Source organism: Nonomuraea sp. NPDC049684, from assembly GCF_044465345.1.
Classification (GTDB): Bacteria; Actinomycetota; Actinomycetes; order Streptosporangiales; family Streptosporangiaceae; genus Nonomuraea.
In genome coordinates, this window is record NZ_JBITLO010000016.1 from 168230 (window position 1) to 224422 (window position 56193).

Annotated in this window: 51 protein-coding genes (2 of these 51 only partly in view); 17 read left to right on the forward strand and 34 right to left on the reverse strand. The window is 73.3% G+C overall.

Annotated elements, in window-relative coordinates:
* From ACIBST_RS39105 to ACIBST_RS39120, 4 genes are all read left to right on the forward strand, one after another.
* Positions 1–464 carry the end of an L-dopachrome tautomerase-related protein gene (locus ACIBST_RS39105; RefSeq protein ID WP_397178595.1) on the forward strand. It extends 646 nt beyond the left edge of the window, so the window shows 464 of its 1110 coding nt (coding positions 647–1110); the start codon falls outside the window, past its left edge; its stop codon occupies positions 462–464.
* 195 nt (positions 465–659) lie between these two features.
* Entirely contained in the window at positions 660–1079 is a 420-nt protein-coding gene (locus tag ACIBST_RS39110; protein WP_397178596.1) for a hypothetical protein, read from the forward strand.
* Positions 1067–1960, forward strand: coding sequence for a hypothetical protein (locus ACIBST_RS39115; RefSeq protein ID WP_397178597.1), 894 nt, complete (start codon positions 1067–1069; stop codon positions 1958–1960). The genes ACIBST_RS39110 and ACIBST_RS39115 overlap by 13 nt, the downstream gene beginning before the upstream one ends.
* A 1-nt stretch (position 1961) precedes the next feature.
* A complete protein-coding gene (locus ACIBST_RS39120) occupies positions 1962–2741 on the forward strand; it encodes a hydrogenase maturation protease (RefSeq protein WP_397178598.1) in 780 nt (259 codons plus the stop codon).
* Here the strand turns inward: ACIBST_RS39120 and rfaE2 are convergent.
* Complete coding sequence (rfaE2, locus tag ACIBST_RS39125; RefSeq protein WP_397178599.1) at positions 2713–4218, reverse strand: D-glycero-beta-D-manno-heptose 1-phosphate adenylyltransferase; 1506 nt, start codon at positions 4216–4218, stop codon at positions 2713–2715. The genes ACIBST_RS39120 and rfaE2 overlap by 29 nt on opposite strands.
* A gap of 191 nt (positions 4219–4409) precedes the next feature.
* Between rfaE2 and ACIBST_RS39130 the strand changes: the two genes are divergently transcribed.
* The 4 genes from ACIBST_RS39130 to ACIBST_RS39145 are packed head-to-tail and all read left to right on the forward strand — an operon-like array spanning position 4410 to position 7288.
* Complete coding sequence (locus tag ACIBST_RS39130) at positions 4410–5513, forward strand: glycosyltransferase family 9 protein (RefSeq protein WP_397178600.1); 1104 nt, start codon at positions 4410–4412, stop codon at positions 5511–5513.
* Positions 5506–5883 (forward strand): hypothetical protein, encoded by a 378-nt coding sequence (locus tag ACIBST_RS39135; RefSeq protein WP_397178601.1) that lies wholly within the window; start codon positions 5506–5508, stop codon positions 5881–5883. The genes ACIBST_RS39130 and ACIBST_RS39135 overlap by 8 nt, the downstream gene beginning before the upstream one ends.
* A 49-nt stretch (positions 5884–5932) precedes the next feature.
* Entirely contained in the window at positions 5933–6511 is a 579-nt protein-coding gene (locus tag ACIBST_RS39140; RefSeq protein WP_397178602.1) for a TetR/AcrR family transcriptional regulator, read from the forward strand.
* 24 nt (positions 6512–6535) lie between these two features.
* Positions 6536–7288 carry an SDR family NAD(P)-dependent oxidoreductase gene (locus tag ACIBST_RS39145; protein ID WP_397178603.1) on the forward strand — a complete coding sequence of 251 codons (753 nt, stop codon included), beginning with the start codon at positions 6536–6538 and terminating at the stop codon, positions 7286–7288.
* A 1-nt stretch (position 7289) separates the two neighbouring features.
* Here the strand turns inward: ACIBST_RS39145 and ACIBST_RS39150 are convergent, their stop codons facing one another.
* From ACIBST_RS39150 to ACIBST_RS39180, 7 genes are all read right to left on the reverse strand, one after another.
* The gene (locus ACIBST_RS39150; RefSeq protein WP_397178604.1) at positions 7290–8585 is read right to left on the reverse strand and encodes an MFS transporter; all 1296 of its coding nucleotides are present in this window, start codon (positions 8583–8585) and stop codon (positions 7290–7292) included.
* Between the two features lie 67 nt (positions 8586–8652).
* Positions 8653–9042, reverse strand: a complete 390-nt coding sequence (rbsD, locus tag ACIBST_RS39155) for a D-ribose pyranase (RefSeq protein ID WP_397178605.1) — start codon at positions 9040–9042, stop codon at positions 8653–8655.
* Complete coding sequence (locus ACIBST_RS39160) at positions 9039–9992, reverse strand: substrate-binding domain-containing protein (protein ID WP_397178606.1); 954 nt, start codon at positions 9990–9992, stop codon at positions 9039–9041. Before ACIBST_RS39160 ends, rbsD begins: the two co-directional genes overlap by 4 nt.
* An 18-nt stretch (positions 9993–10010) precedes the next feature.
* Positions 10011–10988: an ABC transporter permease gene (locus ACIBST_RS39165; protein WP_352358766.1), complete on the reverse strand. Its 978-nt coding sequence runs from the start codon at positions 10986–10988 to the stop codon at positions 10011–10013.
* Positions 10978–12480, reverse strand: a complete 1503-nt coding sequence (locus tag ACIBST_RS39170) for a sugar ABC transporter ATP-binding protein (RefSeq protein WP_397178607.1) — start codon at positions 12478–12480, stop codon at positions 10978–10980. The genes ACIBST_RS39165 and ACIBST_RS39170 overlap by 11 nt, the downstream gene beginning before the upstream one ends.
* Positions 12477–13484, reverse strand: a complete 1008-nt coding sequence (locus ACIBST_RS39175; RefSeq protein WP_352358770.1) for a LacI family DNA-binding transcriptional regulator — start codon at positions 13482–13484, stop codon at positions 12477–12479. Before ACIBST_RS39175 ends, ACIBST_RS39170 begins: the two co-directional genes overlap by 4 nt.
* A gap of 128 nt (positions 13485–13612) precedes the next feature.
* A complete protein-coding gene (locus ACIBST_RS39180) occupies positions 13613–15133 on the reverse strand; it encodes an N-acetylmuramoyl-L-alanine amidase (RefSeq protein ID WP_397178608.1) in 1521 nt (506 codons plus the stop codon).
* 227 nt (positions 15134–15360) lie between these two features.
* On the opposite strand from ACIBST_RS39180, the gene ACIBST_RS39185 reads away from it, so the two are divergent.
* Positions 15361–17328, forward strand: a complete 1968-nt coding sequence (locus tag ACIBST_RS39185; protein ID WP_397178609.1) for a family 10 glycosylhydrolase — start codon at positions 15361–15363, stop codon at positions 17326–17328.
* 4 nt (positions 17329–17332) lie between these two features.
* On the opposite strand, the gene ACIBST_RS39190 is transcribed toward ACIBST_RS39185, so the two are convergent.
* From ACIBST_RS39190 to ACIBST_RS39200, 3 genes are all read right to left on the reverse strand, one after another.
* On the reverse strand, positions 17333–17821 hold the full coding sequence (locus ACIBST_RS39190; protein ID WP_387671366.1) for a cupin domain-containing protein: 489 nt from the start codon (positions 17819–17821) through the stop codon (positions 17333–17335).
* A gap of 4 nt (positions 17822–17825) precedes the next feature.
* Positions 17826–18431, reverse strand: coding sequence for a TetR/AcrR family transcriptional regulator (locus ACIBST_RS39195; protein ID WP_397178610.1), 606 nt, complete (start codon positions 18429–18431; stop codon positions 17826–17828).
* A 76-nt stretch (positions 18432–18507) separates the two neighbouring features.
* Positions 18508–18912 carry an ATP-binding protein gene (locus ACIBST_RS39200; RefSeq protein ID WP_397178611.1) on the reverse strand — a complete coding sequence of 135 codons (405 nt, stop codon included), beginning with the start codon at positions 18910–18912 and terminating at the stop codon, positions 18508–18510.
* Positions 18913–19066: 154 nt separating this feature from the next.
* Between ACIBST_RS39200 and ACIBST_RS39205 the strand changes: the two genes are divergently transcribed.
* Together ACIBST_RS39205 and ACIBST_RS39210 are read left to right on the forward strand one after the other, a co-directional pair.
* Positions 19067–19879 (forward strand): Scr1 family TA system antitoxin-like transcriptional regulator, encoded by an 813-nt coding sequence (locus ACIBST_RS39205; RefSeq protein ID WP_397178612.1) that lies wholly within the window; start codon positions 19067–19069, stop codon positions 19877–19879.
* Positions 19872–20102 (forward strand): DUF397 domain-containing protein, encoded by a 231-nt coding sequence (locus tag ACIBST_RS39210; RefSeq protein ID WP_397178613.1) that lies wholly within the window; start codon positions 19872–19874, stop codon positions 20100–20102. The genes ACIBST_RS39205 and ACIBST_RS39210 overlap by 8 nt, the downstream gene beginning before the upstream one ends.
* Here ACIBST_RS39210 and ACIBST_RS39215 read toward each other — a convergent pair.
* The 6 genes from ACIBST_RS39215 to ACIBST_RS39240 are packed head-to-tail and all read right to left on the reverse strand — an operon-like array spanning position 20090 to position 26891.
* Positions 20090–21511 carry a pyridoxal phosphate-dependent decarboxylase family protein gene (locus ACIBST_RS39215; protein ID WP_397178614.1) on the reverse strand — a complete coding sequence of 474 codons (1422 nt, stop codon included), beginning with the start codon at positions 21509–21511 and terminating at the stop codon, positions 20090–20092. The genes ACIBST_RS39210 and ACIBST_RS39215 overlap by 13 nt on opposite strands.
* Positions 21508–22890 (reverse strand): MFS transporter, encoded by a 1383-nt coding sequence (locus ACIBST_RS39220; protein WP_397178615.1) that lies wholly within the window; start codon positions 22888–22890, stop codon positions 21508–21510. Before ACIBST_RS39220 ends, ACIBST_RS39215 begins: the two co-directional genes overlap by 4 nt.
* Positions 22887–23582, reverse strand: coding sequence for a TetR/AcrR family transcriptional regulator (locus ACIBST_RS39225; RefSeq protein ID WP_397178616.1), 696 nt, complete (start codon positions 23580–23582; stop codon positions 22887–22889). Before ACIBST_RS39225 ends, ACIBST_RS39220 begins: the two co-directional genes overlap by 4 nt.
* Before the next feature lie 60 nt (positions 23583–23642).
* Positions 23643–24062, reverse strand: a complete 420-nt coding sequence (locus ACIBST_RS39230) for a hypothetical protein (RefSeq protein ID WP_397178617.1) — start codon at positions 24060–24062, stop codon at positions 23643–23645.
* A 31-nt stretch (positions 24063–24093) separates the two neighbouring features.
* Positions 24094–24750, reverse strand: coding sequence for a response regulator (locus ACIBST_RS39235; protein WP_397178618.1), 657 nt, complete (start codon positions 24748–24750; stop codon positions 24094–24096).
* Positions 24751–24779: 29 nt separating this feature from the next.
* Positions 24780–26891 carry a sensor histidine kinase gene (locus ACIBST_RS39240; protein WP_397178619.1) on the reverse strand — a complete coding sequence of 704 codons (2112 nt, stop codon included), beginning with the start codon at positions 26889–26891 and terminating at the stop codon, positions 24780–24782.
* A gap of 143 nt (positions 26892–27034) precedes the next feature.
* Between ACIBST_RS39240 and ACIBST_RS39245 the strand changes: the two genes are divergently transcribed.
* The gene (locus ACIBST_RS39245; protein ID WP_397178620.1) at positions 27035–27679 is read left to right on the forward strand and encodes a hypothetical protein; all 645 of its coding nucleotides are present in this window, start codon (positions 27035–27037) and stop codon (positions 27677–27679) included.
* On the opposite strand, the gene ACIBST_RS39250 is transcribed toward ACIBST_RS39245, so the two are convergent.
* The 10 genes from ACIBST_RS39250 to ACIBST_RS39295 all read right to left on the reverse strand — a co-directional run bounded on the left by ACIBST_RS39250 (position 27676) and on the right by ACIBST_RS39295 (position 43114).
* Positions 27676–29715: a histidine kinase gene (locus ACIBST_RS39250; protein ID WP_397178621.1), complete on the reverse strand. Its 2040-nt coding sequence runs from the start codon at positions 29713–29715 to the stop codon at positions 27676–27678. The two genes, ACIBST_RS39245 and ACIBST_RS39250, sit on opposite strands and share 4 nt — an antisense overlap.
* Positions 29712–30965, reverse strand: coding sequence for a sensor histidine kinase (locus ACIBST_RS39255; RefSeq protein WP_397178622.1), 1254 nt, complete (start codon positions 30963–30965; stop codon positions 29712–29714). The genes ACIBST_RS39250 and ACIBST_RS39255 overlap by 4 nt, the downstream gene beginning before the upstream one ends.
* Before the next feature lie 30 nt (positions 30966–30995).
* Positions 30996–32174, reverse strand: coding sequence for an ABC transporter permease (locus tag ACIBST_RS39260; protein ID WP_397178623.1), 1179 nt, complete (start codon positions 32172–32174; stop codon positions 30996–30998).
* On the reverse strand, positions 32174–32848 hold the full coding sequence (locus ACIBST_RS39265; RefSeq protein WP_397178624.1) for an ABC transporter ATP-binding protein: 675 nt from the start codon (positions 32846–32848) through the stop codon (positions 32174–32176). Before ACIBST_RS39265 ends, ACIBST_RS39260 begins: the two co-directional genes overlap by 1 nt.
* The gene (locus ACIBST_RS39270; protein ID WP_397178625.1) at positions 32841–34574 is read right to left on the reverse strand and encodes a peptidoglycan-binding protein; all 1734 of its coding nucleotides are present in this window, start codon (positions 34572–34574) and stop codon (positions 32841–32843) included. The genes ACIBST_RS39265 and ACIBST_RS39270 overlap by 8 nt, the downstream gene beginning before the upstream one ends.
* A 7-nt stretch (positions 34575–34581) precedes the next feature.
* Positions 34582–35472: a hypothetical protein gene (locus ACIBST_RS39275; RefSeq protein WP_397178626.1), complete on the reverse strand. Its 891-nt coding sequence runs from the start codon at positions 35470–35472 to the stop codon at positions 34582–34584.
* Between the two features lie 33 nt (positions 35473–35505).
* The gene (locus ACIBST_RS39280; RefSeq protein WP_397178627.1) at positions 35506–36405 is read right to left on the reverse strand and encodes a hypothetical protein; all 900 of its coding nucleotides are present in this window, start codon (positions 36403–36405) and stop codon (positions 35506–35508) included.
* The gene (locus ACIBST_RS39285) at positions 36402–36725 is read right to left on the reverse strand and encodes a PadR family transcriptional regulator (RefSeq protein ID WP_189651648.1); all 324 of its coding nucleotides are present in this window, start codon (positions 36723–36725) and stop codon (positions 36402–36404) included. The genes ACIBST_RS39280 and ACIBST_RS39285 overlap by 4 nt, the downstream gene beginning before the upstream one ends.
* A 72-nt stretch (positions 36726–36797) precedes the next feature.
* Positions 36798–39326, reverse strand: coding sequence for a glycoside hydrolase family 9 protein (locus ACIBST_RS39290; protein WP_397178628.1), 2529 nt, complete (start codon positions 39324–39326; stop codon positions 36798–36800).
* 269 nt (positions 39327–39595) lie between these two features.
* A complete protein-coding gene (locus ACIBST_RS39295) occupies positions 39596–43114 on the reverse strand; it encodes an ATP-binding protein (protein WP_397178629.1) in 3519 nt (1172 codons plus the stop codon).
* Between the two features lie 168 nt (positions 43115–43282).
* Between ACIBST_RS39295 and ACIBST_RS39300 the strand changes: the two genes are divergently transcribed.
* Both ACIBST_RS39300 and ACIBST_RS39305 read left to right on the forward strand, forming a co-directional pair.
* Positions 43283–43774 carry a hypothetical protein gene (locus tag ACIBST_RS39300; RefSeq protein ID WP_397178630.1) on the forward strand — a complete coding sequence of 164 codons (492 nt, stop codon included), beginning with the start codon at positions 43283–43285 and terminating at the stop codon, positions 43772–43774.
* Positions 43775–43859: 85 nt separating this feature from the next.
* Positions 43860–45065, forward strand: coding sequence for a PucR family transcriptional regulator (locus ACIBST_RS39305; RefSeq protein ID WP_397178631.1), 1206 nt, complete (start codon positions 43860–43862; stop codon positions 45063–45065).
* Between the two features lie 52 nt (positions 45066–45117).
* Here ACIBST_RS39305 and ACIBST_RS39310 read toward each other — a convergent pair whose 3' ends face one another.
* A complete protein-coding gene (locus tag ACIBST_RS39310; RefSeq protein ID WP_397178632.1) occupies positions 45118–45972 on the reverse strand; it encodes an SGNH/GDSL hydrolase family protein in 855 nt (284 codons plus the stop codon).
* Positions 45973–46052: 80 nt separating this feature from the next.
* A complete protein-coding gene (locus ACIBST_RS39315; protein ID WP_397178650.1) occupies positions 46053–47183 on the reverse strand; it encodes an alkaline phosphatase PhoX in 1131 nt (376 codons plus the stop codon).
* Between the two features lie 228 nt (positions 47184–47411).
* Here ACIBST_RS39315 and ACIBST_RS39320 point away from each other — a divergent pair, with 228 nt between their 5' ends.
* Positions 47412–49382 carry a hypothetical protein gene (locus ACIBST_RS39320; protein ID WP_397178633.1) on the forward strand — a complete coding sequence of 657 codons (1971 nt, stop codon included), beginning with the start codon at positions 47412–47414 and terminating at the stop codon, positions 49380–49382.
* 76 nt (positions 49383–49458) lie between these two features.
* Here the strand turns inward: ACIBST_RS39320 and ACIBST_RS39325 are convergent, their stop codons facing one another.
* The 4 genes from ACIBST_RS39325 to ACIBST_RS39340 all read right to left on the reverse strand — a co-directional run bounded on the left by ACIBST_RS39325 (position 49459) and on the right by ACIBST_RS39340 (position 53014).
* Complete coding sequence (locus tag ACIBST_RS39325; protein ID WP_397178634.1) at positions 49459–50067, reverse strand: GNAT family N-acetyltransferase; 609 nt, start codon at positions 50065–50067, stop codon at positions 49459–49461.
* A complete protein-coding gene (locus tag ACIBST_RS39330; RefSeq protein WP_397178635.1) occupies positions 50064–51548 on the reverse strand; it encodes an APC family permease in 1485 nt (494 codons plus the stop codon). The genes ACIBST_RS39325 and ACIBST_RS39330 overlap by 4 nt, the downstream gene beginning before the upstream one ends.
* A 55-nt stretch (positions 51549–51603) precedes the next feature.
* Positions 51604–52236, reverse strand: coding sequence for a GPP34 family phosphoprotein (locus ACIBST_RS39335; protein WP_397178636.1), 633 nt, complete (start codon positions 52234–52236; stop codon positions 51604–51606).
* Positions 52237–52516: 280 nt separating this feature from the next.
* Positions 52517–53014 carry a hypothetical protein gene (locus tag ACIBST_RS39340; protein ID WP_397178637.1) on the reverse strand — a complete coding sequence of 166 codons (498 nt, stop codon included), beginning with the start codon at positions 53012–53014 and terminating at the stop codon, positions 52517–52519.
* 223 nt (positions 53015–53237) lie between these two features.
* On the opposite strand from ACIBST_RS39340, the gene ACIBST_RS39345 reads away from it, so the two are divergent.
* Both ACIBST_RS39345 and ACIBST_RS39350 read left to right on the forward strand, forming a co-directional pair.
* The gene (locus tag ACIBST_RS39345) at positions 53238–54857 is read left to right on the forward strand and encodes a carbamoyltransferase C-terminal domain-containing protein (protein ID WP_397178638.1); all 1620 of its coding nucleotides are present in this window, start codon (positions 53238–53240) and stop codon (positions 54855–54857) included.
* A gap of 111 nt (positions 54858–54968) precedes the next feature.
* Positions 54969–55760: an N-acetylmuramoyl-L-alanine amidase gene (locus ACIBST_RS39350; RefSeq protein WP_397178639.1), complete on the forward strand. Its 792-nt coding sequence runs from the start codon at positions 54969–54971 to the stop codon at positions 55758–55760.
* Here ACIBST_RS39350 and ACIBST_RS39355 read toward each other — a convergent pair.
* Positions 55757–56193, reverse strand: partial view of a TetR/AcrR family transcriptional regulator gene (locus ACIBST_RS39355; protein WP_397178640.1) — the 3' portion only. The gene runs 187 nt beyond the window's last position; only the last 437 of its 624 coding nucleotides appear in the window; its start codon lies beyond the right edge, outside the window — the gene reads right to left on this strand; it ends in the stop codon at positions 55757–55759. The genes ACIBST_RS39350 and ACIBST_RS39355 overlap by 4 nt on opposite strands.

The window sequence follows — 56193 nt, forward strand, 5'->3', positions numbered from 1 at the left end:
CGCCGTCGCCCGTCCTGATGGGGGCCGACGGCATCGCGCTCCCGGCCGGCGGCGAGCGGCTCTGGTACTGCCCGCTGCTCTCCCGCCGCTGGTACAGCGTGTCCACGGACGCCCTGGTCGACCGCGCGCTGGACGACGCAGAAGTGGCGGCGACGGTCAGGGACGAGGGCGACAAGGGCGGCTCGGCCGACGGCCTGGAGGCCGACGACGCCGGGCACATCTACCTGACCGACTGGGAGCACAACGCGGTGCTGCGCCGGGCGCCCGACGGCACGATCGACACCCTGGTCCACGACGCCCGCCTGCTGTGGCCGGACACGCTGTCGGTGGCCGACGGCCACCTGTACGTGACGGCCAACCAGCTGCACCGGCAGGCCAGGTTCCAGGAGGGGCACGACCGGCGGCGGTACCCGTACGCGCTGTTCCGGGTGCCGATCGACGCCGGACCGGTCCGTCTGGTCTAGCGCCGCGGGCGCGCAGGGTCCGGGTCATGGTTTGCCGCCTTCGTCGACGCGGTATGCCCGCTACGTAGAGGTACTGATCGGATACCGAACGACGCCATCGCTTAACCTCTGCAATGGCCACTTGGGGGGCTTAAGGCCGATGAATGCCGCTAAATACGACTGGTTTCCTGACGGCGTGACCGTCCTGGAGGCGTCATGTCGCTGAACGCACGCATCGGCAGGATCGAGAGCCTGCTCGAACGGGCCGAACCGCCCGCCGTCGAGCTGGCCCAGGCCCTGCTCGACCTCTACGGCGAGGGCCTGACGCGGATCATGGCGGCGGCCGACGACGACCTGGCCGCCCGGCTGGCCGCCGACGACGTGGTGGCCCACCTGCTGCTGCTGCACGACCTCCACCCGATCGACGTGCGGACCCGGGTCGAGGACGCGCTGCGCGGCACCGGCGCCGAGGTGATCGACGTCGAGGGCGACCTCGTCCGCCTGCGCCTTCCGGACGACGACGGGAACGCGGCGGACGCGGCGCGCCGGGCGGTGCGCGACGCGGCCCCCGAGGTCGAGCAGGTCGAGATCGTCCGGTCGGCGCCCGGCGTGGGGGCCGGCAGATGGACCACGTGAGGCGCATCGCCCGAGCCGTCCTCTACGGGGGCTACCTGCTGTGGCCCAGCCGCCACTCCGCCCCGCCCGACCGGCGGCGCTGGACGTTCGGCGGCGTGCACCCCGAGTCCTACGGCCGGGCGCACGAGGGCAACCCGTGGCTGACCCAGACCCAGTGCCTGCTGGAGGCCGGCGGCGACGACGTCGTGGACGTGCACGTGCGCTTCCTGCACCTGGTCACCTGCGAGGTGGCCGTCCAGCGCGAGGGCGAGCTGGTCTGCGTGCCGGAGCTGACCGTCGGCGGCGCCCGCCACCTGCCCCGGGAGGAGGCCAAGGAGCGCGAGGTGGCCGAGACGGGGCTGCGCCTGGCCGACCTGCTGGCCCGCCCGGCCGGAATGGAGATCCACGTGCCGCCGGGCCAGCGCGCCGAATGGCTCGACGGCGAGGGCGTGCTGCTGCGCGGCTGGGAGGCGCTGAGCGGCCGGGCCGAGGTGTTCGCCGAGCGGCTGCGCGAGGGCCTGTTCCGGCTCACCGTCCGGGTGGCTAACACCAGCCCGTGGCAGGGCGACTCGCGCGCGGAGGCCATGAAGCACACCCTGATCTCCGCGCACACGGTCGTGAGCTCGCCGGGCGGCCGGTTCGTCTCGCTGACGGAGCCGCCCGACGGGCTGCGCGCGCTGGCCGCGGGCTGCCACAACATCGGCACCTGGCCGGTGCTGGTCGGCGAGGAGGGCGACCGGCACACGATGCTGTCGGCCCCGGTCATCCTCTACGACCATCCCAAGGTCGCGCCCGAGAGCGGCACGTTCGACGCCACGGAGATCGACCAGCTCCTCGACCACTGCGCCGCGCTCACCCCGGAAGAGCTCATGCGCCTGCACGGCACCATGCGGGAGACGTGACATGGACACTCGGTACCCGACGGAACGGCCGGCCCCGGCCGAGGCGATCGTAGACGGCGTGCGGCTGGCCCCGGGCAGCCGGGTGCGCCTGCGCCCGAAGAGCCGCGCCGACATCCTCGACCTCGCGCTCAACGGCCGCCTCGCGGTGATCGAGAGCGTCGAGCGGGACGACGACGGCGGCTTCCACGTCGGCGTCACCCTCGCCGGCGACCCGCTGCGCGACCTGGGCGAGTCCAGGCTGCCCTGCCACCGGTTCTTCTACTCGGCCGAGGAGCTCGAACCCGTCGGAGGGGGCTGCCGCCCGCGCGTGCTGGTGGCCGGGATCGGCAACGTCTTCCTCGGCGACGACGGCTTCGGCGTCGAGGTCGTGCGCCGCCTGGCCGACGACGACCTGCCCGCCGACGTGCTCGACTTCGGCAGCCGCGGCCTCGACCTGGCCTACGCGCTCCAGCGCGACTACGAGGCCGCGATCCTGGTGGACGCCGCGCCGCGCGGCGAGCCGCCCGGCACGCTCACCCTGCTCGAACCGGACATGCCCGGTCCGGGCGGCCCCGGCGGCATCGCGGCCGAGAGCCACGGACTCGACCCGGTCAAGGTGCTGCGCATGGCGCGCGAGCTCGGCCGGGTGCCCGCGCGGGTGCTCGTCCTGTGCTGCGAGCCGGCCCGGCTGGTCACCGACGACGTGCTGGTGGAGCTGAGCGAGCCGGTGCGCGGGGCGGTCGAGGAGGCGGTGCGGATGGTGCGCTCGCTCGTCATGGACCTGCTGGCGGAACGGGCCTGACCCCGTCCGCTCGTGACGGACGCGCCGGGGGGACGGGCCCGAACCCGTCCGGCTCGCCGGGCACCGAGCGCATGCGGCCGATGATGGCGGTCGTCGAGCGGTCGGGCAGGTAGTCGAGCACCAGCACCTCGCCGCCGAGCGAGCGCACCAGCGGCGCCTCCGGCAGCATCTCCGGCGTGTAGTCGCCGCCCTTGACGTAGATCTCCGGCCTGATGAGCCTGAGCAGGCGTTCCGGGGTGTCCTCGTCGAACTCGGTCACGTAGTCCACGTCGTTCAGGGCGGCCAGCACCGACATGCGGTCCTCGCACGGGTTGAGCGGGCGTCCCGGGCCCTTGAGCCGGGTGACGCTGGCGTCGCTGTTGACCGCGACCACGAGCACGTCCCCGAGCTGCCCGGCCTGCTCCAGGTAGCTGACGTGGCCCCGGTGCAGCACGTCGAAGCAGCCGTTGGTGAACACGATGCGCTCGCCCCTGCGCCGGTGCTCGTCCAGGAGCTGGGCCAGGCGCTCGGCCGCCTGCACGGTGCCCTCCTGGCGGCGCAGGGCGCGCAGCAGCTCGTAACGGGTGCAGATGGACGTGCCGGAACGGCGGACGACCACGCCGGCCGCGGCCTGGCCCGCCTCGGCGGCCTCCTCCGGCGTCGCGCCGGCGGCCAGCCACAGCGAGAAGGCCGCGGTGTAGGTGTCGCCCGCGCCGGTCGCCATGTGCTGCGGCGCGGGCCGGGCGTAGGTCCGGTACGGCGGGCAGCCGGCCCGGTGCAGCAGCGTGCCCTCGCCGTCCAGGGTGGTCACCACGATCCCGGCCCCGGTGGCGGCCAGAATCTGCGCGGAGCGCGCCATCAGGTACGCCGGCCGGTCGGCCGCGGCGTCCACCTCGCCGAGCAGGCTGACCACCTCGGCGTAGTTGGGCAGCACCGCCGCCGGCGCGCACTCGACCCAGGGCGCGACCGCGTGCGCGTCCACGACGAGCAGCGGCAGCCCGGCCAGCGCCCGGCGCACCGCCGGGGTGAACACGCCGCCGCCGTAGTCGCAGGCCACGACGACGTCCGCGCCGGCCACGGCCGCGGAGACGCGGGCCAGCAGCGCGCGTTCTGCCTCGGGCGGGATGACGTCGAGGTCCTCCTCGTCGTAGCGGGCGGTGAGCTGGCCGCTGGTGACCAGCCGCCGCTTGTGCGCGGTACGCCGTCCCGGCACCGCCTGCAGGTCCGTCTCCACGCCGAGCAGCCGCAACGCCTGGACGAGCTGGTCGCCGCAGGCGTCGTCGCCCACCACGCCGACGAGCCGGACGCGGGCCCCGAGCGCCGCCAGGTTGGCCGCGGTGTTGCCGGCCCCGCCCGGCGCGTCCTCGACCGCCTCCAGGCTCATCACGGGCACCGGCGCCTCCTGGGCCAGCCGCTTGGCCGAGCCGTGCAGCCACGAGTCGAGCATGACGTCGCCGACGACGACCGCGCTGACCGTCTCTTCCCTCAGGGTGCCCATAGAGGGCGAGTACCTGTAAAAGCCCAGCTCAAACGCATATCAGCTCAATTAGGTTCGTCCGGAACCGAAGTTATGGGCCATCCCTGCCGGGTAGCCGGGCCGCTATGTACGGCCCTTCGGACACCGGGCTGCCGCTCCAGGCGGGCCTGCCACCTGGAGCTGCCGGCCACTGTCGCGGACAGGAGCGCGGAATGCTACGACTACATGCCGGGGACCCCATGACGGCCCGGCCCGGCCTGGTCGAGGGCGTGCGGAGCATCGCCGTCCTGCGGGCCAACGCGATCGGCGACTACCTGGTCGCGCTGCCGGCCATCGAGGCGATCAAGCTGGCCTACCCCGACGCCCGGCTCACCCTGCTGGGCACGCCGTGGCACGCCGAGTTCCTGTCCGGGCGGCCGGGACCGGTGGACGACGTGGTGGCGCTGCCGCCGATCACGGGCGTCTCGACGTCCGAGACCGGCTACCCGGTGCCCGGCGGGGCCCGCGCCGAGCTGCGGGAACGGGCGTTCGACCTGGCGGTGCAGATCCACGGCGGCGGGCGCTTCTCCAACCCGTTCCTGCGCTCGCTCGGGGCCAGGGTGACCGCCGGGCTGCGTTCCCCGGACGCCGAGCAACTGGACCGGTGGGTGCCCTACACGTACTTCCAGCACGAGACGCTGCGCTTCCTCCAGGTCGCCGAGCTGGTCGGCGGGGTCGCCGAGCGGCTCGAACCGCTGGTGGCCGTCACCGCCCGCGACCGGGCGGAGCTGGCCGAGTCGTTCGGCGAGCCGCCGGCCGGGCTGGTCGCGCTGCATCCGGGGGCGACGGACCCGCGGCGGCGCTGGCCCCCAGAACGTTTCGCCGAGGTGGCCGACCGGCTGGCCCGGCCCGTCGCGGTGACCGGGAGCTGGGCCGAGAAGGACCTGGTGGAGGCGACGGTCGCGGCGATGCGCGGGCGCGCGCACCCGGTGATCCCCGTCGTCGGCACGCTCACCCTCGGCGGCCTGGCCGCCCTGTACGAGCGCTGCGCCCTGGTGGTCGCCAACGACACCGGCCCGCGCCACCTCGCCGCGGCCGTCGGCACGCCCACGGTCGCCGTCTACTCGTGCGTCAACGTGATCAACGCGGGGCCGCTCAGCAGGACCGCGCACCGGCCGCTGATCTCCTGGACCACCCGGTGCCCGACCTGCGGCGCGAGCGGCGTGGACGTGGAGGCCGAACGCTGCGAGCACGACGGGACGTGGGTCGCCGACGTCTCGGTGGACGACGTGACAGAACAGGCCGAAGACCTACTGAAGGGATATCGAGATGACTGACCAGGCCGTGCTGGACGAACTGCAGGAAGCCCTGGACGAGGCGTTCCGGGGACGGGACCGGGTGGCGATGCGCGAGGTGTACGCCCGGGTCTCCGCGCACGTGCACATCCCCGCCGACATGCTGGCCCATCTCAACGAGCTGCCCGAGGGCAGCTACTCCAGGGAGGAGATGGCCGAGGCGATCAACGACGTGATCAGGCGGCGCGGCGAGCAGGACAGCCTGGGCCTGCTGAGCATCCCGCGGCAGCGGCCGGTGGAGGAGACCGCGGCCGCGGAGCGGGCTGTCGCCGACGACACGCCGCTCGAATCCCTCAACCCGCCCCAGACCCGGCCGGACGACGGCCAGACCCCGGAGTTCCGCGAACCGTAGAGGCTCTTCTAATTAGACCGTTCGTTCTCGAATGTGGTAGCTTCGCCGCGTGGCACGGAGCAAGGAGTTCGATCCCGAGGTCGCGCTCGACCGGGCGCTCGACCTGTTCTGGGAGCGCGGTTACGAGGCGACCTCGATGGCCGACCTGGTCGAGCGGCTGGGGCTGGCGCGGGCCAGCATCTACGGCACCTTCGGCGGCAAGCGGGAGCTCTACGTCAAGGCGCTGGAGCGCTACCTGGCCCGGCGCGACGTGGTCGAGCCGCTGGCCCAGCCGGGGCCCGCGGTGCCGGCCGTCCGCGCCTTCCTCGACGCGTACGTGGCCGAGATCCTGGCCGACGAGCTGCGGCGCGGCTGCATGGTCGTCAACACGGCCGTGGAGTTCGCCTCGCGCGACGCCGAGCTGGCCCGCCGGGTGACGGCGAGCTGGGCGGAGCTGGAGACCGCGCTGGCCGCCGCGCTGGTGCGCGCCCGCGCCCAGGGGGAGATCCCCGAGTCGAAGGACCCCCACGCGCTGGCCAGGTTCCTGCTCGTGCTGCTCCAGGGCCTGCGCGTGCTCGGGCGGGCCGACCCGGACCCGCGCCGCCTGCGCGACGCGGTCGAACAGGCCATGATTGCCGTGCAAATTTGAGACCGATCGTTCTAGGAGCTTGTCGTGTTCGAAGGAAAAGTCGTGCTCGTCACCGGGGCCACCGGGGTCGTGGGCCGGGCCGCCGCGCTGGCGTACGCCAGGAAGGGCGCGTCCGTGCTGGCCGCCGGGCGGGACGCCGCGCGGCTCGGCGCGGTGGTCAAGGAGATCGAGGCGGCGGGCGGCCGGGCCAGCGGCTTCACCGCGGACGTCACCGACTCGGCCTCCGTCGCCGCCATGGTGGAGGCCGCCGTCACCCGCTATGGCGGGCTCGACGTGGCGCTGAACGCCGCCGGCGTCTTCGGCATGCTGGCCCCGGTGGCCGACTACGACGAGGACACCTGGGACACCGTGCTCGCGGTCAACCTCAAGGGCGTGTTCCTGTCGATGAAGCACGAGATCGCCTACATGCGCGAGCACGGCGGCGGCGTGATCGTCAACGTGGCCAGCAACCTCGGCGCCCACTGGCGCCTGCCCGGGGCCGCCGCCTACGCCGCCTCCAAGGCCGCGGTGAGCCACCTGACCCGCACCGCCGCCCGCGACCACATCGCCGACGGCGTCCGCGTCAACGCCGTCAGCCCCGGTCCCATCGACTCGCCCATGTCCACGCGTCCCGGCGAGACGCCCGCCGAGCGCGACGAGCGCATGCGGCACGCTCTGCCCATCGGCCGCGTCGCCGCCCCGGAGGAGATCGCCGCCGCCGCGCTGTGGCTGTCCTCGCCGGAGTCCAGCTTCGTCGTCGGCCAGGACCACGTCATCGACGGCGGCGCCACGGCCTGACTCAGCCGGCGGCCACGGGCGGGCGGGTCTCCTTCATGGCCAGCACCGCCACCAGGCTGATCAGCCCGACCCCGGCCATGTACGCCGACACCGACAACGACGTGCCGGTCGCCTCGTGCAGGGCGGTCGCGACCAGCGGGGCGAACCCGCCGCCGAGCAGCGCGCCGACGGCGTACGAGAAGGAGACCCCGCTGTAGCGGTAGCGGGGCTCGAACATCTCGGCGAACAGCGCCGACTGCGGCCCGTACGTCGCGGCGAGCCCCACGTTGAGCACCACCACGGCGACCACCATCAGCGCCGCCGCCCTGGTGTCCACCAGCAGGAAGAACGGCACGGCCCACACCACGAGGAGCACCGAGCCGGCCAGGTAGACCGGCTTGCGGCCGATCCGGTCGGACCAGATCGCCGTGGCCACGATCCCGGCCAGCCAGGTCAGGCTGCCGATGATCACCACGACGAGCATGAGGTTCCTGCTCACCTTCAGCACCTGGGTGCCGTAGGACAGCAGGTAGGCGAGGAAGACGTAGCCGATCGCGGTGTTGGCGACGAAGCTGGCCGAGGCGAGCAGCAGCGCCCGCGGCCGCTCGCGGAAGACGTCGAGGACGGGCCGCCTGCTGCGCGCCTGCTCGGCGGCGAGCGCCCGGAACACCGGCGTCTCGGCCACCCGCAGCCTGATGAACAGCCCGACCGCGACCAGCACGACGCTGAACAGGAACGGCAGCCGCCAGCCCCAGCTCGCGAACTGGGCCTCCGACAGCCCGGCCGTCACCGCGACGTACACCAGTTGCGCCAGGATCAGCCCGGCGGGCACGCCCACCTGGGAGTACAGCCCGTAACGGCCGCGCTTTCCCGGCGGGGCGTGCTCGACGGCGAGCAGCGCCGCGCCGCCCCACTCGCCGCCGGCGCTGAGCCCCTGGAGCAGCCGCAGGACCAGCAGCAGGATCGGGGCCAGCACCCCGATCTGGTGGTAGGTGGGCAGCAGCCCGACGCCGACCGTGGCCACGCCCATCAGCAGCAGGGACGCGACCAGCATCGCCTTGCGCCCGAGCCGGTCGCCGAAGTGCCCCCACACCAGGCCGCCCACGGGCCGGGCCAGGAACCCGACGCCGAGCGTGGCGAACGCGGCCAGGGTGCCCGACGCGGGCGAGAGGGGGGAGAAGAACTGGGAGCCGAAGACCAGCGCGGCGGCCGTGGAGTAGATGAAGTAGTCGTACCACTCGATCGTGGTGCCGACCGCGCTCGCCATGGCGACGCGACGGAGTTGGGCGGGGTCCGGCTCTGCTGCCTCGTGGGTCATGGCGCCTCCCTCGACGCCAGAGTAGATCTTCCTCCGCCCGCTTCCCAGTGGGCCGGGGCAGGCGTCCCTAGAACGCCACCCCGCACCGCAGGATCACGTTCGCGTACGGCGTGGCCTCTCCGGTGCGCACGGCCAGCCGCACCCCCGCCGACAGCCGCTTCAGCTCCTCGTGCGGCACGTAGGCCAGCCCCGGCAGCCGGGCCGCGAGCAGCTCGGCGCAGCCGGGGTTGCCCGCGCGCACCTCCTCGGCCGCCGTGGCCCCCTCGACGACGAGCTCGACGAGCAGCCCGCCGAGCACGTCGGCGAAGGACGGGATGCCCGGCAGGAAGGCCAGGTCGACGACCCGCACGCCGGGCGGCACAGGCATCCCGCTGTCACAGACCAGCACCTGGTCGGTGTGGCCGAGCCGGGCCATGGCCCCCGCCAGCTCGGCGTTCAGAATCCCCGCGCGTTTCACTGGAAGTCCGCGACGTTCTCCTTGGTCGCCACCTTGACGGGCACGGCCACCGTCTTGTCGATGGTCTCGCCCTTGGCGGCCTTGACCGCGGCCTGCACCGCCTGCCGGCCGAGCAGCGACGGCTGCTGGGCGACGCTGGCGGCCAGCGTGCCCGCCTGCACCGCCTTCAGGCCGTCGGGAGTGCCGTCGAAGCCGACGACCTTGACCTGCTGGCCGGCCTTGGCGCCCAGGGCCTTGATCGCGCCCAGCGCCATCTCGTCGTTCTCGGCGAAGACGCCGGTGATGCCGGGGTTCGACTGGAGCATGTTGGTCATGACGTCCAGGCCCTTGGTGCGGTCGAAGTCGGCCGGCTGCTTGGCCACGACCTTGATGTTCGGGTACGCGGCGATGCCGTCGGCGAAGCCCTGGCCCCGGTCACGCGAGGCGGACGTGCCCGCCGTGCCCTGGAGCACGACCACGCTGCCCTTCTCGCCGAGCTGCTTGGCCAGCTCCTGGGCGGCCAGCTTGCCGCCGGCGACGTTGTCGGAGGCCACGGTCTGGGCCACCTCCGCGCCGTTGACGCCGCGGTCGGCCGCGATCACCGGGATCTTGACCCGGTCCGCCGCCTTAACCGCCGGGGCCGCCGCGTCGGAGTCGACCGGGTTGATGATGATCGCCTTCATGTTCTGGCTGGTGAAGTTCTGGACCTGGTTCACCTGCTGGGAGGCGTCGTTCTGGGCGTCGGTGACGGTCAGCGTGACGCCCTCCTTCTTGGCCTCCGCCTCCGCGCCGCTGCGCAGCTGCACGAAGTAGGGGTTGTTCAGGGTCGACACCGACATGCCGATCTTGATGTCCCCGCCCCCCGAGGACGTGCCACCGGAGCCGCCGTCGCCGGAGGAGCCGGAGGAGCCGCACGCGGCCAGGCCGAGCGTGAGCGCGGCGCCGGCCATGACAATCGCGGGAATCCGCATGATCTTTACTTCCTTTTCCTAGTTCGTTCCCCTGCGCCGCAGGGTGTCGACGAGGACCGCGAGCGCGATCACCACGCCGATCACGACCTGCTGCCAGAACGCCGAGACGGACAGCAGGTTCAGCCCGTTGCGCAGCACGGCGAGGATGAGCGCGCCGACGAAGGTGCCGAGCGCCCTGCCCTTGCCGCCGGACAGGCTCGCGCCGCCGATGACGACGGCCGCGATCGCGTCCAGTTCGTAGCCCGCCGCGGCCTGTGGCTGGGCCGAGGCCAGCCGGCTGGCCAGGACGATGCCGGCCACCGCCGCGAAGACGCCGGACAGCGCGTACGTGATGAGCTTCTGCCGGTTGACCTTGATGCCGGACAGCCGGGCGGCCTCCTCGTTGCCGCCGATGGCGTACATGGCCCGGCCCGGGTACGTGCGGTTGAGCACCACGGCCGCGATCACGCCCATGACCAGCATCACCAGCACCGGGATCGGCAGGTAGTCGCCGAGCGTGTCGCCCAGGTGCGAGACCGAGTCGGGCATCGCGATCGGGCTGCCCTGCGAGATGACCAGCGCCAGGCCGCGGGCGATGCCCAGCATGGCCAGCGTGGCGATGAACGGCGGCAGCTTGCCGTACGCGATCAGGGCGGCGTTGACCAGGCCGCACACGACGCCGACGGCCAGCGAGACCACGACGGCGACCGGCCACGGCAGCCCGGCGCTGGTGGCCGTCCAGGCCAGCACGATCGCCGACAGCGCGGCGACCGAGCCGACGGACAGGTCGATGCCGCCGGTGACGATCACGAACGTGGCCCCGAAGGCCAGGATCGCGGTGACGGCCGCCTGGACGCCGACGTTGAGCAGGTTCGTCACGCTGAGGAAGTCGGAGGACAACAACGACAGCGCCACGACCAGCACGACGAGCGCGGCGAGCGCGCCGTTCTCGGCGAACCAGGCCGCGGCGGGCGACCGGCGGCCGGTGAGCTTGTTCGGAACGGTGCTACTTGGCACGGGGACCCTCCACATCCGTGACCGCGAGGGCCATGACGTCGTCTTGCGTGGCCCCGGCCGCGGGCAGCTCGCCGACGAGCCTGCCGCGGGCCATGACCAGAATGCGGTCGCTCATGCCGAGCACCTCCGGCAGATCGCTGGAGATCATGAGCACGGCGTGCCCGGAGGCGGTGAGCGCGTTGATGAGCTGGTAGATCTCGACCTTGGCCCCGACGTCGATGCCGCGGGTCGGCTCGTCGAGGATGAGCACGCCCGCGTCGGCGACCAGCCACTTGCCGATGACGACCTTCTGCTGGTTGCCGCCCGACAGCGTGCGGACCTCCTGGTCCAGGCCGGTCATCCGGATGCCGAGCTGCTCGGCCACCTTCCCGGCGGCCTTCCGCTGGCCGGCGCGGTCGACGAAGCCGGCGCGGGTGGCGGCGCGCATGGTGACCAGGCCCAGGTTCTCGGCCACGTCCGCGCCGAGCACCAGGCCCTGGCCCTTGCGGTCCTCGGGGACCAGGCCGAGCCCGGCCTCCATGGCGGCGTGCACGTCGCCGGGCGCCAGGCGCGTGCCGCGGACGACCACCTCGCCGGCGTCGTAGCGGTCGGCGCCGAAGACGGCCCGCGCGACCTCGGTGCGGCCGGCGCCGACCAGCCCGGCGACCCCGACCACCTCGCCCGCGCGCACCTCGAACGAGACGTCGTCGAAGACGCCCCTGCGGCCGAGGCCGGAGACCTTGAGCAGGGCCTCGCCGCGCTCGGTGGCCTGCCGCGGGAACTGCTGGTCGATCGGGCGGCCCACCATGAGCCTGACCAGCTCGTCCTGGGCGGTGTCCGCGGGGATCTCGGTGACGGACCTGCCGTCGCGCAGCACGGTCACCCGGTCGCCGATCTCGGCGATCTCCTCCAGGTGGTGGGTGATGAACACGATCGAGACGCCCTCGTCGCGGAGCTGGCGGACGATCGTGAACAGCTTGGCGACCTCGCCGGAGGTGAGCACGGCGGTGGGCTCGTCCATGATGAGGACGCGGGCGTCGAGCGCGAGCGCCTTGGCGATCTCCACCATCTGCATGCGGGCGATGCCGAGCCGGGAGATCGGCGTCGCCGGGTCGACGTCCACGCCGACGCGGTCGAGCAGCGCCTTGGCCTGCCGTTCCATGCGCTTCTTGTCCACCAGCCCGAACCGGCGCGGGGGGCGGCCGAGCGCCAGGTTCTCGGCGACGGTGAGCTGGGGGACCAGGTTGAACTCCTGGTAGATGGTGGCGATGCCGAGCCGCTGGGCGTCGCCGGCCGTCCGGATGTCGACCGGCTGCCCGTCGACGGTGACCTGCCCGCCGTCCGGCCGGTACGCGCCCGACAGGATCTTGATCAGCGTGCTCTTGCCCGCGCCGTTCTCGCCGAGCAGGACGTGCACCTCGCCGGCGCGCAGGCTCAGATCGACCCCGTCGAGTGCGACGACGCCGGGGAAGACCTTGCGCAGGCCCTCGGCCTTGAGTATCTCCGCGCTCACTCCATGATCCCTTTCCGCTCGCATGATCGGCGAATCACCAGGCGCGCCGGCAGGACGTGCGAGTCGGCCGCCTGCCCGCTCTGGATCCGGCCGATCACGAGCCGCACGGCCAGGCGCCCCATCTCGGCCGTCGGCTGGGCGATGGCGGTGATCGGCGGGGCGGTGTGCTTGAACCAGGTCACGTCGTCGAAGGAGGCGACGGCCACGTCGGCGGGGATGCGCAGGCCCCTCGCCTGGATCTCCTCCAGCCCGCCGAGCGTCATCAGGTTGTCGCCGAAGAAGATCGCCTCGGGCGGCTCGGGCAGGTCGAGCAGCTCGGCGGTGATGCGCCGGCCGCTGCCCTCGCGGAAGTCGCCGGGGCGCACGTACTCGGGGCGCACCTCCAGGCCCTCGGCGGCCATCGCGGCGGCGAAGGCGGCCGTGCGCTCGCGGCCGGTGGACAGGGTGGCCGGGCCGGAGGCCAGCGCGATCCGGCGGTGGCCCTGCTCGCGCAGGTGGCGGACCAGCTCGGCGATGGCGGCGGCGCCGTCGGAGCGCACGGAGGGCACGTCGAGCCCGGAGATCGTGCGGTCGAGGAACACCACCGGCCGGCCGGCCTCGGCGAGCTGCTGCACCAGCGGGGTGACCTCGGCGGTCGGGCAGATCAGCAGCCCGTCGACGCGCTGCTCCAGCAGCGTGCGCACGTAGTGGTCCTGCTGGTCGGCGCGCTCGTCGGCGTTGCCCATGACGACCGTGAAGCCCTCGCGCCTGGCCTCGTCCTCGACGCTCCTGGCCAGCTCGGTGAAGAACGGGTTCAGGACGTCGCCGATGATCAGGCCGATCGTCCTGGTCGCGGTGGTGCGCAGGGAGCGGGCGACGGCGTTCGGCACGTAGTTGAGCGCGCTCATCGCGTCGTAAACCCGGCGCCGGGTCTCCTCGTTGACCGAGGGGTTGTCGTTGAGCACGCGGGAGACCGTGGCGACGGAGACACCGGCCTGCGCGGCGACGTCCTTGATCCTTGCCATCGTTCCTCCGTGTAATCGATTACACGGCAGCTTATGAAATCGATTACATGATTGGCAAAGTGAAATGGCTCACACCCCCGGGGGAGAGGGTGTGAGCCGGCTTCGCGGGTTCGGGCTCTCCGGGCCCGTCAGACCTTGCTGATCCGGACGGCGTCGGCGATGACGAGGCCCGTGCCGGCGGTCCACCGGCTGATGCCGACGGCGTTGTAGGTGCCGGCGTTCAGCGAGAACGTGCCGATGCTGCGCCAGCCTCCGCCGCCGGAGCGCTGATCGACGTAGACGGTCTGGTTGCCGCCCGAGGCCGCCACGATGTACGGCGCCGAGCTGTTGTAACCGGGATCGGAGGGGTACCAGACCTCCACCTTGTACGTGCCCGCGCTGGGGATCGCGGCCTGGTACCAGGCCGGGTCGCTGGAGGCGACCGGGTCGGCGAAGCGGTAGTCGGCGCCGTAACGCTGGCTGGAGTAGGCGGAGGTGCCCCAGTTGGCGCTGGCGGTGAACTTGCCGGAGGTGGCGTTGTCCACCGTGGTGGACCACGAGGGCGTGCCGCCGCCGGTCACGTAGTTCATGTACGTGGTCCAGTTCCAGTACGGCCCCGGGTCGGTGTGGTCGGCCCCGGGAACCTCGTTGTGCCCGATGATGTGGGAGCGGTCCTTCGGGATGCCGTACTTGTCGCAGATGGCCTTGGTCAGGGCCGCCGACGCCCGGTACATGGCGTCGGTGAACCACGAGGACTCGCTGACGTAGCCCTCGTGCTCGATGCCGATCGACCTGGTGTTGTACGTCCAGTTGCCGGCGTGCCAGGCGACGTCCTTCTCGCGGACCATCTGGGTGATGGCGCCGCTGGACGACTTCACGACGTAGTGCGCCGAGACCTGCGCGGCCGAGTTCTGGAACCAGGAGATCGTCCCGGCGTACGAGCCCTGCGTCACGTGGATGACCACGCGGTCGATCGCGTAGCTCGACGGCCGGCTGGAGGCGGTGTAGTTGCTGGAGCTGGCCGGGACCCAGGCGGCCGGGCCGTAGTCGGTGCTGAGCACGCCGACGTCGCCTTGGGCGCTCAGGTCGCGGGCCTTGGCGTAGTCGCCGCGGTCGGCGGTGACCTCCTGGGGCTTGACCGTCACGCCCCTGGCCGTGATGCCGAGGCCGAGCTGCTCGTAGACCGAGTCGGCGTACAGCCGGGCGATCTCCGGCGAGGAGGCGTTGCCGTACTTGGCGACGGCCTGGTACCAGCGGCCGGCGTCCTTGCGTCCGGCGTCGTCGAGGCCGAGCTCGTCGGCGTAGGAGCGGAGCAGGGCGGCGCCGCCGAGGATGTTGGCGGCGTTGTCGGAGCGCAGCTTCTCGACCGGCAGGCTGGTGAGCTCGGCGGCCTTCTCCAGCGCGTGGGTCGTGGGGTTGCTGACCAGGTGCATCAGGCCGTAGCCGCCGCTGGCGCTGGGCTTGCCCTGGTGGTCGTCGAGGTGGGTCTCGGCGTAGGCGAGCGCGACCAGCAGGTCGCGCGGCACGTCGCTGGCCGAGGCGGCCTTGGCGAACGCCGCCGGCAGCGCGGGCTCTCTGGCGGCCTGGGCGGCGGGCTGGCCCGCGGCGATCAGGGCGACGGTCAGGGCGGAGGTGGCGAGGGCAGCTAATCGCGTGCGGGCGAGAATCATGGGGGTGCTCCTCGTTGGGGGGTGACGGGTGGAACGCGGGCGCGTGTCCGCGGCCCGCGTTTGGCCGCCGAATGCGGCCCAAGGTATGTCACCCCTGACACAATGTCGATAATTGACATTACAGACGTGTTAGGTGAAACTTTCCGCCCGCCGTCCAGGAGGCGGCGCGAAAGTTGGGCCCCTGAAAACTATTGCGCTCTGCGATCAGGGGACTGAAACTTCCTTTCGTGACCGCGCTCCTGCGTACCGTCCTGGCGGCGCTCACCGCCGCAGTCGTCACCGTCGTCGTCGCCATCGTGGCCTCCGCTCCCGTCTCCGCAGCCCCCGTCTCCGCCTCCGCAGCCTGCGCGACCGATCCCGCGACGCCCAAGCGGCAGCTCCGGGCGATGTGGATCTCCTCGGTCGCCAACATCGACTGGCCGAGCCGTACCGGGCTCAGCGTCTCCGCCCAGCAGGCCGAGTTCCGCGCCTGGCTCGACCTGGCCGTCGCCAAGCGCATGAACGCCGTGATCGTGCAGGTCAGGCCGACGGCGGACGCGTTCTGGCCGTCCCCGTACGAGCCGTGGTCGCAATGGCTGACCGGCACCCAGGGGACGAACCCCGGCTACGACCCGCTGGCGTTCATGGTCGGCGAGGCCCACGCGCGGAACCTGGAGTTCCATGCCTGGTTCAACCCGTACCGGGTCGCCAACAACGACGACCCGACCAAGCTGATCTCCACGCACCCCGCCCGGCAGCACCCCGACTGGCGCTTCGCCTACGGCGGGAAGCTCTACTACAACCCGGGCATCCCGGCGGTACGCGACTTCATCGAGGACGCGATCATGGACGCCGTCACCCGCTACGACGTGGACGGCGTGCACCTCGACGACTACTTCTACCCCTATCCCGTCAGCGGCCAGGCCATCCCGGACTCGGCCGCCTACGCCCAGTACGGCGGCGCGTTCCCGAACATCGCCGACTGGCGGCGGGACAACGTCAACCTGCTCGTCCGCGAGCTCGGCCAGCGCATCCACACCGCCAAGTCGTGGGTGTCGTTCGGGATCAGCCCCTTCGGGATCTGGCGCAACTCCTCGACCGACCCGCTCGGCTCGCGCACCTCCGGCCTCCAGTCCTACGACGCGATCTACGCCGACAGCCGGCAGTGGGTCAAGCAGGGCTGGATCGACTACCTCGCGCCGCAGATCTACTGGCACATCGGGTTCTCCACGGCCGCCTACGAGGTGCTGACCGCGTGGTGGTCGGACGTCGTGCGCGGCACCGGCGTGCAGCTCGTCGTGGGACAGGCCGCCTACCGGGCCGGCGCCTCGGGCCAGGAGGCCGCCTGGCAGGACCCGGCCGAGCTGAGCGACCACCTGTACGACAACAGGAAACATCCCGAGATCGCCGGTGACGTGTACTTCAGCGCCAAGGACGTCAAGGCCGACCGGATCGGGGCGATCACCAAGCTGGTCACCGACCACTACGCCAAGCCCGCCCTGCTGCCCGCCCGGGGCTCCGGGGCCGCGCCCGCCGCGCCGGCGATCACCGCGGCCACCGCGGGCTCGAACGGCGTCCAGCTCACCTGGACCGGCTCCGGCACGGCGTACGCGGTCTACCGCGTGGCCGGCACCCCGCCCTCGGCCGATCCGTGCTTCTTCGCCGACGCCCGCAACCTGATCGGCACGACCAGGCAGAAGTCGTTCACCGACCCCGGCGGCGGGGCGTCCACCTACTACGTGACCGCGCTGAGCAGGACCCACCAGGAGAGCGCGCCGAGCGCGGGCCGGGCGTCAGGCGGCACGGGCGGCTTCAGCGTCGTGATCGACAACGCCGACGCCGGTTTCACGGCCTCCTCCTCCTGGGGCACCTCCAGCTACTCCACCCAGGCCAACGGCGCCGACTACCGCTTCGCCGACCCGGTCGCGGCCAGCGACCCGGCCTGGTTCCGGGCGGCGATCCCGAGCGCGGGCAGCTACCGGGTGGAGGTCTGGTACCCGGCCAACGCGGGCTACAACGGCTCCGCGCCGCACATCGTGGCGGCCTCGGGCGGCAACCAGACGGTCAACGTGGACCAGCGCACCGGCGGCGGGGCGTGGCGGGTGCTGGGCACGTACACGCTGGCGGCCGGGACGTACAACGTGGTCGGGGTGAGCCGGTGGACCTCGGCGACCGGCTACGTGATCGCCGACGCCGTGCGCATCACCAAGGTCTGACGCCTCAGGAGCGGGCCTTCGCCCAGGCGGGGCTGTCGATGAAGTGGTTGTCGAAGCGGTCCTGCGAGGCCAGCAGCTCTTCGAGCGTGGCCTCGCCGGTCTTGAGCCGGGCCAGCAGGCGGAAGTACTCGAACCGCTCGACGCCCGGCGTGATGACGATCAGCAGGTCGGCCTCGGCGCCGGGGGCCGCGGCGAAGGCGTGGGCCACGTGGGGCGGGACGACGGCGACGTCGCCCTGCTCCAGCGTGATCACCTCGTCGCCGGCCAGCACCTGCGCCCGGCCGTCGAGGACGTAGAACATCTCCGAGGCGGTGGTGTGGGTGTGCGGCACGGCGCCGTCGGCGCCCGCGCCGAGCGTGATGCGCACGGTGCTCAGGGCGCCGCCGGTGGCGCTGGAGTCGAGCAGCATGCGGCCCGTGCTGGGCGGGCCGCCGATGACCTCGGCGTCGACGGAGCGGATGACGGCGGTGCTGCGGGGGTCGATGAGCGACATGGTGTTATCCGTTCTCGGAGAGGGCGCCGCGGAGTGCTGTCTCCACGAGGCGTTCGGCGTAGGCGCGGCCGACGGGGAGGCCGGTGATCAGGACGCGGTAGTACAGGGCCCCGGCGAGCTGGTCGAACAGGGCCTCAACGTCGAGGTCGGCGCGTAGCTGGCCGCGGTCCCTGGCCCGTTCGAGCAGGGCGCGGGCCAGGGTGTTGCGGCGGGCGTACATCTGCCGCTCCAGCTCGCCGACGTCGGCGTGGCGGGCGGCGGCGGCCACGAGCTCGGCCACCGTGCCCGCCGACCCGTCGTCGTCGCCGGGCACGCGGCCCGCCGCGCGCATCCGGTTGAGCCCGGCCGCGATCTTCTCCAGGTACGCGGGCAGGTCGCGGCGGATGTCGCCGGTGTCGGTGATCTCGTCGTGGTCCTGGAGCCGGTTGACGACGGCCAGGGCCAGGTGGTCCTTGGTCGGCCAGCGGCGGTAGAGCGTGGTCTTGGCGATGCCGGCCCGCTCGGCGACCTCGTCGGGGGACAGGCCGGCGTAGCCGCGCGCGAGCAGCAGCTCGGTGGCGGCCCTGAGCACACCCTCGTCGACGTCACTCCTGCGCGGCCGTCCCACCATGCCCTGCCTCCTTTTCGCTACCTGAGTAGCGTAAGCCCGCACGGCAGTATTACGCAACCCGGGTATCGAAACTCGGCTACCGGCGCAGCAACGCCCACACGACCCGCTCCCCGGCCCTGTCCTGGTAGGTCCCCCACAGTCCGGTGGTCAGCTCGTGCACCAGCCGGAGTCCGCGTCCTGACGCGTCCGTGTCCGCCGGCACGCGGGGACGCGGAACCAGGCCGTTCCGGCCCGGATCGGTCACGGCCAGCCGCCAGAACCCCGCCTCGGGGGCGAGGGACAGCCGGACCCACTGTGCCGCCGCGTGCTGCAACGCGTTCGTGACCAGCTCCGAGGCGATCAGCCGCAGGTCGTCCAGGGCTTGGTGATCCGCCCCCAGCCACGCCGCCAGTTCGGTACGCGCCAGCCGGGGCAGCATCGCCGGGTCGTCGAGCTCGCCGACCGTCCACACCTTGACGCCCGCATGCAGGGAACTGGACATGATCTCCTCCGGGATGGGCGTACAGGCCGAGGTCGCGTGTACGCGGGTTCTCAGGATGCGGTTGATTCGGCTGACCAGCCCCTGTGATCGGCCGTACAGTTCCTTACAGTGAGTACGCCATGCCTCTGCGTGAACGGTGTGGGAAGGGCGTGACATGCCGAAGGAAGAGGAAGCGGAAGCGTGGGCCGAGTACGCCAGACGCCTGCGTGCCTTCCGTACGGACCACGGGTTGAGCCAGGAGCGTCTGGCGGACCGGCTGGCCTACAGCGAGAGCGCGGTCGGGCACGTGGAACGCCTCCTGCGTAAGCCGAGCGAGGACTTCACCCGCGAAGTGGAGAAGGCCCTCGGCCTCAAGGGCCAGCTGACGGAGCTGCTGCCGCAGATCCACGGCGCACTCGGCCCGCGCTGGTTCCGCGAGTGGCCCAAGGTCGAGGCGGCGGCCCACACCATCAGGACGTCCGAGCCCCTGCTGATCCCCGGCCTGCTGCAGACGGAGAGCTACGCCAGGCGGGTGTTCCTCGGAGCACCGGGAGCCACGGAGCAGGAAGCAGAGCGGGCCGTGCAGTTCCGTCTCCACAGGCAAAGCGTCTTCGCCAGCCTGTCCCCGCCCATGTACTCGGCCCTCGTCGATGAGAGCGTCCTGCACCGGCCGGTCGGCGGTCCGGAGGTGATGCGAGAGCAACTCGCCAAGCTGCTCGATGTGCTCAACCCGCCCTATGTCACGCTGCGGATCGTCCCGTTGAAGGCGGGGCTCACCGTGGGCTGTCTCGGAGCCTTCGAGGTGGCGACGCTCCTGGACGGAGGACCCGATCACGCCTACCTGGAAAGCGCCGAGGAAGGGCGGGTGACCAATCGCGCCAGTACGGTGCAAGCGCTTATTGTGCGATGGGAGGCCCTGTCCGGCATGGCGTATCCCGTGGACAGGAGCCGCGTGATCATCCGCGAAGTGATGGAGAGCTATGAGTGAGGCGAGCGGTCTCCGTACGGGCGAATGGACCAAGGCCACGGCGTCGGGCGACAACGGCGGGAGCTGTGTCGAGGTGATGCGGCGGGTGGATGACAGCGTGCTCGTCAGGGACACCAAGGACCGGGGTGAAGGCCCGATTCTGGCCTTCACTCGGGACGAATGGCTGGCCTTTCTCGACGGGGCCGCCAAGGGGGAGTTCGACCTGCCCTGTCAGGAGCCGTAGATCACCGAGAGGAAGCGGAGGAGCAAGGCTTCCCGGGTCTCGGCGGGCAGGGCGTCGAGGACGGCGTTGACCGTCGCCATCCCCGGCTGGCCCGCGCCCGGACGCAGGTCCACGCCCACCGAGGCGGCCAGTTCGGCGAAGGTCGCGTCGTCCAGGGCGTCCAGGTCGAGGCCGATGATCAGCTCCACCAGGCCGTCCGGCACCGACGCGGGGCCGCGACGGCGGGCCTCCGCAGCCGCGTCGGCGATCACCCTGAGCATCGCCTCCACGCCGTTCAGCGTCACGCCGGTGACCGTGACGTGCAGGTTCGCGGGGATCCCGGCGTAGGAGAGCTGCGGTTGCAGGAACCAGCCGCGCTCGCGGGCCGCGTCGGCCAGCACGAACACGTCGAGGTCGTCCCCGGCGAAGGCCACCAGCGACGACTCGGGCGCGCCCAGGACCCGCAGGCCCGGGATCGCGGCGATGCCCTCCCTGAGCCGGGCCGCCGCCTTGAGGGTGGCGCGGCCGAGCTCCACGTACCCCTCCCGGCCGAGCGCCTGGAGCGTGGCCCACGCGCCGCCGAGCGGCCCGGCCGACCTGGAGCTCTGCACGGTGGCGTTGATGATCGTGTAACCGGGCCAGGCGGCCGAGGCGAAGTACGCCCTGCGCCGCGTCGCCGGGTCGGCGAACAGCACCACCGAGGCGCCCTTCGGCGCGTAGCCGAACTTGTGCAGGTCGCAGGAGAGCGAGGTGACCCCCGGCACCGACAGGTCGAACGGCGGCACGTCGGCCCCCGCCTCCCGCAGCCACGGCAGCAGCCAGCCGCCCACGCACGCGTCCACGTGACAGGCCACGCCCGCCTCGGCCGCCACGGCGGCGACCTCCGCGACCGGGTCGATCACGCCCTGCGGGTACGACGGCGCCGAGACCACCACCAGGACCGTGTCCTCGTCGATCGCCGCCGCGACGTCCGCCACCCGCACCTTGTACGTCTCCAGGTCCACCGGCACGGCCTTGACCCGCAGGCCCAGGTAGTGGGCCGCCTTGTGGAAGGCCGGATGGGCGGTCACCGGCAGCACGAGGTTGGCGCCGGACCGCCCGGCGGCGTCCCGCGCCGCCTTGACGGCCAGCATGATCGACTCGGTGCCGCCGCTGGTGAAGACGCCGTGGCCGCCGCCGAGCAGCTCGGCGACCGCGCCCACGACCTGCTTCTCCATCTCCACGATGCTCGGGAACGCCGTCGGGTCCAGGCAGTTGACCTCCAGCATCTCGGCGTACGCGCGGGCCGCCGCCTCGTGCACCTCGGGCCGGCCGGTGTCGTAGACGTACGCGGTCACCTGCCCGCCCCGCACCGGCAGGTCGTGCTGCTTCATCCTGGCCACCTCGGACAGCAGGTCCTCGGCGGTTCTTCCGGACGGGGGGAGGGTCACACGTTCTCCTTGGCGAGGACGGGGGTGGTGGCGGTGGCGAGCCTGCCGTAGCGGACGACGAACGGCAGGCTGATCAGCATGAGCAGGGCGGGCAGCGCGGTGAAGCCGAGCAGCAGCCCGGTCAGCGCGCCGGCCGGCTGGGCGACGGGCGACTCGACGGGCGACTCGACGGGCGCGGAGACGAACCCCGACACCGTCAGGACCAGCGCGAACAGGCCGGGGCCGAGCGCGAGCCCGGCGGTCTCGCCGGCCGTCCACAGGCCGGTGAACGCGCCGGCCTGGGCGTGGCCGGTACGGGCGGCGTCGGCGTGCACGGTGTCGGGCAGCAGCGACAGCGGCAGCAGTTGCAGCGCGGCGTAGCAGACCCCGGCCAGCGCGGTCAGCGCCAGCGTGGCGACCAGGCTGCCCGCCGCGATGGCGGGGACCAGGGCGAGCGCCACGACGGCGAACCCGGCCGAGGCGGCCAGGTAGCAGCGCACGGTCCCGTACGCGCGGGCCAGCCGGGCCCAGGCCGGCACGGCGAGCATGCTCGGGCCCACCAGGCAGACGAACATCGCCGAGGTCAGCCCGTAGTCGCCCAGCCGGTACGAGGCCACGTACGGGGCTCCCGCCAGCATCACCGCCACCCCGAGCGCCTGCGTGACGAACGCCGCCAGCAGCGCGAAGAACGGCCGGTTGCCCCGGGCCAGCCGGAAGGCCGCCGCCGGGCCGAGCTGCCGGGGCCCCGGACGCGACGACACCCACCGCGTGCCCAGCGTGGCGGCCACCAGGGCGGCGGCCATGACCAGGCCGATCGCGACGCCCGTGACCGCGTACCCCGGCCGGCCGCCGCCCGCCAGGTCCACCACGGCGGGGGCCAGGCCGCCCGCGACCAGGATGCCGACGGTCAGGCAGACCACCCGCCAGGACATGATCCTGGTCCGCTCGGCCGGGCTCGCCGACATCTCGGCCGGCAGCGCCACGTACGGCACCTGGAAGCTCGCGAAGGCGGTCGCGGCCAGCAGGAACGCCACCCCGGACCACGCGGCCCCGGAGAGGCCGCCGGGCACGGCGAACATCAGCGCGAACGCCACCGGCAGCGTGGCCGCGCCGAGCGCCAGCAGCCGGGTCCGGCGGCCGGTGCACACGGCCTCGCGGTCGCTGGCGGCCCCGACGAGCGGGTTGAGCAGCACGTCCCAGATCTTCGGCGCGACCAGGACGGCGCCCGCGACGGCGGCGGGCACGCCGAGCATGTCGGTCAGGTAGTAGAGCAGCAGCAGGCCGGGCACGGCGGAGAACACACCGGTGCCGACCGAGCCGACGCCGTAGCCGAGCAGCCGTCCGCGGCTCAGCCGGCCGGTGACCGCCGGGGCCGTCCCGGAGGGCCGGGCGTCGGTCATCGGGGGTCGCCGGGAAGGTGGCGTCCCGCGTCGCCGGACGGGGGTCCCTCCGGGGCGTCCGGGAGGGCGAGGGGGCCGGGGAGGGCGAGGGTGCGGTGGAGGGTGAGGTGCAGGTGGGCGCGGAAGCGGCGGAGCGCGGCCCGGTCGCCCGCGCCCCTGCGGCGGCCGTCGGCGTCGAGCACGCCGCCCTTGGCGAAGCCGTGGATCGACCAGATGACCGTCCACATGGCGTACTCCAGGTCGACGGTGCCGTCGATGACGCCGGCCTCGACGGCCGGGCGCAGCGCGCCGGTGACGGCGGCGATCAGCGGCTGGACGTACTGGCGTTCCAGCTCGGTGATGTCGCCGGCGTCGGAGAGCCAGCGGTGCATCCACAGCGCGGGGATCTCCGGGTTGTCCGCGCAGAAGTCGAGGTAGTCGTCCACCAGGCGGTGGATGGCGGCGACCGGGTCGTCACCGGGCAGATGGGCCAGCGCCTTGTCCAGCGCCGCCTTCTCCGCCCGGTGCGCGCGTTCCATGACGGCCAGGTACAGCTCCCGCTTGCCGCCCACGTGGTAGTTGACGGTGGCGATGTTCATCCCCGCCGCGTCGGCGATCTGGCGCGTCGAGGTGCCGTCGTAGCCGAGCGCGGCGAAGAGCTGGGTGGCCGCCTTGAGGATCACGGCCGGCTGTCCGCTGTCGGCAGGTGTCATACGACCGACCGTAGTTCCGCCCCGCCCCCTTGGTCAATCGCTTGATGGAGAGGTTTCCGGTCAGTCCGGAGCCCAGTACTTGACGAGGACCTTGTCCAGATGCGCCACCACCGGCTTCCACGTGCGGGGCAGCGTGTACCGCGTGGCGTGGTGGCCCTTGTGGGTCAGCGTGTACTTGAGGAAGTCCGCGCCCTGCGGCGGGCGTTCGGACCGGCCGATCCGCAGCTCCTTCAGGTAGCCGCGCAGCCGGCGGTCTTCCCTGGCCGTGAGGCACCTGGTCACCACCGGGCCGGTGCGGCGGCTGAGCCGGAAGCAGCCGTCGGTGTAGACCGTCACGCGGTTCAGCAGCCCCGCGAAGCCGCCCTCCTCGCGCAGGTCGACCAGCACCTTCCGCTGCGTGGTCACCGCCTCGGCGGGCAGCGCGGAGGCCGTGACGGCCAGCGCGAGCGCCGGCAGAAGCACGATTCGCCAGATCTTCATACCTCTATGACGTACGGGAGCCCCGAACGGCTCACGTCCCGAGACCCGCGTCGCGGGCCCGGACGATGGCCTCGGCGCGGTCGGCGACGTGGAGCTTGGCGAAGATGTTGGAGACGTTGTTGCGCACGGTCTTCGGCGACAGGAACAGGGCCGAGGCGATCTGCGCGTTCGAGCGGCCGGCCGCCACCAGCGACAGGATCTCCCGCTCGCGCGGCGTGAGCTGCGGGAAGACCGGGTCGCCGGAGGCAGCGGCGGCCCCCTGGAAGAACTCGGCGACGCGCAGCGCCACCGCCGGGCCGAAGATCGCCTCGCCGTGCGCGACCGCGGTGATCGCCCGGACGATCTCGCCCTGGCCCGCGCCCTTGAGCAGGTAGCCGCGGGCCCCCGCGCGCATCGCGGCGAACAGCGTGGCGTCCTCCTCCGACATGGTCAGCACGACGACGGCGACGTGCGGGCTGTCGGCCACGATCCGCCTGGTGGCCTCGATGCCGTCGAGCCCCGGCATGCGGACGTCCATCACCACGACGTCCGGCTGGAGGCCGGCGGCGCGCTCGACCGCCTCGGGGCCGTCGGCGGCGGTGCCGGCCACCTCGATGCCCGGGATCGAGCCGAGCAGCAGCGCGAGCCCGTCGCGGTAGACCGGATGATCGTCGGCCAGCAGGACCCTGATCGGCTCCTCGTCAGACATCTGCGGCTTCCACCCTGATCGGCTCCTCGTCAGGCATCGGCGGCCTCCGCCGGCATCGGCAGGCGGGCCAGGACCAGGGTGCCGCCGCCGGGCGGGCAGCTCACCTGGCAGTCGCCGCCCAGCTCGGCCGCGCGCTCGCGCAGCGAGAGCATGCCCACGCCCGCCGCCACGTCGGGGCCGATGCCCGAGCCGTCGTCGCGTACCGACACCTCAAGCGCCCCCTCCCGCGCGGTGAGCGCGATGTCGCAGCGTGCCGCGCCCGCGTGCCTGGCCACGTTGGCCAGCGCTTCGGACACGATACGGTAGGCCGCCACCTCCACCGCCGCGGGCAGCGCGCCTGCCGCCCCCGCCGCCCCCGCCGCCCCCAGCGGGCCGTCGCCGGTGACGCGGACATCGAGGGCGGCGGTGCGGAACCGGCCCGCCTGCTGCTCGATCGCGCGCAGCAGGCCCAGTTCGTCGAGCGCGGGCGGGCGCAGGTCGTGGACCAGCCTGCGCACGTCCGCCAGCACGCCGCCGACCTCGGCGGCCGTCTGCTCCAGGATGCGGTCGGCCTGCTCGGGCGCGCTCGCGGCCAGGTTGCGGGCCGCCTCGATGCGCAGCGCCACCGCGCCCAGGCTCGGGCCGAGCCCGTCGTGCAGGTCGCGCCGGAGCCTGCGGCGCTCCTCCTCGCGGGCCAGCACCAGCCGGGCGCGGATGCGCTGCAGGTCGGTGCTCAGCTCGACGGCCCGCGCCGCGGCGGCGGCCTGGCGGACCAGGTCGCCGAGCAGCCGCTGGTCCCGCTCGGTCAGGTCGGTACGGCACAACACCAGCCGCCCCACGCTCTCGCCCCGGTAGGCCACCGGCAGCGACACCGACGGCCCGCGCGGCGACCCGTGCTCCACCACGGAACGTTCCCCGCCCGGCCGCTCGATCTCCACCCGCACGTAGGACAGCCGGAACGCCTCCGCCAGCGTCGTGGCCACCGCGAGCAGCTGCTCGTCCGGGTCCGCGGCCAGCTCCAGCCGCTCGGCCAGCGTCGAGACCGCGGCGTACGGGTCGTCCCTGGAGCCGCGCACCAGCCTGCGCACCGCCCGCCAGAGCCAGGTGCGCAGCGGGGCGTACAGGACGGCGACGATCGCGATGGCGGCCAGGGCCGAGTCCCGCTCCCCGAGGACGCTGCCCACCAGCGTGAACACCACCACGTCCATGAGCACCACGAGCGCGGCGAGCAGGCCGTAGGCCACGGTGGCCGACAGCAGCCGGTCGATGTCGTACAGGCGGTATTTGGTCACCGCCACCACCACGGCCGCGGCGGTGAACGCGATGGCCAGCGTCAGCAGCACCGCCGGGATCTGCGGGGACAGCGACAGCGGCAGCAGGAGCACGATCATGTCCACCAGCGCGGCCCACATCAGCCAGCGGATCTGGGCCCGCCGCTCGGCGTCGGCGACCACGTACCTGCGCACCATCGACGCGAACGGCACCACCAGGCTCACCAGGACGGACGCGTACGCCAGCGCCAGCGCCGGCTCCCAGAACCCGTACGGCAGGTCCACGGACAGGAAGTCGAGGCCGAGCCGGGCGATCTCCGGCGGCATCGCCTGGTCGTGGTAGCGCTCCATCACCGCCGTCGGCGCGGTCACCAGCAGGGCCGTGAGCAGCCCGGTCAGGACGAGGCTCGTCACCGACAGCGCCCGCCACACCCGCCCCGGCGGCAGCCGGCCGTCCGGGAACAGCAGGATCAGCAGCGGCAGCCCCAGCAGCAGCGACGCCCCGAACCGCGAGTAGGACCAGTACGCCGCCGCGGCCCCCGGCAGGCCGGGCGAGACGTAGGCGGCGTAGGTCGCCCAGCTTCCCGCGAGCCCGTCCAGCAGCCACAGCAGCCCGAACACCGCCAGGACCCAGGCCACCGGATGCCGCGGCAGCCGGCGCAGCAGCAGCGCGCCCGGGACGAGCTGCGCGAGCCCGGTCAGCGCGGCCGGCCACCCGGGCTCCAGCTCCGAGGCCGCGGGCAACCGCACGTCCCCGGCGGCCACGTCCAGCGCCACCGTGGCGACCGCGATCCCGGCCCCGGCCACGGCCACCCCGACGGCCCACCACCCGCGCGCGGCGGCGGGGGACGTCGCTGCCGCCGGATGGGCGGAAGGTCCGGTTTGTAGCACGGGACGTATTACACCCGATGTCGTGTCCTGATGTCCCGGGACACCGGTCCCGTCGGAGGCGGGACCCGTGGCTCTGCCGGCCCGGGGCAGCCCGTCGCGAACCTGGAGGCACGACATCCCCGCAAGGAGAGAGAGGACCTCCCGTGGACGGCAAGATCACCACCACTCCCGCCAGGGCCCGCACCGACGTGCCCGCCGCCCCGCCCCCATCCGCGGAGCCCGCCGTCGCCCCGGCCGCCGTCCGCAGGCTCGGCCTCGCGCTGAGCGCCGGCACGCTCGCCTGGACCGCCAGCATCTTCGTCTACGGCACGCAGGCCCAGGGGTTCGGCGAGCGGGTCGGCGACCTGACCGGGCTGCTCTTCCAGCTCGGCCTCTTCGCCCTGCTCGCCGTGCAGATCCGGACCCGGGCGACGGGCACGTCCGGCTTGGCCAGGATGATGCTCAAGGTCGAGCTGGCGCTGCTCGGGCTGGCGAGTGTCTGGTCCCTGCTGCACGGCGTCCTGCCCGACGACCTCCAGGACGGGCCGGTGATGCAGGTGCTCGACGTGTTCTGGCCGGTGTCCATGCTGGGCATGATGGCCATCGGCATCAAGATCGCCTTCGCCGGGCGCTGGCGCGGGGCGCTGCGGTGGTGGCCGCTCGTCGCCGAGAGCTGGGCCGTGGTGACGGTGCCGGCGTACGTGGTGTTCGGCGAGTCGATCTCCAACTGGATCGGCGGCCTCCACCTGATCATCGGGTACGCCACCCTCGGCGCGCTGCTCGCGCTGCGTCCGAGCCTGACGTCCTAGGCCGGCGGCGTGAGCGGCAGGACGGCGGTCACCTCCGTGCCGCCGCCCGGCCGGGGGCCGATCGCGCAGGTGCCGCCGATCTCGGCCGCCCGCTCGCGCATCGACGTCAGTCCCACGCCCGGCGACGGCTCGTCGGGCAGTCCGGTGCCGTCGTCGGCGACCGACACCCGCAGCTTCCCGGCCTCCCGCCGTAACGTGACCAGCACCGAGGCGGCCTGGGCGTGGCGGCGCACGTTCGTCAGCGCCTCCTGCGCGATCCGGTACGCGGCCGTCTCCACCGCCGCCGGCAAGCCGTCGAGGGGCCCTTCGGAACCGTCGGCGGACGGGGGCACGACGACCTCGACCCGCGGGCCCGGGGCCTGGCCGAAGACGCGCAGGGCGCCCGCGAGGCCCAGCTCGTCCAGCACCGGCGGGCGCAGGCCGTCCACCAGCTCGCGCACCGACATCAGCGTGCTGGTCATCTCCTCGCGCACCCGGACCAGCAGCTCCTCCACCGACTCGGGGTCGCGCTCCAGCCGCCGCCGCGCCTCGTCCAGGGTCATCGTCACGCTGGTCAGCGTGGGGCCGAGCCCGTCGTGCAGCTCCCTGCCCAGCCGGCGCCGCTCCTCGTCGCGGGTGGCGCTGATGCGCTCGTGGGAGTCCCGCAGGTCGGTGCTCAGCCGTACGGCGTGCGCCAGCCCGGCCAGGTGCTTGGCCATGACGTCCAGCGGCTCGCGGCCCGGCCGCGCCCCGGCGATCCGCAGCCGCCCGACCGGCTCGCCGTGCCAGGTCAGCTCGACGGACCGGGGCCGGGCGCCCAGCTCGCCGTCCACGAACGACAGCGCGGGCTCGCCCGGCACCTCCACGCCCACCCCGCGGGCGACCAGCGACGTGCGCACGACGGAGATCGCCTCGGCCAGCGCCCCCGCCGGATCCCCGGCCCGCTGCACGGTACGGCTGAGCAGGTCGGCCGCCCGGTACGGGTCGCGTTCCACGTTGAACAGCCGGTCCACCGAGCGCTGGAGGCGCAGGCGCACGGGATGGAAGGCCGCGCCGGTGACCATCGCGGAGGCGAGCCCGGCCGCCCCGCCGTAGCCGTCGGCCACGCTGTTGGACGCCCAGATGAGCGCCGAGTACGTCAGGCCGGCCCCGACCGCGAGCGTGCCGTACACCAGCGTGCGGTTGAGGATGAGCCGGATGCCGTAGAGCTGGTGGCGCAGCACGGCGGCGATGATCGAGATGGGGATGCCCGCGGCCAGGAAGACCCGTACGGCGATGGTGAAGGTGTCCTGGGTGCCCGCGCTGGCGATCCAGTAGACGACGAAGATCACCATGGCGTGGAAGTACCAGGTGATCTGGCGGCGCACCTCGGGCGTCGCCGCCCGGTACCTGAAGCCCAGCGAGACCACGCCGAGCAGGCACAGCAGGATCATCGGGAGCCCGATCCACGACTCCACGACCTCGGGGATCCGGCCCAGCGCCGCCACCCCGAACGGGTTGCCCAGCGGCACCTCAAGCTCGAACGACGGGTCGGGGGACAGGCCGAGCAGCAGCGAGTGCCCGGCCATGAGCGCCAGGTTGCCGTAGAGCACCGGCCGCCAGCGCCTCGACGGCAGCCGCCCGTCCGGGAAGAGCAGCGGCATGATCCCGGTGAACGCGGGCACCGGCAGCAGCCACAGCCAGATGGCCGGCCAGGCGACGTAGGGCAGCAGCGGGCCGGGCGCGTGGAAGTACATCCAGCCGGTCAGCGCGAACAGCAACGAGTACGCCGACCAGATCACGCCTGTCGCCCACATGAGCCACGGGATCAGCAGCCGGGGCCGCCGGCTGATCAGGAACGCGCCGGCGAGGGGGAACATCAGCCCGATCGGGTCGAGCCCCTGCGTCTCGGCCAGCCCGCCGAGCTGCGCCGCCAGCACCGCCGCCGTCACCACGGCCGCGAGCGAGGCCCCGGCCGCCGTCCACACCGCCGCCAGCACCAGCCGCCGCCGCCACGCCGGCGTGCGGCCGGGCCCCTCCGCGACGGGACCGGGATCGTCGTGGTCGGCAGAGGTCATCGTGGCTCCTTGAGCGGCAGTTCCGCGACGACCTCGGTGCCGCCGCCGGGGCGGACATCCAGCTCGCACACGCCGCCCACCTCCTCGGCCCGCCCGCGCATCAGGGCGGCCCCCTGGCGGCGCTGCTCGGGCAGCCCGATCCCGTCGTCGGACACCGTCAGCCGGAGCCCGTCGCGCCGCTCCACCCTGATCAGGGCGGTGGTGGCGCGGGCGTGCCTGCGCACGTTCGCCACCGCCTCATGCGCGATCTTGTACGCCGCCACCTCCACCGCGGCCGGCAGGTCGGCCAGCGAGCCCGAGACCACCACGTCCACCCTCGGGCCGGGCGCGTCGGCGAGCAGCCGTAAGGCGCCCTCCAGGCCGAGCTCGTCCAGCCGGGCGCCGTCGAGCGCGGGCGGACGCAGGCCGTACACCAGGTCGCGGACGTCCACGATGGCCTCGGTCATCTGCCGGCGTGCCGTGCTGAGCAGGGGCTCGACCGAGCCGGGGTCGCTGGCCAGTCTGAGCCGGGCCTGGTCGACGCTCATCGCCAGGTTCGTCAGCGCCGGTCCGAGGCCGTCGTGCAGGTTGCGGCGGAGCTCGCGGCGCTCCTCCTCGCGGGTGACCATCATGCGCTCGCGCGAGCGTTGCAGGTCGGCGCTGAGCCGTACGGCGTGGGCGACCTCGGCGAGCTGCCTGGCCAGCATGTCCAGCAGCGCCCGGTCGCGCGGCTCGCCGCTGACCGACAGCCAGCCCATCGACTTGCCGTGCCAGACCAGGCGTTCGACCGAGGGGGCCGGGCCCATCTCGCCCGCGATGACGCTGCGCACCCGTCCGCCGGGCAGGACGACCTCCACCGCGACGCCGGGCGCCCCCAGGGCCAGCCGGATGGCGTGGGCCGCCGACGCCAGGGCCTCGGCCGGCCCCCTGGCCTCCTGCACGCTCCGGCTCACCCGGTCGGCCAGCCGGTACGGGTCGCGCTCCCACCGGAACAGCCGGTCCGCCGCGCTCCGCAGGCGCAGCCGTACGGGCTGGAACAGCGCGCCCGCGGCCAGCGCGGCGATCAGGTCGGACCACGAGCCGAGCACGGCGTCGAGCGCGCCGACCCCGAAGTAGACGGCGCCGACCACGGCGGTCAGCGCGAGGTAGACCAGGGAGCGGTTGAGCAGGAGGAGGGTCCGCTCGCGTCCGCGCAGCCCGGACAGGACCGCTGCCTTGACGAGCAGCGGTCTGACCGCTCTGAGCAGCACCCGCCGGACGTTTTTCGCCATATGTCGGGCACATCATAAGTGCCGGAACCGCTATCGCAGAGAGTCCACCGGCTGCATCTTCGCCGCCCGCAGCGCCGGATAGAGCCCGGCCAGCAACCCCACCACCGCCCCGGCCACCGGCGCGGCCAGCGCCAGCCAGGCGTCCAGGAGCGGCGTCCACTCCCTGGCGGCCGAGACGGCCACGACGGCGACCACGCCGAGGCTCGTGCCGATCACGCCGCCGGCCAGCCCGACCAGCGTCGACTCCAGCAGGAACTGGGCGGCCACGTGCCGCCGCGCCGCGCCGAGCGCCCGGCGCAGCCCGATCTCGGGCACCCGTTCCATCACGGTGACGAGCGTGACGTTGGCGATGCCGACCGCGCCGACGACGAGCGAGACCAGGCCGAGGATCAGGAACAGCGCGTTGACGTCGTCCTGGGCGGCGTCGCGGGCCCGGGTGGGGGCGGGCGGCGCGACCACCCGGAGCAGGTCCTCGTTGCCGGGGCTGAGCGCGACCGGCGTCTGGCTCGCGACCAGCGCGGTGGCGCCCAGGCCGGTGTTGACCAGCACCCTGGTGACCGTCCGCAGCCCGAACCCGGCCCCGGCGGTCGGCGGCACGAACACCGCCGCGCCCAGGTCACGCTCCCGCCGCAGCCCGCCGAGCACGCCGATCACCGTGTACGCGTGCCTCCCGACGAAGACCGCGGGCGCCCCGTCGAGCCGGGTGATCCCGAGCAGCCTGGCCGCCTGGTCGCCGAGCACGGCCACCCGGTCGCCGCGCCGGACGTGCCCGGCGTCGTAGAACCTGCCGCGCAGCATCGTGCCGCGCAGGGCCCCGGGAAGGCCGGTGGTCGCGGCGACCACGGGCAGCGACTGCGTGGTGATGCGCGCCGGATCGACGATGTCGTTGGAGCGCACGGACAGGTTCGCGGTGTCCTCGCTCTCCGACAGCGCGGCGGCCGACTCCACGCCGCGCAGCCTGGTCAGCCGGTCGACGGCGTCCCAGGTCACCAGGGGGGCGCCCGGCGTGCCGGGCACCTCGACGGTGATGGCCGTGGCCACCAGCGCGTCGAAGTGGCCCACGACCTGGTTGCCGGCGGTGGCGGCCACGCCGAGCGTCACGACGAGGGTGGTGATGCCGAGCACGGTGCCGAGCGTGGTGAGCGCCGTGCGCAGCGGCCGGGCCAGCAGCCCGGCGACGGCCTCGGAGGCCAGGTCGCGCAGGTCCATCACTCCTCCACCAGGACGCCGTCGGTGATCCGCACCCGCCGCCCGGCGCGCGCGCCGACCTCCTGCTCGTGCGTGATGACGACGATGGTCAGGCCCTGCCCGCGCAGCTCGTCGAACAGGTCGAGCACCGCCTCGGTGTTGCGGCTGTCGAGGTTGCCGGTCGGCTCGTCGCACAGCAGCAGCGACGGGGAGCCCATGAGGGCCCTGGCGATGGCCGCGCGCTGCCGCTCGCCCCCGGACAGCCGGCCGGGCGGGAAGCCCGTACGGTGACCGAGGCCGACGCGGTCGAGCGCCGCCAGGGCCCGTTCCCGCCTGCCCTTGCGCGGGCGGCGGGTGTAGAGCTCGGCGAGCATGACGTTCTCCAGCACGCTGCGGTGGGCCAGCAGGTGGAAGGACTGGAAGACGAAACCGATGCGCTCGCCGCGCAGCCTGGTCCTGGCGCCGTCGGGGAGCGTGGTGGTCTCGGCGCCGTCGAGCCGGTAGCTGCCGGAGTCGGGCCGGTCGAGCAGGCCGAGCACGTTGAGCAGCGTGGACTTGCCGGAGCCGGACGGGCCCATGACGGCCACGTGGTCGCCGCCGCCGATCCGGAGCGAGACGTCATCGAGCGCCAGGACCGGCGGCTCGGCCGGATACCGCCGCCCCACCCCGACCAGCTCGATGACCGGCTCAGGCATTGCTGACCACCACCCTGTCGCCCTCCTTGAGCGGGCCGGTGACCTGGACGTTCCCGTCGGCGGACAGGCCCGTGCGGACCTCGACGTCCCTGGTCCTGTCGGTGGCGTACTCAACCCGGACGCGGGCCCTGCCGTCGGCCGAGGTGATCACGGCCGCCACGGGCACCACCAGGACCGGCTCCTTCGTCGCGCCCACCGTGATCCGCGCGGTCACCGCGGTCCCGGCCTTGAGGCCCTTCGCCGACCGCGGCGTGATCAGGACGGGCACCGCCCCCGTCTCGGCCGCCTCGGCGTCCGGCACCCTCGCCTTGTCGCCCACGGCGGTCAGCCCGGCCGGGTACGACCGGCCCGAGTCCAGCTCGACGGTCGCCTGCATGCCCGGACGCAGCAGCTCGGACTCCTCCGCCCCGACCGACGCCGTGACCATGAACGACGAACTGGTCACGGTGGCGACCTCGCCCTCCACGGTCTGCCCGGCCTTCACCGACACCTTGCGCACCCGGGCGGGCAGCTTCGGCACGAACACCACCTCACCGGGCGGGATCGAGACCCCGTACGTGCGCGTGTACTCGGCCAGCATCTCCTTGGCCGCCGCCACGTCCCTGCGGGCGCCGGCCACCTTGAGCCTGACGGGGGAGAGCTGCCTGGCCTGGCGCAGCGCCTGCTCGGCGGTCGCCAGGTTCTCCTCGGCGGTGCGCACGGCCGTACGGAGCTCCTCGACCTTGGCCGCGCGGGTCTGCTCGGCCTCCTTCAGGATCAGCTCGCGGGCCTCCTGGGCCGCCGCCAGATCGGCGCGCGCGTTCGCGACCCGCAGCTCAAGCAGCCGCGTGTCGGTCGTGGGCTCAGGAGCGGCCGTGGGCGCGGGCGTGCTCGCGGGGGAGCCGGTGGGGGAGCCGGCGGGGCGCTTCCCGGCGGCGTCGAGGGCCTGTTCGGCCTCCAGCAGCCTCTCCTCGGCCGTCCGAACCGCCGAGTCGGCGGCCGTCAGCCTCGCCTCGTCCGCCGGGGAGAGCTCCCCGGCGCGGGCCGCCGTCAGGGCGCGGCGGGCCGTCTTGAGCGCGTCCTTGGCGTTGGCCAGCTTGATCTTCAGCGGCAGCACGTCGCGTCCCTGGTCGAGGGCCTGCTTCTCGGACGCCAGCGTCTCCTCGGCGGTCTGCACCGCCTTGCGCAGCGTGTCGTGAGCCTGCCGGTCGGCGAGCGTGGGCCGCTGGGCCTGGTAACCCTTGGCGGCGTAGAGCCGGGTGACGGCGGTGATCGTGGCCTGGTCGAAGACGCCGGTGGAGGGGGCGCGGTGACCCAGACGGCGCAGCGCCCGCTGCAACTGGGTGACGTCGTCGCCCTCGCTGCCCGGCGTGATCGTGCGGTGCATCGGCACCGAGCCGCGCAGGACGAACACCGGGCGGCCGTTGACCTCCATCAGCACCGCGCCCTCGGCGAAGCGGCCGGGACGCGGCGCCCTGGTGGCCCGCTGCGCCTCGGCCGTGCCCCCGACGGCTCCGGCCAGGCTGATCGGCAGCGGGGAGCCGTACTCAAGGGTGCCGTTGACCACCACGGAGCTGACCAGCCTGCGGCGCTCGACGGCGGCGGTGACCAGGGAGGGCTTGGGCGCGGCGCGCCTGCTCGCCTCGTCGGCCGGCGAGCGCAGCCGGGTGCTCACCGCCCACCCGGCCAGCGCGACGAGCACGACGCCGGAGATCACGACGGCCAGAAGCCTTCGAGGGGATCCCATGGGCTCGTCAGAAGGCGTACTGGTCGTCGATCTTCTGCAGGAGCGCCGTCTCCTTCGGCGTGTACGCCGCGTAGAAGTCCTTGCCGCACTCCAGGTCGTCGAGCCCCGCCTTGATCTCCTTGGCGAGGTACGGCTTGGCGTCCTCGGGGGTGAGGTTCGGCATGGTGAACGTTCCCGTCGCCGTCTTCTTCGCCGGGGGAAGGTTGTCCTGCTGCCGGCGGCCGATCTTGTCCTGCTGCCGCATGAACTCCCTCTCGCCGCGCGTGCTCAGGGCCGTCGGCTTGGTGTCGGTGATCGAGTACCCCTTGCCCGTGAGACAGGTGGCCATGGGGCCGGCCAGCTCGACCAGCTTGGGGTCGCCGTCCAGCTCGGCGGCCCGCGCCCGCTTGCGGGCCAAGCCGTACTGGTTGAAGTAGTCGATGTTCGACTTCACGGTGATGCCGAGGACCTGCTTGCCGGCTGTGGCCATGCAGGCGTTCTTGGCCTTGTAGTAGGCGTCGTTCTGGGCGGCGGAGAGGTCGTCCTGGATCTTTATGTTGGGGTCCGTGTCGCCCTCGGCGTCCGGGGCGTGCATCTCCTTGGGATAGACGTGGACAGCGAACACTCCAAACCCGTATTTGGCGCGATATTTCCGCATTGCCTGGTAGTCGCCGGAGCCGCGCTTGCGCTCCTCGTCGCTGTCGTCCTCGGGCTTCACGTACGGCACGTACTTGAAGCCCTTCTGCTTCATGCAGTCGGCCTTGGCCGCCTCGAACTGGTGCTTCCTGTCCTTGGCGGCGGCGGCCTGAGACGGCTGGGCGGTCTCGGCGCCGCCGGTCGGCTCGGCGGCGCCCCCGCAGCCGCAGAGCACGGCCGCCGAGAGCGACATGGCGATGGCCAGGCGGGATCTGTTGAGCATGGCGAAGACCATACTCCGTTGAACGAAGTATGGTCAATCCAGGCAGTGCCGCCGCTGGCGGAAGGGCGCGAAGGCAGCCCCCACGACCAGCAGCGCGAGCACCCCCCAATAGGCCAGGTGCTGCCGGGTCAGGGCGTCGGAGTGCAGCACCAGCTCGCCCGACGCCGTCGCCAGGTAGATCGCCGCCGCCAGCGTCCACCGGTGGTCGCGGGCCAGGTAGGCGCTCCCCGCCGCGAGCCCGAACGCCACCGCCTCCACCACCAGCCTGCTCAGGCTGATCGGGAGCCTTGACGGGTCCTCCATCCACTCGGGGCCCGCCCAGCTCGCCGCGACGGCCGCCGCCAACCACCACCACGACCTCGTGCGCGGCGCCCGCCGCAGCGCGAGCAGGCCGGCCAGCGCCACCGCGTAGGTGCCCGCCACCAGGTAGGGGTCGCTGTCCATGAACAACGGCCGGGCCTGGAGGAACGTCGGATAGACCGGTAACAGCGTCGTGTCGAACAGTCGCCAGCCGCCGGCCAGTGCCACCGCCTTGGCCCCGGTGAGCAGCGTCAGCGCCGCCGCCGTGCGCAGGCGTCCGCGGGCGGTCGCCAGCAGCGTGAGCGCCGACAGCAGCGTCCAGAGCGGCAGCGTGCCGGCGTAGGGCAGCAGCGCGGCCAGGTTCGCCGCCGCGACGGCGGTGACGGCGAGGTGCACGCCGTCCGCCCAGGGGCTGCCGCTCGCCAGATGGACGACCCGGCTGCGCACCCCGCCCGTGAGCAGCCCCCACGCCTCGCGCGGCACCGGGATCCGCCGGCCCGGCGCGGCCGACTCCAGGAGCACGTCGAGCAGCTCGTCGCCGTGGGCGGTGCGGTAGGTCCTGGGGTAGGCGAGCAGGAGCCTGCGGTAGCGCCGTTCGAGCGCCGACACTCCTGCCGGCCCGACGGCCGTCATCCGGCCGACGGCCGCAGGACGAGCGAGGCGGCCGCCTGCATGCGTCTCGCCTCGGCCTCCACCAGCGCCTGGCCCTCGTCGGTGATCCGGAAGTAGCGCCGGTTGCGCCCGTTGACCGTCTCCTCGCGGTCGACGGTGATGACGCCGCGCTCGTTCAGGCGTTCCAGGATGCCGTAGAGCGTGCCGACGGACGGCTGGACCCGGCCGCCGGACAGCTCCTTGACCGACTTGCTGATCGCGTGGCCGTGCAGCGGGCCGGCGCGCAGCGCGGCGAGCACGAAGTACATCGGCTCGCTGACTTCTGAGGTTCCCCTGGGCATGGGGGAGACATTAATCCGTTCAACGGAGTGTGGGCAACGTGGGCGGACCCCCGGGCCCGCCCGCGTCGCGCGTCACCGGCAGCGGTCGCCGTTCAGGCGGAAGACCTCCGGGGCCGGGTTGGGCCCCGAGGCGTGCGTGCCGACGAAACCGAACGTCACGGTCCCGCCGGGCCTGATCCGGCCGTTGTAGCCGAGGCTGCGCGCCGTCACCGCCGCGCCGGACTGGGCGAGGTCGGCCCCCCAGCCCTCCTTGATCCGCTGGTCGCCGGGGAACGACCAGCTCAGGGTCCAGCCGTCCACGCTCTCCCGGCCGGTGTTCTCGATCACGATCTGGCTGGTGAAGCCGCCGGGCCACGAGCCGTGCGCCGAGTAGCGCACCCGGCAGGCCGATTGCTCGCCCTTGTCCGCCAGGAACGCCGACACCCACGCCAGCGGCGAGTTCCAGTTGATCGTCAGCTCGTTGGTGGACCAGGACTCGATGTCGTCGATGTAGCAGAACTGCGGCTTGCAGCCGCGCAGCAGCCGCTGGGCGACCGGGTCCTGGATGGCGGAGTTGGGGCCGCCGGCCAGCGAACCGCGCGGCGGGTGGGGCAGCGCGTGGTCGAGCTGGTGGGCGTACCAGCGGCTGTGCTGGTTCTGGGCGGAGACCTCGCCGTAGCCGGTGACGTAGGAAATGTTGAGCGCGTTGCGGCCGAGCAGGTAGTCCATCCCCTCCCGGACGGCGGCCCGGTACTTCTCCTCGCCGGTCAGGTCGTAGGCGGTGGCCAGGACGACCAGGTTGTTGAGGACGAGGTTGTTGGAGCCCCAGTCGAAGTCCGCCGGCGCGTACGGCAGCCCGTACGGGTGCGCCCGCTGGATCGCCAGGTACTTCTCCGCCCCCTCGACGACCGACCGCCGCACCTTGTCCCGGCCCGGCAGCGCGTTGGGCACGGTCGCCAGGCCCAGCCGGCCGAGCTGGGCGGTGTTGCCCCAGTCGAAGCCGCGCTCGCGCCAGATGTCGCCCGTGTGGTGCGGCGAGGCCAGGACGAAGTCCGCGAACTCCTTCTCGCCCGTCGTCAGGTAGAGCTCGGCCGCCGCCCAGTAGAACTCGTCGCTCACGTCGGCGTCGTCGTAGGCCCCGCCGCCCACGCCGTCGGCGGGGTCGGCGTACCGGGCCGGGTTCGCCTTCGCCGCCGCCCACGCCTTGCGCGCCGCCTTGAGGTTCCTCGCCGCGAAGGCCGCGTCGTAGGGCGCGAACAGCCGGGCCGCCTGCGCCGCCGTCGCGGCCAGGTTGAGCGTCGCGGCCGTGGACGGCGGGTGCAGCTCGCGCTTCTGCGGGTCGAGGTGCGGCAGCAGCGGCAGGCCGGTCCAGTTCTGGTCGTGCACCTTGTGGTGGGCCATCCCCGCGTCCGGCTCGCCGTCCGGCACCTGCATGCTCAGGATGAACTCCTGCTCCCAGCGGGCCTCGTCCAGCACGTCCGGGACGCCGTTGCCGCTCTCGGGGATCTTGAGCTGACCGTCGGTGAAGGCGGCCCTGTCGCGCTCGTAGGCCGCCATGAGCTGGTGGACCGCGATGCCGCCGTTGACCACGTACTTGCCGTGGTCGCCGGCGTCGTACCAGCCGCCCTTGACGTTCAGCGTGTAGTCGCAGCCGCCCGGCTGACAGGGCACGTTCGTGTCGCCCTGGTTGGGGGACGTGCCCGCGTGGCCGGCCGGGCGTCCGTAGCCGGGACGCAGGCTGTCGAGGATCTCGATGCCGCTGCGCTGGGTGTAGTAGAACTTCAGCGCGTCCGTGGGGAGGGAGTCGTAGACGTCCGCGCCGATGTCGAACGGCCTGCTGGTCTCGCCGTCGGCGGTCAGCGTGTAGCCCTCGCCGGGTTTGGCGTAGGCGCCGAAGTCGATGGTGTGCACGTTCTGGCCGGAGCTGGCGTCCGTGCCCTTCGGGGCGGTACGTCCGTTCGCGACCGTTTCCCGTGCCGCGTTCCGCAGCTCCCAGTCCAGGGGCGTGGTCGCCTCGGTGACCAGGGTGGCCTTCTTCGGGCCCGAAGGCAGGTAGCCGACCATGTTCACGCGGACGCGCGGGCCCGTGTCCGGCTCGTAGACCTCGGGTTCGGCGCCGCCCTTCAGCGACACGTCGTCCATGCAGAACCTCCAGGGCTCGGCGCTGCCGCCCAGCTGGAACGCCACCTGGGCGTTCGGCAGCGAGACCGGGGCGGTGAAGGTGTAGGAGTAGTCGTTCCCCGAGACGCTCAGCTCCGGGGCGGCCGACAGGTACTGCGTCCACGGGTCCGCCGGGAGCTGGATCAGGGCCTTGCCGACCTTGGCGGGGGTGGCGGAGGCCGAGAACCGGTAGGCGTAGGTGTCGCCGGCGACCAGCGGGACGCCGTCCTGGCCGATGATGACGTCCCAGGGGTTGGCGGTGCCGCCGGGGACGTCGGCGCACAGCCTGCCGCCGTCGAGGGTCAGGGTGGTGTTGCCGGTGCTCCACCAGGGGGCGGTGCCGGCGTCGAAGGTGCCGTTCACGATCTGCTCGGGTCCCTCGTCGGCGGCGCGGGCGGACGCGGCGGGGGACAGGGCGACCATGGTGAGGAGGGCCAGCAGCGCGGCCCGGCATCGGGTCATGGAGGTCCTTCGGGGGGTTGGGAGCGCTCCCAATGGAGCGATCCCGATCCTCCTTGCCCACCGCCGCCCCGTCAACGGCTGCACCCGATCGCGCCCGAAGACCCTGAAACTTTCACGCCTGGGCCCGCTGCACGGGCTTGGGCCCCGTTTCGCGCACTTGGGCTCGTACGGCGGGGGCAGGCCCGCTTCACGGGCTTGGGCTCGTTTCACGGGCCTGGGATCGACAGCCCTGCTTCTCGCGGGCCGGGGGAATGCGACAGCCCCGCCTGTTACGGGCCGGGGGACGGTGAGAGGCCGGGCTGGCACCGGTCGGGGGATCGTGGCAGCTCGGAGGTCAGGTGGTGGAGGAGGTCTGTGGCTCTGCGGCGGTCGTAGGGGGTGGCGAGGCGGTCGGCGGCGGCCAGCGCCTGTTCGGCGGCCCGGACGGCGGCCCGTCTCCGGCCCGCGACGGCCAGCACCAGGGCGCGGGCCCACCCGATCCTGGCCGCCGCGCCCGGGTTGCGGGCCAGGTAACGGGCCAGGTGGGCGTGGAGGCGGCGGGCGGTCGCGCGGTCCACGTGGTCGCCTACGTGCCACATCAACTCCGCCAGCCCCGCCCAGCACTCCAGCATGCCGGGCTGCGCCGACGGCAACCCGTCCGCCATCCCGAGCGCCCGAACCAGCGCCCCCCGCACCCCGCCAACGTCAAGCACCACCGCGCCCCCAGAACCCGCCAAGTCCACCGAAGCGCCCAAGGCCGCCGCACCCGCCGCACCCACCGGGACCTTCGGGAGTGCCAGGCCCATCGCGTCCACTGCGCCGATCGGGTGCGCTGTGGCAGGGGTGGGGGTGATGGTCAGGCGGGTGGTGGCGGTCAGGAGGCGTAGGGACTGGATGGTGTGCAGGGACGGGCTGTCATGGAGGCCGAGCCGGGCGGCGAGGGCGCGCCGCCGTTCCATGGACGCGCGGGCCGCCGCCAGCACCTCCGCGATCCGCCCGGCGGGCACGTCGTCGAGCCGCAGCAGCGCCTCCGCGCGGCCCGCCAGACACCAGTGGCGGCCGATGTCGTCCCCGCCCACGCGATTGACCGACAGCTCCTCGGTCTCGGCGAACAGTTCCGCCGCCTCCGCGAACCTCCCCTCCCACAGGGCGGTCTCGGCCAGCATGCCCGCGCAGTTCTCCGCCATCCGGGGGTCGAGCGTCCGGGACCGTCCCTCGGCGAACGACCGGCGGGCCGCTCCGAACGCGCCCGCGTGGAGCTGGTCCAGCCCGCGCGCGAGCCGTGCCCGGCTGGCCGCCTCCGTCGGGTGCGGGACGCCGTCAAGTGCTCGGTCGGCGAGTCCGCCGTAGCGGGCGGCGATCCCGTGGCGGCCGGCGATCCGGGCGATCGTGGCGAAGTTCGCGTACGCCTCGGCCCGCAGGGCGGGGTCCGGCGCGCGTTCGGCGGCGTTGAGCTGGCGGAGCGAGGCCACCAGCATCGTCGGCAGGTCCTGCTGGTGGTAGGCGAGCCGGGCCAGCAACGTGAGCGCCTGGGCGGCCTCCGCGTCGGCCGCGTCCGTCCGCCGCGGCGGCACCAGGCGATGGACGGCCTGCCGCACGACGGCGCCCAGCACACCCACAACAGGCCCGGCCCACCGCACGACGGCGCCCAGCACCACCACCAAAGGCCCGGCCCACCGCACGGCGGCCGGGACGCCCGCGACGGCCCAGGCCGGGACGCCCGCGCTGGACCAGGTCGGGACGGCCGTGCTGGACCGGCCCAGGATGGTGGGGAGGGGTTGGCCGAGGGTGGTCAGTGCGGTTCGGGCCAGGTGGGCCGCCTCGCCCTCGCGGGCCAGCTGGTACGCGCTGATCCCCGCCATCCGCAACCACCGCGCCCGCAGGCACGGCACGTCCGCGCCGCTCTCCAGCCGCCGCCCCACGACGGCCGCCGACTCCTCGTACAGGCGTAACCGCAGGCACAACGTCCAGTAGTGATCGAGGAAGGCGGGGTCGCCGGACGCGGCCCAGGCCGTCCTGATGTTGTCCAGGTCGGCGCCGAGCACCCGGACGGCCTCGGTGTCCGACGCGTCCTGGAGCGCCGCGGCGTGCCGGTCGAGCAGGCGGGCGAAGCAGGCGGCGTGCCGTCTTCGCACCGCGTCCCGGGTCGCCGGGTCCTCGGCCAGGCGGGCGGCGGCGAACTGCTGGACGAGCGGGTGGACCGCGTACCGTCCGGCCGGGGTGAGGTGCAGCATGCTCTGGTCGACCAGGCGGACCAGCACCCGCGGGGTCGTGCCGGCGACCTCCAGCGCGTGCGGCGGCGTGCAGCCGCCGCCGAACACCGACAGCGCGGCCAGCGCCGCCCGCTCCGGCGGCCCGAGCAGGCTCCAGGACGTCTCGAAGACCGTCCTCATGCACGCGTGCCGCGGGCGGACGGCGGGACCGCCGGCCGTGAGGAGCTCCAGGTCCACGCCGAGCCGCCGGGCCAGCTCCGCGCACGGGACGGCGCGCAGCAGCCCGGCCGCCAGCTCGATGGCCAGGGGGAAACCGCAGGTGGCGGCGCAGATCGCGGCCACCATGGCGGCTTCGGCGTCGGGGTCGAAGGACGGCTGCGCCCGCACCGCCCTGGCCGCGAACAGCGCCTCGGCGGCCGGCCCCGGCAGCCCCGCCACCTCGACGGCCACCTGGCCGGGCAGGTCGGGACGCCGCCGGCTGGTCGCCAGGACCCGTACGCCGGGCGCGGCGCGCAGGATCTCGCCCACGACCGCGTCGAAGCCGGGAAGGTGCTCCAGATTGTCCAGGACGAGGAGGAGCCGGCGTCCGGCGAGGGCGGCCAGCAGGAGGTCGAGGGCGGGACGCGGCGGCGAGAGGTCCACGCCGAGGCGGCGGGCCAGCGTAGTGACGGCGGCCTCGGGACGTACCCCAACGAACGAGACGAACGCCACCTCCCGGCCGTCGCGGACGGCGGCGGCCGCGACGGCCAGCCGGGTCTTGCCGACCCCTCCGGGCCCGACCAGCGTCACCAGCCGCCGCCCCGTCACCAGCGCGCGCACCCGCCGGACCTCGTCCGCGCGCCCGAAAAGCGTGGAACCGGGAACGGGCAGGGGCGCCCGCCCGGTCCCGGCCGTCGCGGCGGCGGGGCGGCGGGGGAGCAGGTCGCGGCGCAGGGCCTGGGTCTCCGGGGCGGGGGCGACGCCCAGTTCGGCGGCCAGGCGGTGGCGCAGGTCGTCGTAGCAGGCCAGCGCCGCCGCCCGGTTCCCCGCTTCGGCCAGGGACGCCATCAGCAGCCGGTGCGCCTCCTCGTCGAACGGGTCCAGCGCCGCCACGATCCGCGCCAGCCGCACCACCGGCGCGGAACCGTCGGCCCCGGCCTGCGTGAGCAGGTCGCGCAGCAGCGTGCGCACCCGGCCGCGTTCCTCCGCCAGCCAGCCCGCGAAGGCGGGGGCGTCGCCGATGCAGACGCCGTCCAGGAACTCCCCGCGCCACAGGGCCAGCGCCTGCGTGACCGTCGAGGCGGCCGTGAGCTGCCGGTGGTCCACGAAGCAGCCGTCCAGGTCGCCGAGGAAGCGCACGTGGTCGCGGGTGATGTCGAGCCAGCCGCCGACCTCCCTGCGCAGCTCCGACAGGGCCAGCCGCAGGCTGCCGCGCGCGTTGGCGTCCGGGCGCTCGCCCCACAGCAGCGCGGCCAGCTCCGACCGCGACCGCGGCCCGGTCGTGGTGGCGAGGTAGCACAGCAGGGCCCTGGACTTGGCCGCGCGCAGGCCCACCGGCGCGCCCCCGACGGCCAGGTCGGGCGGCCCGAGCAGCAGCAGGGTCAGCGACTCTCCCATGGCGGACGACAGTAGGCGGGCCCGCCCGGACAGACTGCGGCAAAAGCCACAGACAGCGCGTGTTCCGCGCCACTGACCTGTGCTCTCACGATGTGCTCACGATGCCGTCCGCACTCTGAGGACCGGCTTCGCGACCGCCGCGAGGCACGGACCGAAGGACACGACAGCATGCACGCTCACCGACTGATCGCCACGCTCGCCCTGGCCGCCGGCGTCGCCGCCCCCGCGGCCCTGACCGCGGGCCCGGCCGCCGCGACGACCGCCACGACCGCCTCCTGCGTCATCACCCTGTACGACATCGACGCCAACAACGTGGCCGAACGCGACGGCAAGGACGAACTCCGCTTCAAGGTCGACGGGAACCTGTTCCCCAAGTTCAGCGCCAACTACTTCTCGATGAAGACCGGCGGCGACGGCGACCCGGCCGACTTCGAGTACCCGTCCACGCTCCTCGTGGGCAGCGAGGACGTCAAGTTCGACCTGCGCGAGGTCACCCCGCCGATCGTGGGCGAGGGCGACAGCCTGGGCAAGGCCACCGCGCACGGCTCGGTCTGCGCGGGCCTGGCCGTCGGCGCGGACACGACGGAGACGACCATCGTCGAGGGCACCGACGAGACGGACTACACCTACACCGTCCGGCTCAAGCTGACCAGGCAGTGACCCGAGAGGCCCTGACCTGCGCGAGGCCCCGCCGCACGCCGGCGGGGCCTTCACTGACGCCGGATGTTCTGGGAGGGTTTCGAACGTGGTCCCTGCCCTCACCCTGGCCGGGTGCGCCGCGCACGAGCTGCTCGAACGCCAGACCGCCAAGCTGGCCAGGCAGCTCGTCCGCGGCTTCGCCGAGGAGATCCCCCTCTACCGGCGGCTGCCGAAGGAGGAGCTCGACGGCGAGATCACCGTCATCACCGAGCACAACCTGCGGCTGATCGCCCGCATGTTCCGCGACCGCCGCCCGCCCACCAGGGCCGAGCTGGCCCCCCTGCGCTCGTCGGCGGCCCGCCGCGCCCAGGAGGGCGTGCCGCTGGAGGCCCTGCTGGCCGCCTACCACCTGGGCGCGCGCAAGGTGTGGGAGCACCTGTTCGCCGCGGCCACGCCCGCCGACTTCGAGGACGTGCTGACGGCCAACCGCCTCATCCTGCTCTACACGGAGTCGGTGACGGCCGCCGTGTGCACCGCGTACCTGGAGGAGCGCGAGGGCATGCTCAGCCACGAGCAGCACGCGCTGCACGCCGCCGTGTCCGCGCTGCTCGGCGGCGACCGGGCGGCCCTGGCCGGGGTGCGGCTGGCCCCCCGCTACCTGGTGCTGGCGCTCTCCGTCGGCCGGCATCCCGACGAGGAGAGCGACGAGCCGGGCGGGTCGATCGCGGGCCGCCGCAAGCTCCACCGGATCAGGACGGCGCTCCAGCGCGGCGCGGCCGAGCCGGTGCTGTCGGTGCTGGACACGACGGGCGGCCTGGTGTTCGTGCCGGTCACCGGCGAGGACCCCGACTGGTACGAGGTCGGCGAGACGGCCGCCGCGATGGCCAAGGCGGCCGGCGTGCCGGTGTGGGCGGCGGCCGAGATCGCCGCGCCGGCCGGGGTGCCGGAGGCGGTCAAGCTGGCCGAGGAGGTCCTGGAGGTGGTGCGGATCTTCGAGCAGCCGCCGGGAGCCTACCGGCTGGCCGACGTGCTGCTGGAGTACCAGCTCACCCGGCCGAGCCAGGCCACCGCCGTGCTGGCCGGGCTGCTCGACCCGCTGCTCGACAACCCCGACCTGCTCAGGACGCTCACGGTCTACCTGGACACCGGCCTCGACCGCCGCCGTACGGCCGAGCTGCTGCACGTGCACCCCAACACGGTCGACTACCGCCTGCGCAGGGCCGTCAGCCTGACCGGCCTCGACCCCGTGGACCCGGCCCACCTGCAACGCATCGGCGCCGCGCTGGCCGCCAGACGCCAGCACCGCAAGTGAACGGGAGCCGTCCCCCGGCAGGGGACGGCTCCCGTCGCACGATCCGGAGCGTTCAGACCGAGGACACCGCGGCGGTCACCACGGTGGCGAAGTTCTTCATCCCGAGACCGTTGGGGTGGAACGGGGCGGCGGGCGAGGCCGGCACGTACGGCTCGATCCAGCGCACGCCGGGGGCCTTGCACGGGTCGTGGCCCACGCTCGGCGTCTGCAGGTCGACGAACGACACGCCCGCGGCGGCGGCCTGCTCGGCCAGCATCTGGTTGAAGTACTGGAGCGTGGCCCGGATGTAGTTGGCGTCGGCCTTGATGATCGGGACGGTCGGGTAGCAGCCGTTCGGCGGCGCGTAGGTGGCGTAGCCGACCATGAAGATCCGGGCGCGCGGGGCGCGGGCGCGGATGTCGGTCACCAGCGTGGTCAGCTTGGGCCGCAGCGCGTCGGTCTTGACCCGCCAGGAGTCCTGGCCGTTGACGACGTAGTCGTCGTTGCAGGCGTCGCCGATGGGCGGGGGCAGCAGGTTCAGGCAGTCCTCGATGAAGCCGGTCAGGCCGACGTCGTTGGCGCCGATCTGCACCGTGACCAGGGTGGTGTCCGAGCTGAGCGCGTCGAGCTGGGGCGCGACGCTGCCGAGGTCGGTGCCCTGGGAGTTGTACATGTCGCGGGTCTTGGCGCCGGAGCAGGTGACGTCCCTGAAGGTGGCGGCGCCGATGGCCTGGGCGGTCAGGTGGGCGTAGTTGTGGTCGGAACGCCAGCACCCGAGGTCGGGCACGACCTGGTTGGGCACCAGGGGACCCGACGCGGCGGAGTCGCCGAGCGCCACGTACACCTCGCCCTGGGCGGCGTGTGCGGGGGGCGCGACGCCGAGCGCCAGGGCGGTCGCGGAGAGCAGGACGAGCAACCGTCGGACCATGGAGGACTCCTTCGGCGGGGGTGGGGGGTGCGGAGGCCGCGCCGGCCGCGCTGGTCCGGCGGGGGGTGGAACCGTGCTGGTCAGCGGCGGAAGGGCCCGGTCACCTCGTACGTGATCCCGCCGGTCCCGGCGGTCTCGCCGCTGGTGCCGCGCTGGGAGGAGAAGTAGAGCCGGGTGCCGTCGGGGGAGAACGCGGGGCCGGTGATCTCCGACTTGGCCTGGCCGTCCAGGCGCATGACGGGGGCGACCACGCGGTCGGGGGTGATGATGTTGATCTCCATGTTGCCGCCGTCCTCGGCCACGTACAGGTCGCCGGACGGGCGGCCGGTGATGTTGTCGACGCCGTCGAGGGTGCCGCCGCCCTCGTAGATCGCGGTGACCGTCTGCCGGGCGGTGTCGTAGGCCCAGACCTTGCGGTCGCCCTTGGCGGTGAAGTAGCAGATCCCGGCGGCGTAGTGGCAGCCCTCGCCGCCGCTGAAGTGGCGGGCCGCCGAGACCTGGTGCCTGGTCTGGGTGTCGAAGACGCCGGGCGTCGCGTCGGGCACGGGCCGCCACTCGACGCTGTCGCCGCCGAGGCCGCAGAGCACGTCGAGCCGGCCGCTGGACAGGTCGCCCCAGGTGGTGGGGGTGAAGCGGTAGAAGCAGCCGTCGCCCTCGTCCTCGGTCAGGTAGACGACCTTGTGGTCGGGGTCGCAGGCCGCGGCCTCGTGCTTGAACTTGCCCATCGCGGGGCGCTGCTGGGCGGAGCGGTTGCCGTACGGGTCGGTCTCGTAGACCTTGCCGCGGAAGATCTCCTCGCAGGACAGCCAGGTGCCCCACGGGGTCGCGCCGCCCGCGCAGTTGAGGTTCGTGCCGCTCAGGATCCGGTACGCCCGGTCGATCGAGCCGTCGGCCCTGAATCTGATCGCCGAGGCCCCGCCCACCAGCGGCACCTCGGAGTTGGACACGTAGATCCAGCCGGAGCCGTCGGCGAAGCACGCGCCGCCGTCAGGAGCGGGGTGCCACAGCGTGCCGCCGACGACCCGGCCCGACCTGGCCACCACCCGGCTGGTGAAACCGGCGGGCAGCGCCATGCCGTTCGCGTCCGGGGCGCCGAGCGGCCCGTACGGGCTCACGCCCGCGCCCGCCGCGGAGGCGACGGCGTCGTGCCACATCGCCCCGGAGAACGCGACCGCCGCGGAGACGGTCCTGAGAAAGGTGCGACGGCGCATCATCACTCCACGTGGCTCGCGTCGTTCGAGGTCGTTTGAATTCGCAGACATGACGATGAGCCCTGCTCGTCCTTCTGTGAACTGGACAGGGCGGTAAATCCGGACGGTCAAATCTGTGACGCCTCACAAATCTGCGCGGCATTTCGTGAAGCCATTGACGGCGGCCCCGCAGCGATGAACCATGGCCCGAACCCCCGGCCTCGATCAGCTCCCGAGGTGCCCGTGCGCGTGCTTCCCCGTCTCCTCACCGCCCTCGCCCTGGCCTGCACGACGCTCGCGGCCCCGCCGGCGTCACCGGCTTCGGCGGCCCCCGTACCGTCCGGCTGCGACCCGATCGACCCGGCGGCCTGCCTGCTGCCGTTCCCGAACGACTGGTTCACCGTCGCCGACCGCGGCACCGGCACGGGCCGCCGGGTGGCCTTCGCGGCCGATTCCATGCCGGTCTCGGCCGCCGGCGTGCCGATCGCGCCCGCCGAGTGGAACAGGAACGACGGCTTTTCCCCGGGCTCGATGCTGCTGGCCAGGGTGCCGGGGCTCGACCTGGCCAGGACGGGCGCCGCGCCGATCACCGACATCGGCAGGTCGCTGGACCGGGACGCGCCCGTCGTGCTGCTGGACACCGTGACGGGGGAGCGGTGGCCGTACTGGGCCGAGCTCGACGCGAACGCGCCCGCCGGCCGCCAGGCCCTGATCGTCCGCCCGGCCCGCAACCTGAGCGAGGGCCACCGCTACGCCGTCGCCCTGCGCGACCTGCGCGACGCCGCCGGGGCCCCGATCCCGCCGAACCCCGCCTTCGCCGCGGTCGCCGGGCCGCCCCTGCCGCCGGACCACGAGCTGCACGACCGTCAGCGCCGCCTCCAGCCCGCGCTGTCCGCGCTGCGCCGCGCCGGCGTCGGCGCCCGCGGCCTCTACCTGGCCTGGGACTTCACCGTCGCCAGTGCGCGCGGCCTGGCCGGTCCCGCGCTGGCCATGCGCGACGACGCCCTGCGCACGCTGCGCGGCCGCGCGCCCGCCTTCGAGGTCACCTCGGTCACCGACCTCACCCCCGAGCAGGACGCCCAGATCGCCCGCCGGGTCGAGGGCACCTTCCGCGTGCCGAGCTACCTCGACCGGCCCGGCGGCCCGCCCGGGTCGGCGCTCAACCGCGGCCCCGACGGCCTGCCGGCCCGCCTGCCCGGCAACGAGCAGGTGGCGCCCTTCCGCTGCGAGATCCCCCGCGTCGCCTTCGACCGCCCCGCCCGGCCCTCCCTGTACGGCCACGGCCTGCTCGGCAGGCACGCCGAGGTGGGCGCGTCGAACGTGAGAACCATGGCGCAGGAGCACGGCTTCCTCTTCTGCGCCACCAAGTGGATCGGCATGGCCGACGAGGACATCCCCAACGTCGTCTCCGTCTTCACCGACATCTCCCGGTTCGGCACGATCCCTGACCGCACGCTGCAGGGCTTCGTCAACTTCATGTTCCTGGGCCGCGCCATGACCGGCCGCGACGGCTTCGCCGCGCACCCCGCCTTCCGCACCGCCGCCGGCCGCCCGCTGATCGACCTGCGCCACGGCCTGGTGTACGACGGCAACAGCCAGGGCGGCATCCTGGGCGGCGCGCTGGTCGCGCTGTCGACGGACATCGAGCGCGGCGTGCTCGGCGTGACCGGCATGAACTACAGCACCCTGTTCAACCGCAGCGCCGACGCCGCCCCCTTCCAGGCCGCCTTCGACCGGGCCTACCCCGACAAGCTGGACCAGCAGCTCATCCTGGCGCTCATGCAGATGCTGTGGGACCGCGGCGAGGCCGACGGCTACGCCGCCCACCTGACCGACCGCCCCTACCCGGGGACGCCGCGGCACCGGGTGCTCATGCACGTGGCCTTCGGCGACCACCAGGTGGCCACGGTCACCGCCGAGGTCGAGGCACGGACCGTCGGCGCCCGGCTGCTCACCCCGGCCCTCGCCCCGGGACGCAGCCCGGACGCCGTGCCCTTCTGGGGCATCCCCGGCATCCGCGGCCGGGCCCATCCCGGCTCGGCCCTGGTGATGTGGGACAGCGGCGCCCCCGCGCCGCCGCTCACCAACACCCCGCCCACGCAGGGCGAGGACCCGCACGAGAAGCCGCGCAGGACCCCGGCCGCCCAGCTCCAGAAGTCGGTGTTCCTCAAGACCGGCGTGGTCGCCGACGTCTGCGAAGGACCCTGCGTCACCCAGTGACGCCCGGGCGCCGCTGCGTCATCCGGTGACGCCCGGGCGCCGCTGCGTCATCCGGTGACGCCCGGGCGCCGCTGCGTCATCCGGTGACGCCCGGGCGCCACATCGGCCAGAAGAGGGCGCCGTCGGGCAGCGCGAACGGCTCCTCGGCCTGGTAGCCGTGCCTGGCGTACAGGTCGCGGCTGCGGGCGCTGCTGGCCTCCAGGTAGGCGGGCGCGCCGTCCAGCAGGGCGTGGTGGCGGCGCAGCAGCGCCGATCCGAGCCCCCGGCCCTGGTGGTCCGGGTGCACGGCCAGGAACGCCAGGTGGTGGTACGGCGGCTCCGGGTGGTGCCGTTCGAACAGCTCGTCCAGCACCCGGAAGCGGTCGGCCCACCGGCCGGTGGCGGCGGCCAGGCGGCGGTCGTAGTCGGGCGGCCCGGGCAGCGGCGCGTCGGCGGTGTGCCTGAGCCAGACCGCGACCGCGCGGCCCTCGTCGAGCAGGTCCACCTCGCCGTGCTCGATGGCGTGCGAGACGAGGATCAGGAAGTCGGCCACCATGATCTCGTGCCGCCCGGCCGGCTCCGGCACCAGGTACGACACGGCGGGCAGCCGCGCGAACGCGGTCGCGATCAGCTCGGCGACCGCGCCGGCGTCCCCGGCCGTCGCCCGGCGGACGTCGTGCGCCGCCACGTCCTGCGCGCGGGTCAACGGACGGCCTCCGGCGTGGCGGCGGCCTTGGCGCCCATGCCCACCAGCGAGTACACGCTCGGCTGTCCCGTGCGCAGGACCAGCGCCCAGCCCGCGCCGACCAGCGCGGCCAGCGCGTACACGACCGGCAGGATCCAGGCGAGCGGATCGCCCTCGGGCACCCCGAGCAGCGTCGAGAAGTTGTCCAGCGCCAGCCACACCATCACCGCCAGCGCCAGCGCGGCGGGCACGGGGGCCAGGAACCGCCGCGCGAGGCTCTCGCCGCTCGGCTGCCGGGCGAAGAAGGCGACGATCGCGATCGAGGTCACGAACACCAGCAGCAGCACCCCGAACCCGCCGAACGAGCCGCCGTAGAAGAAGAGCTGCACCAGCGGGTCGAGCCCCAGGACCGCGTAGACCACGATGACGACCAGCCCGAGCACGGTCTGCGCGATCGAGCCCGACCGGGGCGCGCCGCTGCGCGGCCGGGTGCGGCCGAAGAAGGCGGGCAGCACCCGCTCGCGGCCGAGCGCGAAGAAGTACCGGGCGGTGGTGTTGTGGAAGGAGATCATGGCGGCGAACACGCTGGTGACGAAGAGCACCCGGGCGACGTCCACGACCGCGCCGCCGAGGTGCTGGTTCGCGATGACGAAGATCGTCTCGGCCTGGTCGCGGCGCGCGGCGTCCACGATGGCCGCCGGTCCCGTGGCGACCGTCATCGCCCAGGACGACAGCGCGTACAACCCGGCGATGATCGCCACCGACGCGTACGTGGCCAGCGGCACGGTACGCCGCGGATCCCGGCTCTCCTCCGAGAACACCACCGACGACTCGAACCCGACGAACCCGAGCGTCGCGATGACCAGCAGCGCCCCCACCCCCGGCACGAACAGCGCCGCGGGCGACAACGTCTCGGCCGAGAACCCCGACGGCGCCGGGTTGACCAGGTCCGCCAGGTCGAACAGCAGGATCACCGCCACCTCGGCGGTGAGCAGGACGGCCAGCAGCCGCCCGTTGACGTCCACCCGCATCAGCCCGAGGACGCCCACCAGCGCCCAGGCGACCAGCGAGATGGTCCACCAGGGCGGCGCGCCGCCGAACCAGCGTTCGAGCAGCGGGGTGGCCGCCGCGCCGAAGGCGCCGTACAGGCCGACCTGGAGGGCGTTGTAGGCGATCAGCGCCACCCAGGCCGCCGCGATGCCCGCCGGACGGCCGAGCCCCCGGCTGATGTAGGTGTAGAACGCGCCTGCGTTGGCCATGTGGCGGGCCATGGCCACGTACCCGACCGCGAACACCGCCAGCACCACGCCCACGACCAGGAACGCGATCGGCAGCCCGGTGATGCCGGTGACGGCGTAGCCGGTGGTGATCACCCCGGCGACGACGGTGAGCGGCGCGGCGGCCGACAGGACGAAGTAGACGACCGAGGGCGCGCCGAGCCGGTCGGCGGCCAGGGCGCCGGCGATCGGGTCGGGCGCGGCGCCGGATCTCGCGGAAGGCATCGCGTTCCTTTCTGGGGGGTTCAGGTGCGGTGTGGTCGGATCGGCGGTGCGGGGCTCACGTCCGGTAGGTCAGGACGGCGTCGCCGACGGCCGCGCTCACCTGGCGGCCGAGGTCGCTGAGCGGCTGGGGCATCGCGGCCAGCACCGTGGTCAGGTACTGGTGGGCGCCGCGCCGGTCGGCCGGGTCCTCGACGACGACGTCGGTCAGGTCGCAGGCCTCGGCCAGCGCCGCCAGCGCCATGTCGTGCGGGGTCAGCGGCTGCCACTTCACCAGCGCGAGCCGCAGCCGGGCGGAGGGCCACATGGCCCGGTTGAAGTCGGTGGAGAAATAGCGGAATTGTTTACGCTTGAGTAGCCGCGGGGATTCGCGTTCGAGCAGACCATTACCCATCAACCGGCCGGTGACTTCGGTGACCGAGCGTTGTGCGAGGTAGGCCAGCCAGGTCCGCACATCGGTGTGCTGCGGGGAATTGCCTATTTCGGTCAGCACCTTTCCGGCCAGCTCGTCCGGGACCCGGCGCCGGTCGGCCACCCGCAGCCGGACCCCCTCGACGGTGATCCGCTGCTCCAGCACCAGCTCCGCGAGCAGCGCCCCGGCCAGGCCGAGCGCCACGCCCGGGACGTGCAGCCGAGGCTTGCCCGAGCCCGTCGCGTCCCAGCAGACGAAGAAGAAATCATCGGCAAGCAAAAATCGGCCCGCTCACTATAGGAATTGGTGGATGACCGGTTCAGGAAGCAGCGTGTAGCCGCCAGCGGCAATTTCTACCAAAAACCGGCATCTCCGGGCTAGACCCTATTTATCGGGAAATAAAAAAAGCACCGGCTTCATGGAGAAGCCGGTGCCGCCCGATCGGGGCCCGTCAGCGGATGATCGCCTGATGGGCGGGCCGCCGCGGTCGCGACCGGATCGGGCGCGCGCCCGCCGGGACGGGCCGGATGACGTGGATCGCCGCCGGGGTTCCGGATCGTCAGTTCGCGCAGTCCTGCTTGTCGAGGGCCAGGCCCATCTCGTAGATCTTGCCGTTGCGGAGCAGGAAGTAGTAATGGGCCTTGGCGTTGCCCGGCACGGCGACGTACGGGAAGCCGCTCGCGGCCGTCCGCAGCTTGTTCGCGTACGCGCGCTTGAGCTGGGCGCCGGTCGAGCCGATGCCGATGCCCTGCGGCGTCCTGGCGCCCTTCGGGGCGAAGATGATCGCCACGCCCTGCTTCTTGGAGATGAAGAGGCCGACCGCGTCGCGGCCGGTGCGCTGGGCCTTGAGGTCCCAGCCGGAGCAGGTCTCGGAGTCGAGGCCGGGCTTGTGGACGATCTTCCCGGTGGCCTGGGCGGCCTTGGCGCTCATGCCCAGCGTGACCCCGCCGTACCCGTTGGGGCCGAAGGCGGGGGCGGCGAGCGCGGGGGAGGCGATCCCGGCCAGCGCGACGCCCGCCGCGAGGGTCGCCGCCGCGATGATGTGCTTCGTCGTCATGCAGGGTTTGACTGCGCGGCGGGCGCACAAGTTCGCCCGGTTCGCGGGCGGCTGCGGGCTGACGTGTCCGTTACGCGGTTGAGGGATGGTCTTGTCCCAGGCCCGGGTACTGGTGCCGGTGATCACAGCCCAGGAGGCACCAGAGATGACGGATGTTCCTATCGTTGTCGGCATAAATCGTACTCAGGATGGTTCTGTTGCTGTCGCTGTGGGCGAGTCGGGCATGTACAGCCTGCAGAAGGAGCGCATCACCCGGCGCAGGCACCACTGGGGCCGCCTGGGCGACCTGCCGGACCTGTACCTGCCCGAGATGCCGCTGCTCAAGGAGCCCGTGGACCTCGTGGTCGAGGGATACGCCGGCGACACCGAGATCGAGCACAAGGGCGCCTACGAGGAGGAGCTGCGCGAGACGCTGAGCCTCAAGGAGGACGCCCGGGTCGTCCTGGTCTCCCACCATCTCAGCCACCTCTACAGCGCGTTCCCGCCCTCGCCGTTCGACCGGGCGGCGGGCCTGGTGATCGGCGCGCAGGGCAGCCGGGTCGGGGACCTCACCGAGCCGGCCCCGCTGCCGAAGGGCACCCGCGACGACATGCTGGAGGTCGCCTCCTTCTACCGCTGCGAGCGCGGCCGCCCGGTCGAGTGCCTGGCCAAACAGCTCTGGGACGGCGACTGGGCCCGGCCGACCGGCCTCGGCTGCTTCTACACCCTGCTGACCAGGCTGCTGTGGCCCGAGGGCGAGGGCAACGAGGCGAAGGTCATGGGCCTGGCCCCCTTCGGCGACGCGTACGTGTACGGCCTGCCCGACCTCGACGTACGCGGCCACGAGGTGTTCATCCCCGAGGAGTGGATCGAGACCTTCGCCCAGCGGGACGCCTACGTCTACGAGCCCGGCGGCGAGCGCTTCTCCCGGGCGGCGGACCTGGCCGCGGCCGGCCAGCGGGTCTTCGAGAACGCCCTCGTCCAGGTGGTCGCCTGGCTGCACGGGCAGACCGGCCTGGACCGGCTGGTCTACGCCGGCGGCGCCGCGCTCAACGCCACGGCCAACGGCCGGATCGTCCGCGAGTCGCCGTTCCGCGAGGTGTTCATCCCGCCGAGCACGCACGACGGCGGCACCGCCGTGGGCTGCGCCCTGTACGGGCTCATCGAATGCCTCGGCGTCGAGAGCCGCTTCCGCTGGACCGACGACTTCCTCGGCCCCGACCCGGACGAGACCGAGATCGCCGCCGCGGTGCGGAGCCTGCCGGACGGCCTGGTGGCCGAGCAGCCGGCCGACCTCGTCGGCGCGACGGTGTCGCTGCTGGAGAGCGGCCGGGTCGTGGGCCTGCACCAGGGCCGCAGCGAGTCGGGCCCGAGCGCGCTCGGCAACCGCAGCGTGCTGGCCGACCCGGCCAGGCCCGACATGCAGGACTACGTCAACTTCGAGATCAAGGGCCGCGAGTGGTTCCGCCCGCTGGCCGCGCTGGTGCTGGCCGAGCACGCCGAGCGCCTGTTCGGCGTCGACCGCCCGGCCCCGTTCCCGCAGTGCGTCGTGGACGTGCGCCCCGAGCACCGCGCGAGCCTGCCGGGCGTGACCCACGTGGACGGCACGGCGCGGATCCAGACCGTCGAGGAGGGGGCCACGCCGTTCCTGCACGCCCTGCTGACCGGCTGGCACGCGGCCACGGGCTCCCCGGTGCTGGTCAACGCCTCGCTCAACGGCCCCGGCGAGCCGCTGACCGAGACGCCCGAGCAGTCGATCGACACCCTGCTCACGACGGGCCTGCACGCCCTGGTCATGCCGCCGTACCTGATCCGCAAGCGCGAGGAGCCGCCGGTGCCCGGCCTGAACTGGGACCGCGACTAGCCTCGCCGCCGGTCGTCGGGAGAGCCGGTGCAGACCAAATCCAGGTCATTGTTCCCGCAGGTCGAAGCGGGTGGCCGAGCCCGCGGGCCGGTCCGGGTTAGCGTCGGTCGCATGCGCGTTCACCCAGCCGTCCCCGTGGTGCTGACCGCCCTGGCCGCGCTGTCGGCGGCCTGCGGCGGCGGCCCCGTGCGCACCACCCAGGGGGTGGTCGTGACCTCCGCCTCGCCGTCGCAGACGCGGAACGCGCTGGCCGGGAAGGTCGTCGTGCTCGACCCCGGGCACAACGGCGGCAACGCCTCCCATCCCAAGGAGATCAGCCGCCCGGTCGACATCATCACCGGACGCAAACCCTGCAACACCACCGGCACCCAGACCGCCGCCGGCTACACCGAGCACGCCTTCACCTGGGACGTCGCGAACCGCCTGAAGCCGCTGCTCGAAGACATGGGCGCCAAGGTGGTGCTGACCAGGCCGGACGACACCGGCGTCGGCCCCTGCGTCAACGAGCGGGCGGCCATCGGCAACAGGGCGCGGGCGGACGCCGTCCTGTCCATCCACGCCGACGGCGCGCCGCCGGCCGGCCACGGCTTCCACGTGATCCTGCCGGGCCTGGTGCCGGGGCACAACGACGCGATCATCCAGCCGTCCAGGAAGCTCGGCGTGGCCGTCCGGAACGCCTTCCGCGACGGCACCGGCATGCCGTACGCCACCTACACCGGCGAGCAGGGCCTGCAGACCCGCACCGACCTGGGCGGGCTCAACCTGTCCACCCGCCCGGCGGTGTTCATCGAGTGCGGCAACATGGCCAACCCGGGCGACGCCGCCAAGATGTCCGACGGGGAGTTCCGCGGGGAGATGGCCGGCTCGCTGGCCGCCGGGCTCAAGCAGTTCCTGACCGGTTAGGCCCCGTAGGCGCGCAGGAAGACCTCGACCGCGGCGTCGGCGAGCCGGTCGAGCTCGGCCTCGGTGTGGTGCTCGCCGCCGCCCGCGAACATGACCCTGTTCACCGGGATCCACAGCAGCAGGCCGACGAAGTGGTCGGCGGCCAGCCGGGGGTCGTCCATGGGACGCAGGCCGTGCCCGGCCAGGCGGCCGAAGGCCGTGGACATGCTCTCCAGCGAACGCTCGAAGCCCTGCTCGTACCAGGTGCGGCCGAGGTCGGGGAAGCGGTCGGCCTCGGCGATGATCAGCCGCCGCAGCCGCAGCACCTCGGGCTGCATGATCGAGGCCAGGAACTCGCGGGCCAGCTTGCGCAGCCCCTTGTCCAGGTCGTCGTTGCCCTCCAGCGACTCGGTGATCAGCTTGGCCAGGCCCTCGATCTGCGCCGTGGTGTCCA

Bases quoted from the DNA above. Each gene is read 5' to 3' on its own strand.
- ACIBST_RS39295 (WP_397178629.1), bottom strand. From the start codon at position 43,114: ATGGGAGAGTCGCTGACCCTGCTGCTGCTCGGGCCGCCCGACCTGGCC.
- ACIBST_RS39110 (WP_397178596.1), top strand. From the start codon at position 660: ATGTCGCTGAACGCACGCATCGGCAGGATCGAGAGCCTGCTCGAACGG.
- ACIBST_RS39210 (WP_397178613.1), top strand. From the start codon at position 19,872: ATGAGTGAGGCGAGCGGTCTCCGTACGGGCGAATGGACCAAGGCCACG.
- ACIBST_RS39205 (WP_397178612.1), top strand. From the start codon at position 19,067: ATGCCGAAGGAAGAGGAAGCGGAAGCGTGGGCCGAGTACGCCAGACGC.
- ACIBST_RS39195 (WP_397178610.1), bottom strand. From the start codon at position 18,431: ATGGTGGGACGGCCGCGCAGGAGTGACGTCGACGAGGGTGTGCTCAGG.
- ACIBST_RS39200 (WP_397178611.1), bottom strand. From the start codon at position 18,912: ATGTCCAGTTCCCTGCATGCGGGCGTCAAGGTGTGGACGGTCGGCGAG.
- ACIBST_RS39130 (WP_397178600.1), top strand. From the start codon at position 4,410: ATGCTACGACTACATGCCGGGGACCCCATGACGGCCCGGCCCGGCCTG.
- ACIBST_RS39275 (WP_397178626.1), bottom strand. From the start codon at position 35,472: ATGCTCAACAGATCCCGCCTGGCCATCGCCATGTCGCTCTCGGCGGCC.
- ACIBST_RS39180 (WP_397178608.1), bottom strand. From the start codon at position 15,133: ATGATTCTCGCCCGCACGCGATTAGCTGCCCTCGCCACCTCCGCCCTG.
- ACIBST_RS39265 (WP_397178624.1), bottom strand. From the start codon at position 32,848: ATGCCTGAGCCGGTCATCGAGCTGGTCGGGGTGGGGCGGCGGTATCCG.
- ACIBST_RS39310 (WP_397178632.1), bottom strand. From the start codon at position 45,972: ATGGTCCGACGGTTGCTCGTCCTGCTCTCCGCGACCGCCCTGGCGCTC.
- ACIBST_RS39230 (WP_397178617.1), bottom strand. From the start codon at position 24,062: ATGAAGATCTGGCGAATCGTGCTTCTGCCGGCGCTCGCGCTGGCCGTC.
- ACIBST_RS39135 (WP_397178601.1), top strand. From the start codon at position 5,506: ATGACTGACCAGGCCGTGCTGGACGAACTGCAGGAAGCCCTGGACGAG.
- ACIBST_RS39345 (WP_397178638.1), top strand. From the start codon at position 53,238: ATGTACAGCCTGCAGAAGGAGCGCATCACCCGGCGCAGGCACCACTGG.
- ACIBST_RS39220 (WP_397178615.1), bottom strand. From the start codon at position 22,890: ATGACCGACGCCCGGCCCTCCGGGACGGCCCCGGCGGTCACCGGCCGG.
- ACIBST_RS39175 (WP_352358770.1), bottom strand. From the start codon at position 13,484: ATGGCAAGGATCAAGGACGTCGCCGCGCAGGCCGGTGTCTCCGTCGCC.
- ACIBST_RS39190 (WP_387671366.1), bottom strand. From the start codon at position 17,821: ATGTCGCTCATCGACCCCCGCAGCACCGCCGTCATCCGCTCCGTCGAC.
- ACIBST_RS39340 (WP_397178637.1), bottom strand. From the start codon at position 53,014: ATGACGACGAAGCACATCATCGCGGCGGCGACCCTCGCGGCGGGCGTC.
- ACIBST_RS39160 (WP_397178606.1), bottom strand. From the start codon at position 9,992: ATGCGGATTCCCGCGATTGTCATGGCCGGCGCCGCGCTCACGCTCGGC.
- ACIBST_RS39260 (WP_397178623.1), bottom strand. From the start codon at position 32,174: ATGGACCTGCGCGACCTGGCCTCCGAGGCCGTCGCCGGGCTGCTGGCC.
- ACIBST_RS39290 (WP_397178628.1), bottom strand. From the start codon at position 39,326: ATGACCCGATGCCGGGCCGCGCTGCTGGCCCTCCTCACCATGGTCGCC.
- ACIBST_RS39280 (WP_397178627.1), bottom strand. From the start codon at position 36,405: ATGACGGCCGTCGGGCCGGCAGGAGTGTCGGCGCTCGAACGGCGCTAC.
- rfaE2 (WP_397178599.1), bottom strand. From the start codon at position 4,218: ATGGGCACCCTGAGGGAAGAGACGGTCAGCGCGGTCGTCGTCGGCGAC.
- ACIBST_RS39150 (WP_397178604.1), bottom strand. From the start codon at position 8,585: ATGACCCACGAGGCAGCAGAGCCGGACCCCGCCCAACTCCGTCGCGTC.
- ACIBST_RS39235 (WP_397178618.1), bottom strand. From the start codon at position 24,750: ATGTCTGACGAGGAGCCGATCAGGGTCCTGCTGGCCGACGATCATCCG.
- ACIBST_RS39330 (WP_397178635.1), bottom strand. From the start codon at position 51,548: ATGCCTTCCGCGAGATCCGGCGCCGCGCCCGACCCGATCGCCGGCGCC.
- ACIBST_RS39315 (WP_397178650.1), bottom strand. From the start codon at position 47,183: ATGCGCCGTCGCACCTTTCTCAGGACCGTCTCCGCGGCGGTCGCGTTC.
- ACIBST_RS39270 (WP_397178625.1), bottom strand. From the start codon at position 34,574: ATGGGATCCCCTCGAAGGCTTCTGGCCGTCGTGATCTCCGGCGTCGTG.
- ACIBST_RS39225 (WP_397178616.1), bottom strand. From the start codon at position 23,582: ATGACACCTGCCGACAGCGGACAGCCGGCCGTGATCCTCAAGGCGGCC.
- ACIBST_RS39115 (WP_397178597.1), top strand. From the start codon at position 1,067: ATGGACCACGTGAGGCGCATCGCCCGAGCCGTCCTCTACGGGGGCTAC.
- ACIBST_RS39250 (WP_397178621.1), bottom strand. From the start codon at position 29,715: ATGACCTCTGCCGACCACGACGATCCCGGTCCCGTCGCGGAGGGGCCC.
- ACIBST_RS39285 (WP_189651648.1), bottom strand. From the start codon at position 36,725: ATGCCCAGGGGAACCTCAGAAGTCAGCGAGCCGATGTACTTCGTGCTC.
- ACIBST_RS39255 (WP_397178622.1), bottom strand. From the start codon at position 30,965: ATGGCGAAAAACGTCCGGCGGGTGCTGCTCAGAGCGGTCAGACCGCTG.
- ACIBST_RS39350 (WP_397178639.1), top strand. From the start codon at position 54,969: ATGCGCGTTCACCCAGCCGTCCCCGTGGTGCTGACCGCCCTGGCCGCG.
- ACIBST_RS39300 (WP_397178630.1), top strand. From the start codon at position 43,283: ATGCACGCTCACCGACTGATCGCCACGCTCGCCCTGGCCGCCGGCGTC.
- ACIBST_RS39120 (WP_397178598.1), top strand. From the start codon at position 1,962: ATGGACACTCGGTACCCGACGGAACGGCCGGCCCCGGCCGAGGCGATC.